We start from the raw sequence: 56,770 nt of genomic DNA on the forward strand, positions 1-56,770 counted from the left end.
CGACGCCGGCCAGGCCGAGCATGAACAGCCAGTCGACCCAGGCCTGGCCGGCCAGGCTGCTGAAGAAGCCGCCCAGGGCGTTCTCGCCGCTGCCCTTGAGGAAGCCGGTGGTGGGGCTGCCGCCGCCTGCCCAGGCCTTGGCGGCCGGGGTGGCGAAGCCCAGGCCGAACAGCTTGTCGACGAAGGCCCACAGGAACACCCAGCCCAGCGCGATGCGGGCGGCGGCCCAGGCGTAGGCGGCGGGGGTACGGCCCGCCACGGCGTGGGTTCCAGCGGAGGTGGTAACGGGGGTGACGACGTGGCCGTTGACCGGCTTACGGCCTTCGATGATGGCCATGATTGGCTCCTTTATCGGTTTCTTTCTCTCGTCACCCAGTTAATCGGCCGGCCCGGTCTTTCCCGCAGAGCCGTACGGCTCACACCCACGTCTCCAAGGTCCTGCAGTCGGTGGGACTTCCGTCCCATCCCCGCCTGCAGGAATCGTCGACGCCGAGCCGTACCAGCTCATCGGCGCAGTCGACAGCGCAAGCCGTATCCCAGCGGCGAAGGGGACGTCGACTCGCGAACCGACCTCTGACCGAACAGGGACTGAACAAGCCCTGAAAACGAGGGGTCAAGCCCCGCTTTCGGGGAGCGGACATCTCAGCGGACGGGCAGGCCGGTGACGGCGCGGCCGATGATCAGGCGCTGGATCTCGGAGGTGCCCTCGAAGATGGTGTAGATCTTGGCGTCGCGGTGGAAGCGCTCGACCGGGTGTTCGCGGGTGTAGCCGGCTCCGCCCAGGATCTGGATCGCCTGCTCGGTCACCCACACCGCGGTCTCCCCCGCCACCAGTTTGCACATCGAGCCCTCGGCCTGGTTGAAGGACCTGCCGTTGCGGGCCATCCAGGCCGCGCGCCAGGTCATCAGGCGGGCGACGTCGACGCGGGTGGCCATGTCGGCCAGGAGGAAGGCGATGGCCTGGTTCTCGCCGATCTTGCGGCCGAACTGCTCGCGCTCACGGGCGTAGTCGCGGGCGTATTCGAATCCGGCGCGGGCGATGCCGACGGCCATGGCGGCGACCGAGGGCCGCGTCGTCTCGAAGGTGCGCAGGGCCGCCTGCTCTCCGGAGCGGCCGCCCTCGCGCACCCGGGCGAGGCGGGCGTCGAGCTTCTCCTTGCCGCCGAGCAGGCACGAGCCGGGCAGGCGGACGTTGTCCAGGACGACCTCGGCGGTGTGGGAGGCGCGGATGCCGTGCTTCTTGAACTTCTGGCCCATCGACAGGCCGGGCGTGCCCGGGGGGACGACGAAGGTGGCCTGGCCCCGGGTGCCGAGCGAGGGGTCGACCGAGGCGACGACGACGTGCACGTTGGCGATGCCGCCGTTGGTGGCCCAGGTCTTCACCCCGTTGAGGATCCAGTCGCCGGAGGCCTCGTCGTAGACGGCCCGGGTGCGGATGGCGCCCACGTCGGACCCGGCGTCCGGCTCGGAGGCGCAGAACGCGCCGAGCTTGATGTCGTCGGGGGTGCCGAACATCTGCGGCAGCCACTCCCCCATCTGCTCGGAGGTGCCGCTGGCGGACAGGGCGGCGGCGGCCAGGCCGGTGCCGACGATGGACAGGCCGATCCCCGCGTCGCCCCAGAAGAGCTCCTCGAACGCCACGATCAGGCCGAGGCCGCTCGGCTCGAACCACTGCTGGGCGAAGAAGTCGAGCGAGTAGAGGCCGATCTTGGCGGCCTCCTGGATGACCGGCCAGGGAGTCTCCTCCCGCTCGTCCCATTCGGCGCCCGCGGGACGGACCACCGTCGCGGCGAACTCGTGCACCCAGTCGCGCACCTCGCGCACGTCGGCGCTCAGTTCCGGGCAGAAGCCGGTCTCGCTCATTCTCTCACTCCTCCGGGAAGACGTTACCAAGGGTAACACCCCCACACCCTACTGGCCGGTACGGCCTCCCGCGCAATCCGGGACCCCCGGTTCCCCGCGCCTGCCGGACGCCTACCTGCCCCGGATCGAGGCGAGGATTCCGGCCGCGCCCGCCGCCAGCAGCGCGGCGAGGCCGTACAGCAGGGTACGGAAGTCACCGAGGAGGGCGGCGATCTGCGGGCCGATGCTGCCGCCCAGGAAGAGGGCGAAGGTGAACAGGGCCAGAGCCGTGCCTCGCGATTCCCCCGCGAGCTGGGCCACGGACTCGTTCAGCGCGGGCCCGCCCGCGCTGATCCCGGCGACGTAGACGGCCAGCAGCAGTGCCAGACCGATCGCACCGGGTGCCGTCACGCCGACGGTGACAAGAGTGAGCGCGCACAGGATCAGGGCCCCCGCGGCGCGGGGCAGCGCCGGGACCTTGACCAGCCAGGGTGTGAGCAGCGGGACGAGGATCATCGAGGGCAGCCCGCTGGCCCGCAGCGCCAGCAGCGCGTCCGGGGTGCCGGCGGCTCCGGTGATCTGCAGGCCGGTGTAGAGGGCGACGAAACTCGCGAGCACGGTGACGGTCGCGGCGTAGCGCAACAGCAGGGCGGGCTTGGCGAGCAGGACGGGCACGGCCCGGTAGGCCGAGAGGAACGAGCCCGTGATCTCGCGGACGGGGTCGGGCAGCATGACCGCCCGCACCGCCACCGCCGCCACCGTGAAGGCGAGAGCCGACACCAGGAACATCCCCCGCCAGCCCAGCCCGTCCCCGAGCAGCTGGGCCGCGACCTGGAGCAGGACGGCGGCCGCGAGGAACCCGCTGGTCACCGAGGTGATCGCGACCATCCGGCGGCGAGGTTCGACCCGCTCGGCGAGGTAGGCCATCGCGGCCGGGGGGAACATCGCGACGGCCACTCCCTGGACCACCCGCAACGCGATCGCCGTGCCGGGGTCCGGACTCACCGCGACGAGGGCGGTGGCGACCGCCGCGATCGGCAGGCCGTACGAGAGCAGGCGCCTGCGGCCGTACCGGTCGGAGAGCGGGCCGAAGAGCAGGAAGCCCGCCGCGTATCCGGCTCCGAAGGCGGTGACGAGCCAGGTCAGTCCGCCCGCGGGGACGCCCCACCCGGCGGCCATCTCCCCCAGGAGGGGGATCACCATGTAGAGCTGGCCACTGGCGAGGCCGGCGGTGAGCACGAAGACGGAGACCGTACGGCCCAGCGGGGCGACGGCCGCGGCGGGCGGGAGGGCCGGCGCCGGGGAGGAGAGGGTTTGCGTCATGGCGGGGACGGTATCCAACCAACCAGTTGGATGTCAACCAACTAGTTGGCCAGAAGATGGTCGAGGAGACCAACCGGTTGGTGGATAAAATCGGCCCATGCCGAAGGAAGCCACCAAGGACGCCCTGCTCGCCGCCGCCCGCACCGAGTTCGCCGCGTACGGCATCGCGGGGGCGCGCGTCGACCGCATCGCCGAGCGGGCCGGGGTGAACAAGGAGCGCATCTACGGCTATTTCGGCAGCAAGGAGAAGCTGTTCGACCAGGTCGTCGTCACCGCCCTGAACGAAGTGGTCGAGGCGGTGGCGATGATGCCCGGCGACGACCCCGCCGAGTACGTCGGCAAGCTCTACGACTTCCACCTCGCCCACCCGGATCTGACCCGGCTGCTGATGTGGGAGTCGCTGCACTACCGCGACGACGACCTGCAGGGACAGGAGCAGCGCGTCGCCTCCTGGAACGGGAAGGCGACCTCCCTGGCCGCCGGCCTGGGAGCCGAGTCGTCACGCGAGACGGCACGCACCATGCTGACGCTCGTCGGCCTGGCGGTGTGGCCGACGGCCATGCCCCGGCTCAGCCGGCTCGCCCTCGGTGAGGAGACGGCGACCGAGGAGGGCAGGGCGGCGATGCGCGAGCACCTGGTCACGTTCGTCCGCGCGGCCCTCGGCCGGTGATCCCGCGCCCGGCCGGCGGCCTCCCGCCCAGCCGGTCACAGCGCGCGGTCAGCCCGCGGTACGGGCGCCGTACCCGGAGACCGTGGCCATGGGCGGGCGTTCGGCCACGGCCACGTCCCGCACCGTCGCCTCGTGGCCGTCCGCCCCGCGGCGGAACTGGGCCAGCAGGGGGGACGGGTCGTGCAGCGGGATCATCTTGTCCTGGCGTCCCAGCCTGGACCAGGCGGTCTGCAGGATCTGCGCGGCCATGACGCCCAGGGCGTCGGTGGACTGGTGGGAGTGGACCCGGCGGCCCAGGTCCACCTGGGCGAGCGCGTCCAGCCCGTAGAGGTCCAGCAGGTCGATCAGGAGGCCGAGCTCCACTCCGTAGCCGGTGACGAACGGGACCCGCTCCAGCGCCGAGCGCCGCCCGGCGTACTCCCCGGCGAGGGGCTGGACGAACCCGGCCAGCAGCGGCCAGTGCAGGTTGAGCAGGGGGCGGGCGACCAGCTCGGTGACCCGGCCGCCGCCGTTGCCGATGTCGCGCAGCGGCCGGTCGTAGCAGCCCTTGACGTAGACGACGTCCGGGTCGCCGAAGAGCGGGCCGAGCAGTCCCGTCACGAACGAGGTGTCGAACTCGCGCAGGTCGGCGTCGACGAAGACCAGCAGGTCACCGGAGGTCGCGGCGAGGGACTTCCACAGCGCCTCGCCCTTGCCGTCCAGGGGTTTCAGATCCGGCAGGATCTCGTCCTGCGCGGCCACCCGCGCCCCCGCCGCCGCCGCGCGCGCGGCGGTGTCGTCGGTCGAGCGGGAGTCGATGACCACCAGCTCGTCGACGAGCGGCACCGCGTCCATGAGATCACGGCGGATCGCGGAGACGATCTCCCCGACGGTCTCGTCCTCGTCACGGGCCGGGAGGACCACGCTGACCGTCGTGTCCTCCTTGGCCGCCAGCAGCCAGGACAGGGGCCAGTCCTCCGACGATGATGTACGGCCGCGCAGCCATGCCTCCACCTCAGGCAGCACAGCCCACCTTTCCCGTCACCTCGGAATCCACAGATATCACCCTATGGTGCACCGATTCACCCTCAGCACCGGCTCCCGCCCTCGTCCGGTGAGTGGGAAGATCAGTTCAGACCGAGCGGGAGGAGACGGCATGGACCCGGTGGCCGTACTGCGGGCCGCGCGGACTGTCAGCGCCGAACTCGACGGGCTGCTGGGCGAGGCGGCGGGCGCGCTGCGCGACAGGCTCGACCCGCTGCTCGCCGAGGAGGGGAGACGGGAACCCGAGGCACTGGCGAACACCGTCGTGATGCTGCTCGCGCAGCACGGCCCCGCCTGGGACCGGCTCGCCGCGCTCCTGCGCCTGAACGATCAGACCGCGCTCCCGGCCCCCGCGCTCCCGGGCGCCGCTCCCCCGGGCGCCGCTCCCGCGTCCCAGGCTCCCGCATCCCCTGTTCCCCCTCCCCCGGCCATCCCGGTCACCGGGGACCGGGTGCTGCCGGCGCCCGCCCAGGATGCGGCCCGGGCTCCGTCTCCGTCTCCGTCTCCGTCTCCGGCTCCGGCTCCGGAGAAGAAGCCCTCGGTGCTGCACCGGCTGACCGGCGCCCTCCGCAGGCGGCGCGGCAGGCCGGCGCAGCCCGTGCGCCGGGAGGCGTTCCCGCTGATCGAAGCGGTCGGCGAGGTCGTGGCGGGCTGGGGCCTGGAGGTCCGGGTCGGGCTCGCACCCGGAGCCGGCGGACCCGCACCCGGAGCGGACGGAACCGCGCCCGGGGCCGCTGGAAACGCCGGGGAGTCCGCGGGCGCTCCGGCGGGCGCGGCCGTCCCGCCCGAGCCGTTCGACCTGGACGTGCAGCTCATCGCCGAGGGGTTCGAGGCGCCGGGCGGGTGGCGGGTACGGCTCCGCGTGGACGAGGCGTCGCCGTACCCCGCCGCGGTCGTGAACCTGGTCGCCCGCCCGCCGGACGGGACGCAGCGGCCGGAAGGGCAGGACGCGCGGACGGCCGCCCGTCGGCTTCAGGCCGTCTACTCCGTGCGCGGGCAGGTGACCGGGTACGGCGTGCGAGCGGTCACCGTCCTCGGCTCTCCCGGCCCGGCCCGTCCGCCCGGCCCGCCCGGCCGGGACGCCGGCGCGGCCCCGGTCGCGGGCGCCCCCGTCCGCCCGCACGAGATGGCCGGCCGGTACGGCGCGCCCCCGGACGTCACCGCCGTCATCGCCCACGGCGACCGCCCGGGGCGGTTGTGGTGGACCTATCTGTCCCCCCACTTCGTCACTCCCGACCGGGCCGAGCCCTGCGAGCTGGGCGCGCCCGCCCCGGCGTACGCCCGCGACCTGATCGAGCAGGTCGCCACCCGGGCCGGGCGCTCGGACCTGTCCATCTACCTGCGCGGCGCCGGGCGGCAGGTCGCGCTGAAGATCCCGCCCGGGTTCTGGGAGCTGCTGGAGGCGGTGGCCGCGCGGATCGCGCCGCGCCCGCCGAGGATCCTGTTCCTCTCCCAGGAGCCGTACGTCCCCTGGGAGCTGGCGGCCATGGAGCACCCGCTCGACCCGTCCCTCCCGGTCTTCCTGAACTGTCAGACGGCGGTCGGCCGCTGGGCCCTGGGCGGGCGCCGGCCCGAGCTGCCGCCGCCGGTGGCCGCCACGGCGGACGCCGCCGGCCTCCGGCACGCCCTGGCGGCGCTCGGCGGGCCACCGGAGATGATCGGCCCGGCCCTGTCCGGCGGGGCCGGGATCGTGGTGACGGGCGGCCCGGCGCTCGTGCCGCGCCTGGTCGCCGGGTGCCGGGTGGGCGGCGCGCCGTTCGTCTTCCTCTCCGGGGACCACGATCCGGACGCGGCCCAGGCGCTGCTGGTGGCGGGGGCGGGCGGGGTGGCCGCCCCGCTCTGGCCGGTCGCCGCCGAGGCCGCGCGGGAGCTGGCGGCGCAGCTCCACGGGCGCGGCCTGTCCGGGGAGGCGCCCGCCGAGGTCCTGCGTTCCCTGCGCTGCGCGGGCTCGGCGGCGGCGCTGGCCTACCGGTTCTGCGGTCACCCGGCGGCGGTCCTCATCCCGCCGGCCCTCGCCCCGTCTCAGCCGCTGGCGTGACGCTCCAGGAAGGAGTAGACGTCGGCCTCGTCCACGCCGGGGAAGGAACCGGGCGGGAGCGCGGCCAGGACGTGGGAGTTGGCGCGGGCCGAGGGCCAGGCGTAGCCCTCCCAGCGCTGGGTCAGCTCGGTGGGCGGGCGGCGGCAGCAGTCGCCGGTGGGGCAGTCGGACTTGGTGCGGTTGACGGTCTCCCGGCCGCGGAACCAGCGTGACTCGCGGTACGGCACGCCGAGGGTGATGGCGAAGTCCCGCTCGCGGCTCGGGTCCACGTGGGCGACGCAGAAGTAGGTGCCGGTCGGCGAGTCGGAGTACTGGTAGTAGACCGAGAAGCGGTCGGGCGAGGCGAAGACCTGCCGGCCCGACCACTGCAGGCACATCCGCTGGCCCTCGATCGCGCCCTGCTCGTCGGCGGGGAAGACGATGCCGTCGTTCTCGTAGGCCTTGTAGATGATCCCGCCGGCGTCGTTGCGGACGAAGTGGCAGACCAGGTCGAGGAAGTGGGTGGCCAGGTTGGTGAAGCGGTGCGCGGCCATCTCGTAGGAGACGGCGAACACGTCGCGCAGGTCCTCCACGCTGAGCGCCCGGTCCTGCTTGGCCTCCCGCAGGTACGGGACGGCGGCGGCCTCGGGCACGAGCACGGCGGCGGCGAAGTAGTTGGCCTCGGTCCGCTGCCGCAGGAAGTCGGCGAAGTCGCGGGGCTTGTGGTGGCCCAGGGCCAGGTGGCCGATGGTCTGCAGCAGGATCGTGCGGGGGGTGTGCATGCCGAGCTGCTCGTGCTTGACGTAGATGCGCCGGTTGCGCAGGTCGGTGATCGAGCGGACCGTGCGAGGCAGGTCCTGGACGGTCTGCACGGTGTAGCCGAAGTGCGTGACCAGCGCCTGGACGGTGCTCTGCGACAGCGCCCCGCTCCGGTAGCCGACCGCGGCGAGCGCCTCGGCCGCCGCTTTCTCGATCTCGGGGAAGTAGTTGCCCTGCTCGCGCTGCTTGCGGCGGAGCTCGGCGTTGGCGACCCGGGCCTCCTCGGGGGTCGCGGTGCCCTTGGTCTCGCGTGAGCGCAGCTCGCCGTACAGGCCGAGGATGTGTTCGAGCACATCGTTGGGCACGCGCGCGGACACCTTCAGCCGGGCCAGGCCGAGCCTGGCGTACAGCGGGTCGCGCTGGGCCTCCTCCAGGGCCATCTCCAGCTGGGCCCGGCGGTTGGGGGCCTGACGGCGCAGCAGTTCCTCCACCGGCACGCTCAGGGCGGCGGCCAGGCCTTTGAGGAGGGAGAGTTTCGGCTCGCGCTTGCCGTTCTCCAGCAGGGAGAGCTGGCTCGGTGCCCGGCCGACCCGCTCGCCCAGGTCGGAAAGGGTGAGCCCGCGCTGCTTGCGCAGGTGTCGGAGCCGCTGCCCGAAGGCGATGAGATCAAGCTCCTGCGTCAAAGACAGCGGTTCTTCCCCCACCAAGGATCCCATGCTCTGATCCTAGGGGAAATTTCAAAGTATTTTCTACCCCGCTCGCCATCCCCGGGCCGGACGGCCGCCAGCCACACTCTCGGCAGGCGACCCTCCGAGCCCCTCGCTCCAGTGGCCTGGACCACAGCCCGGATTGGTCTAGTCCATAGCGAAAACTCTGAAGTTCTTCTCCACTGAATACTATCCAGTATTCACTTACCAAGAAAAAACGTCGTTCTTTCCGCAAAAACGGCCTTGTTTGCCCGTTTCGATGGGGAACACACTTCTCAGCAAGGCACCCAGGGGACGACAAGGAGTGAAAAATGAACGATCGCCTCAAGGGAGCCGCAGACGAGCTGCGGCGCGAGTGGGAGACCAACCCTCGCTGGAAGGGCATCGAGCGGTCCTACACCGCTGAGGACGTGGTCCGGCTGAGGGGTTCGGTCCAGGAGGAGCACACGCTCGCCCGACTCGGCGCCGAGCGCCTGTGGGACCTGCTGCACACCGAGGACTATGTGCACGCGCTCGGTGCGCTGACCGGCAACCAGGCGGTCCAGCAGGTCAAGGCCGGTCTGAAGGCGATCTACCTGTCCGGCTGGCAGGTGGCGGCCGACGCCAACCTCGGCTCGCAGACCTACCCGGACCAGAGCCTCTACCCGGCCAACTCGGTCCCGGCCGTCGTGCGCCGCATCAACAACGCGCTGCTCCGCGCCGACCAGATCACCTGGTCCGAGGGCGACGAGAACGCGCCGCACTGGCTGGCTCCGATCGTGGCCGACGCCGAGGCCGGTTTCGGCGGCGTGCTCAACGCCTTCGAGCTGATGAAGGGCATGATCGCCGCCGGTGCGGCGGGCGTGCACTGGGAGGACCAGCTCGCCTCCGAGAAGAAGTGCGGCCACCTCGGCGGCAAGGTGCTGATCCCGACCGGCCAGCACGTCAAGACCCTCAACGCGGCCCGCCTGGCGGCCGACGTCCTGGGTGTCCCGTCTCTGATCATCGCGCGGACCGACGCTCAGGCCGCGACGCTGCTGACCACCGACGTGGACCCCCGCGACCGGGCCTTCACCACCGGCGACCGTACGGCCGAGGGCTTCTACCGCGTGCGCAACGGCGTCGACGCCTGCATCGCCCGCGGCCTGGCCTACGCCCCCCACTCCGACCTGCTCTGGATGGAGACCTCCACCCCGGACCTGGACGTGGCCCGCGAGTTCGCCGAGGCCATCAAGTCGCAGTACCCGGACCAGATGCTGGCCTACAACTGCTCGCCTTCCTTCAACTGGAAGAAGCACCTGGACGACTCCACCATCGCCAAGTTCCAGCGCGAGCTCGGCCACATGGGTTACAAGTTCCAGTTCATCACGCTGGCGGGCTTCCACTCGCTCAACTACTCGATGTTCAACCTGGCCCAGGGCTACGCCAACGACGGCATGACCGCCTACGTCGAGCTCCAGGAGGCCGAGTTCGCCGCCGAGTCGCGCGGCTACACCGCCACCCGCCACCAGCGCGAGGTCGGCACCGGTTACTTCGACCTGGTCAGCACGGCCATCGCGCCGGACTCCTCCACCACGGCCCTGAAGGGCTCCACGGAGGAGGAGCAGTTCGAGGCTCACTGACTCGGACACTGGTTCGCATCGAGCCCGCCCGGACACGTCCAGGGCATGGGATGGTTCCCCCCGGGCGGGCTCGATGACCAGGTCGGGACCGAGGCCCCGCCGCACGGACTTTCCCCCCGAGTCCGCACGGCGGGGCCTCGCGCATGCGGTGATCGCCCAAATCTGTCATCCAATTCACGATTTGATGGGGTTACCTCTATTCCATTGGGATATGCCCAGATGGTTACCCCGTCCTTACCTTGCTCTCCGTAGCCTCGGTCTCATGGGTATCTGGCGAGGGCCGAGCGGCATCCAGGTGGAAGCGATCATGCGGAACGACCAGCCCTGCCTGCGCGTCACCCGGACAGTCGGCCACCGGCGGATGCTGGTCGCCTACTGCGCCGACGTCACCGAGGTGAACCGGTACGTGGACCTGGCGGAACTGGTCCCGGCGGAGGAGTCCTCCGACGAGCCGGTCCTCGGCCGCACGCGCGTCTGACCTCGGCTCCGGGGCCCCGGCGATCCCCGGCGGCCCCCGGCGATCCGGAGCGGGCGGCCGGGCGGCCGGGCGGCCGGGCGCACAACCATAGGCGTTCCCGCGACGATGTGAACCGCCGTGACGCGCGGAGCGTCGCTGTAGGCGAGGAGGCCCGATGGAAGTCCTGGACGGCCTCGCAGACGAAGACCTCCGCCTGGAGCTCGTCCTCGTCGAGGCCCTGCACTGGGAGGCGGAACGGCTGGCCGGACAGCCCCCACGTCCCTGATCCGTCACGGAGCGCCAGAGCACCGGGACGGAGCGCGAGCGGTGCCCGCCGTCCGCCGGGACGGCGGGCACCGCTCGCGCCGGCACCGTCCCCCCGGCGCTGTTCCGCGACCCGGACTTCCCCGTAATGTTGGCTCTCCCGGGCACACACGAGGAAACAGGGCATGAACAAGCGCGAGCTGATCGAGAAGGCCGCGGCGGAGGCGGGCCTCACCCGGCGGCAGACCGCCGCGGCGCTGGAGGCGATCCTGGACACCATCCAGCACGCCGTCGCCGCCGAGGACAAGGTCGCGATCCCCGGTTTCGGCTCCTTCGAGATCGTCCACAAACCCGCACGCACCGGACGTAATCCGCAGACCGGCGAGCCGCTGGAGATCGCCGAGACCTGGACGGCGAAGTTCAAGCCCAGTCCCGGGTTCATGGGACTGATCCGCCAGCGCAAGAAGGACTGACCCGGCGCCCGGCCCGGGTTCAGCGGTCGCGTACGGCCCGGGCGTACCAGCGGCCGTCCAGGTGGTCGATCCGGAGCGGACGGCCGAAGCACTCCGACAGGCCGGCGCTCGTGAGGACCTCCCCCACCGGCCCCGACGCCAGCACCCTGGTGTCGCGCATCAGCAGGGCGTGCGTCGTGGTGGCCGGGACCTCCTCCAGATGGTGCGTGACGGTGACCGTGGTCAGCGCCGGGCGGGTCGCGGCGAGTTCCTCCACCGCGGCGATCAGGTCCTCCCGGGCGGGCAGGTCCAGCCCGGCGAACGGCTCGTCCAGCAGCAGGACCGCCGGCTCGGCCATCAGCGCCCTGGCGACCCGGATCCGGGCCCGTTCCCCCTGGGAGCAGACGCGGAACAGCCGCTCGCCCAGGTCCTTGCAGCCCATGTCGGCCAGGAGCCGGTGCGCGCGCTCGTGTTCGGCCGGGCCGTACCGGTCCCAGAGCGGGGCGCTGGTCCCCGTGTGACCGGTGAGGACGACGGTGTGCGCGGTGGCGCCCTCCTCCTCCAGGAGTTCCTCGTCGACGAGTCGCTGGCTGGCCGCGACCAGGCCGATGCACCGGCGCAGCTCGCGCAGGTCGACGCGGCCCAGCCGCTGGCCGAGCACGGTGACCGCGCCCTGGCTGGGGTGCCGTACGGCCGCCGCCAGCGACAGCAGCGTCGTCTTGCCCGCGCCGTTGGGCCCCAGCACCACCCAGTGCTGGCCGTACTCCACCCGCCAGTCGACATCCGCCAGAAGCGCCCTGCCGACCACCCGGACCCCGACAGCGTTCAGTTCGATCGCCCCTGACACGGATGCCCCCTTCGGCTCGGTTCGAGCGCTCACCCTAACGGATCAGCCGCGCCCCGCCCCGCGGGGCATGAGCCGGGGCGGCGGGGCATGGGCCGGGCCGCCGCCGGTGAGCCGGGGCCGCCGTCAGTCCCCGATCTGGGCCTGGGGACTGGGCGAGGGAGAGGGCGTGGCGGTCGGGGTGACGGACGGGGTCGGCGTCGGGGTCTCCCCGTCGCCGGTCTGCGGGATCTGGGTGAAAGAGGGCTTCGGGCTGCTGCCCGGCGGGCAGTCCGCCCTGTTCCTCCTGCCGTTCCCCCCGCCCTTCGGCCGGCTGTTCTCGCAGGTCTGCGGCTCCTCGGTGTCTCCCGGGCCGTCGTCGGGGATCCCGGGATCGTCCGGCGCGCCCGGCGGTCTCTCGGGGAAGGGCTCCTCCCGGTCGCCGACGACGTCGGGCGCCGGAACCGTTCGCGTGGTGGTGACCATGATCGTGGACGGGGTGGGCGCGTCCGGGGGCCGCACCCGGCCCGCCGGCGGGTGGGTCCCGCGGAAGGTCGAGTCCGTGCTCGGCCCGTCGGCCGGGATCACCATCGGCACGTGCTCAGGCGGTCCGCCGCCGAGGGCCCGGCCGTCGGCGTTCCCGGTGGCGACCACGGTGATCGCGGCCAGCGAGACGGCGGCCAGCGCCGCGAAGCTCGCCTGGGGAAGGTGCGCGCCCCGGCTCGGCGCGGCCCGGCGGGACTGTTTGATCGGCATCGAGGGGTGCTCCCGGATCGGCGCCCCGCCGCCGTCCGGGCCCGGCGCGGCGGAGACAGGGCCGAGCGCGGCGGCCGGGACCGGGAAGCCCGACGACCACGACGCCGAGGACGCGGACGGCGCCGAGAGCGGCCCGCCGGCCGCCAGCCGTACCCGGCCGCCTCCCGCCGGGTACGGCACCGGCGTCCAGATCTCGGCCAGCACCTCGGCGACCGCCTCACGCAGGTCCCAGGGATCGCCGATGCCGCCCGCGGCGAGCAGCGCGCCGAGCAGGTCCCGCGCCCGCGGCCGCCGCTCGGGTTCCTTGGCCAGGGCCGCCACGACGGCCGGGCGCAGCATCTCGGGGACCCCGGAGACACGGGGCGGCTCGACCAGGATCCGCCGGGTCAGCACGTCGGGTTCGCCCGAGCCGAACGGGTGGTGACCGGCCGCGGCGTAGGCGACCAGGCAGCCCCAGGCGAAGACGTCGGAGGCGGGCAGGGCGGGACCTCCGACGAGCCGTTCCGGGGCGACCCAGCCGGGGCTTCCCATGACCTGCCCGGCCTGGGTGTGCACGGCGAGGGTGTCCACGTCCCTGGCGATCCCGAAGTCGATCAGCCGGGGGCCGGTGTCGGACAGCAGCACGTTGCCCGGCTTCAGGTCGCGGTGGACCAGCCCGGCCTCGTGCACCGCGGCCAGCGCGGCGGCCGTGCCGAGGGCGACGCCGTAGGCGAGGTCGGGGGTGAGGGCACCGCGCGCGGCCACCACCTGGGACAGCGCGGGGCCCGGGATGTACTCCGAGACCAGGTAGGGCCGTTCACGATCGGTGCCGTCCTCCACCACCGCCGCGGTGCAGAACGGCACCACCCGCCGGGAGAACTTCACCTCCTCGGCGAAACGGGCGCGGAGCGTGGCGTCGTTGAGGTGGACCGGGTGCGGCGTCTTGAGCGCCACCAGGCCGCCCTGGGGGTGTTCGGCCAGGTAGACGATCCCCATGCCACCGGTGCCGAGGCGGCCCAGCAGGAGGTAGCGGCCGATGATGACCGGGTCCCCGACGGTCAGCGGCCGCACGCCAGGCGGCATGCCACTCGTGGGGCCAGTTCCGCCACGTGCCATCCGGATCAAGCCTCTCTGTACGAGCTACGGCAAGCACACTGTGGCGGGATCGGAGCGCTGTTCGCTTCTGACTAGTCATAAGGGATATGGCCGGTAAGGTCACTGATCCCCCAAGGTAAGTAACCATTGTGAGTCATGTGACTAGATATCCTGATGTGACCTGGGGAAACGGCGGCCGGGAGCCCTCAGGCGGCGGCGGAACCGGCTCCGGTCGTACGGTCTCCGGAGAGGGCCCCGCCGGTGACGGCCTCCCGCACCTCGGCCTCCCGTGCCTCCGCGTCCCGGGCCGAGCACCGCTGGACCGCCGCGAGGAAGCGGGCGATGTGCTGGAAGGCCCGCCGGGCCTCGGGCAGGACGTCGGCGAGGATGGGGAAGACGTGCGGCATCCGCCGCCACTCCTCGTAGGTGACCGGGACCCCCGCGGTGCGGGCCCGCTCGGCGACCCTGCGGCCCTCGTCGCGCAGGACCTCCGTCGAACCGGTGACCACCATCAGCGGGGGCAGGCCGGCGTAGTCGCCGAAGACCGGGGAGACCAGCGGGTCGCGGGCGTCGAGCCCGGCGGTCCAGCGGCGGGCGAGCCATTCGATGCGGCCGGCCGGCAGCAGCGGGTCGATCAGGCGGTTGGTCCGTCGCGGGGTGTCGCTGAGGTCGGTCCACGGGGACAGGCACACCGCGGCGGCCGGCAGCGGCGTCTCCCGGTCGCGCAGCGCCAGCAGGGTGGCCAGCGTGAGGTGCCCCCCGGCGGAGTCACCGGCCACCAGGACGTCGGCGGGGTCGTAGCCGCGCTCCAGCAGGCACTCGTAGGCCGCGACGGCGTCCCGGAGCGACTCGGCCAGCGTGTGGACCGGGCCCTGCCGGTAGTCGACGGCCAGCACCGGGCACCGGGCGGCGACCGACATGCGCCAGGTGATCGGGCGGTGGGTGGCCGGGGAGCAGACGAAGTAGCCGCCGCCGTGCAGGTAGAGCAGGACCTTGCTCTCGTCGAGGCCGCGCCCGGCGCGGACCCACTCCCCCGCGCACCCCCCGACGCGGTCACGCGCGAGGCTCACGTGCGGGGGCAGCCGGAGCGGCGCCTTCCCGGCGAGGGCGGTCAGGCGCGCGGCGGCGGCCACACTGAGATCGGAACGGAGCAGGAGGCCGGAGATCGGTTTGACCGTACTCCACATGAGCGCGTTGAGGGCGGTGGCCTGCCAGCTGACGGGGTAACCGGGACATACGTCCACGTCGAGCTCATCGCGCATGCGGGAACCTCCTGGCAGGAGGATTCCCCGTCAGAACTTCGTTCTACCATGCACGGGATATATCGCAAGAGTTACGCCCATATATCGTCTTTCCGCACCGGCTCCTCCCACCCCCTTCTCTCCCAGGCCGCCGGATAATCCGTTGTCCCGGCCCAGAGCGGCGAGGAAAATCTGAGGGTTGCCCCGACGACACCCCGAGGAGGCCGCCTTCCCACTCCGCGCCCGCTTCCCGTCCCGGCCGCGGCCACCGTCCCGAGCCCGCCCGCCGCGCCACTCCGGCCTGCCCTTCTCCGGCCTGCTGTCCCGCACCCGGCTCCCCCTCTACGCGCGCATCGCCTGGTACGGCTTCCGCCGCCACTCCGCCTACCGCACCGCCGCCCTCGCCGGGGCCTTCACCAACACCGTCTTCGGCATCCTGCGCGCCCACGTCCTGATCGCCCTGTGGGAGGCCCGTCCCGGCCTGGCCGGATACGACGTCGCCGACGCCGTCACCTTCTGCTTCCTCAGCCAGGCGTTCATCGGCCCGATGCAGCTGTTCGGCGGCGGGCTCCAGCTCGCCGAGCGGGTACGCGGCGGCGACGTCGCCGTCGACCTCGCCCGCCCCGCCTCCCTGCAGGCCTGGAACCTCGCCGACGACCTCGGCCGCGCCGCCTACCTGCTCCTGCTGCGCAGCGTGCCGCCGACCCTCGTCGGGGCCGCCCTGTTCGGCATCGTCTTCCCCACAGAACCCGCCGCCTGGGTCTTCTTCACCGTCAGCTTCGTCCTCGGTGTGGTCGTCAGCTTCGGCTGGCGCTACCTCGTGGCGCTGTCGTCCTTCTGGATCGTCGACGACCGGGGCACGCAGTCGCTGTCCCTGGTGCTGATGATGTTCTTCAGCGGCATGGTCCTGCCGCTGAACCTCTTCCCCGGCTGGCTCGGCACCCTGGCGCAGTCCCTTCCCTGGGCGGCGATGGTGCAGATCCCCGCCGACGTCTACCTCGGCAAGCGGGACGCGCTGGAGGCGTTCGCCCTCCAGGCCCTGTGGGCGGCGGCGCTGCTGGTCCTGGGCGCCCTGGCCACCCGCGCCGCCCGGCGCAAGGTGGTGGTCCAGGGTGGATGACCGCGCGAGACCCCACGCCGGACCCCGCGCGGGATCCCGTACCGGACCCCGTACGAGACCCCGCGCCGGATCCCGCGAGGCCGCCCATGGTTAGGACCTACCTCCTGCTCGCCTGGACCTGGCTGCGCGCCTCCGCGCAGTATCCGATCCCGATGGCCGCGATGGCTCTCGGCTCCTTCGTGCTGAACGGGCTGGACGTCGCGGCGATCTGGATCGTCTTCGGGCACACCGACGCGCTGGGCGGCTTCACGCTCGCCGAGGTCATGTTCCTGTACGGCACCGCGGGCGTGTCGTTCGCCCTGTCCGACATGCTGTTCGGCAACGTCGACCGGCTCAGCCAGCACATCCGGGCCGGCACCTTCGACGCCATGCTCGTCCGCCCGGCGAGCGCGTTCGTGCAGATGGCCACCGACCGGTTCGGCGTGCACCGGTTCGGCCGTATGACGCAGGCCGCGGTGGTGCTCGGCATCGCCCTGTCCCAGCTGGATCTGGAGTGGAGCCGGACCTGGATGGTCCCGGTGATGATCGTGTGCGGGATCGTCATCTTCACCTCGATCTTCACCCTCGGCGGCGCGCTGCAGTTCCTGCTGACCGACGCCCCCGAGGTGGCCAACGCCTTCACCTACGGCGGCAGCACCCTGACCCAGTACCCCCTGACCGTCTACGGCGGCGATCTCGTCAAGGCGGTGACCTTCATCGTCCCGCTGGCCTTCGTCAACTGGCAGCCCGGCCTGTACGTGCTGGGCCGGGACGACCCCTTCGGCCTGCCGTACTGGCTGCGCTTCGCCGCGCCCGCCGCGGCCCTCGTCCTCGCCCTGGCCGCCGCCCTCGCCTGGCGGGCGGGCATCCGCCGCTACCGTTCCACGGGGAGTTGACCGCATGATCGAAGTCGACCGCGCCGGCCGTTCCTTCACCGTCGGCAGGGGCCGGTCCCGCCGGACCGTGCACGCCGTACAGGATCTGTCGTTCACCGTCGAGGCCGGGGAGTTCGTCGGATACCTCGGCCCCAACGGCGCGGGCAAATCCACCACGATCAAGATGCTCACCGGCATCCTCGCCCCGACCTCCGGCCGGATCGAGGTGGCCGGGCTCGATCCCCTGCGCCGCCGCACGGACCTCACCCGTCGTATCGGGGTGGTCTTCGGCCAGCGCACCACCCTGTGGTGGGACCTTCCGCTCAAGGACAGTTTCGAACTGGTCCGACATCTTTACAAAGTAGATCGAAATGATTTCCGGCGGCGGCTCGACGAGCTGGCCGACCTCCTCGATCTCAGCGGCTTCCTGCACACTCCGGTCCGCCAGCTCAGCCTGGGCCAGCGCATGCGCGGCGACATCACCGCCGCCCTCCTGCACGACCCCGCCGTCCTCGTCCTCGACGAGCCCACCATCGGCCTGGACGTGGTGAGCAAGGCGGCGATGCGCGCCTTCCTCGGCCGGCTCAACGCCGAGCGCGGCACCACGGTGCTGCTCACCACCCACGACCTCGGCGACATCGAGAAGCTCTGCCGGAGGGTCATGCTCATCCACCACGGCCGCCTCGGCTTCGACGGCACCCTCGACGACCTGCGGGCCCTCGCCCCCGGCGAGGACTCCATCGAGGACGTCGTCACCCACCTCTACACGGCCCCGCCCGCCGAGCGCTGAGCCCGGTCCTCCTCCACGCCGAACGTGCTGACGGCGCTCACCGATCCTGTCCGGCGACGAGCGCGGCGGCCAGGTCACGGGCGACGGCCGGTCCGGACCCGGCGGCCCGGGGCCGGTGGCTAGTAGTAGGCCGGGTCGCCGGACTCCTCCTCGTACTCGCCCTCTTCGTCGCGGGCCCGCCCGGCCCAGCGGGAGGGCATCAGCACCGGGACGAAGAGGGCGACGCCGAGCATGGCGTAGATCCCGTTGGCGAGCAGGACGCTCATGCCCACGGGCGCCGTGTCGAGCGACGCGTGGACGGTGGGCACCTCCGCGGCGATGCTCAGCGCCCGGCCCGCGTCGAGAACGTAGATCACGGTCCAGGCGAGCAGGACCATCGACGGGACGAACCCGGCCAGCGGGGAGACCCGGCCCGCGATCAGCAGGCCGAGGAGGAGCCCGATCACGACCATGACAGCCAGGGCGATCCAGGTCTGCGTGTCGCTGGGAAGGGGCAGGCCGGTCGCGCCGGGCGGGGTCCTGCCGAGGGTGTTCACGACCGCCCACCCTCCGCCGAGGAGCAGAACCGCCGTCATCGCCAGCCCGACGAGCAGCCCCAGGAAATGCCGCATCGCTACCACCCTGACCTCGTCTGCTTTCGCGGTTGCGGCCACCATAGCGACATATGTCACATAGCGGCAGGCATCGTACGGCTTTGGCCTGCCTCCGGGCGACGGCCCCTGCACGGAGGAGGAGCGGTGCCGACCGGGAGCGGACGCGACGTTCGTCCCGGCGCGTCCGGAGGGGGCCGGGACACGGCACACCGGCTCCGATACGGGATTACGGCGCGTCCGGGGCCGGTGCGGGATCACGGGACGTCCGGGGCCGGTGCGGGAGACTGGGAGGGTGACCGTTGAGAACAGCCCTCCCGCGTGGAGCACCTCCATCATCGTGCTGACCCTGGCACGGCGGGTCGAGACCGAGCTGAACACCGCGCTCGCGCCGCTGGACCTCACCGTCGGCAGGCTGGGGCTGCTCGGCCACATCGCCGGCGTGCCCGGCGCCTCCTTCAGCGATCTGGCCCGCATGTCGGGGATCACGGTCCAGAGCGTGCATTCCGCGGTGAAGGCGCTCGTGAAGGCGGGGCTGGTGCACGATCGCACCGCGCGCGCCGGGTCGGCGTCGACGATCGAGGTCACCCCCGAGGGCGCCCGCCTGCTGGAGTCCGCCAGGAAGGTGGTCGCGGAGGCCGACGAGCGGCTCTTCGGCCCGGCGGCGGACCCGGTCCAGCAACGCGTGGGCCGGGCCGTCCGGCGCGCCTTCCACGGTGAAGACGTGTGACCTGGGGTTTTCCGGGATCTCCCACCCGACCTTCAGGGCGCCTGAAGCATCGGTTAGGCTTCAGCGAACCTGAAGGTAGGAGGAGATCCCATGGACCACGCCCTCTTGGCGGTGCACGTGCTCGCCGCCATCGTCTTCGTCGGCGGCTCGGCCGTCGCGGCGAGCCTCTTCCCCCGCTACGCGCCCCTCGCCACCACGACCGGCACGGGTGAGCGGAACCCGGCCGTGGCCGCCGCCCTGCACCGCATCACCGGCGGCTACACGGCCTTCGCCCTCATCGTCCCGGCGGCCGGGATCGCACTGGCCCTCGTCCAGGGACGGATGGGGGAGATCTGGATCACCGTGTCGATGATCCTCACCGCTCTCGCGGGCCTGCTGCTCGCCACGCAGATCCATCCGCGCCAGCGGGAGGCGCTCTCCTCCCCGGACGACGGCCGGAGGCTGCGGACGCTGAGCATGCTCGCCGGCGTCTACAACCTGGTGTGGGCGGCCGTCGTGGTCATCATGATCGTCCGGCCGGGATCGGCGGCGGCATGACCGGCGTACGCGTCCTGCGGATCGCGGCCACCGCCGAGGCCGTCTCCATCACCGTCCTGCTCGCGAACCTGCTCACGATCCACGCCAAGACGATCACAAGCGTCACCGGTCCGCTGCACGGACTCGCCTACGTGACCGTGATCGCCACCGCGTCGATGGCGCAGACCACCACCGGCGCGCGCCGGCTCGCCCTCCTGCCGGGCGTCGGCGGGCTCCTGGCCCTCCGCCGGCTCCGGTCCCGGCCCCCGACCCGCACCGACGAGGAGAACACCCGTTGAGCACCCACGACATGAGCGCCTACGACGACCTGCCTCTTCCCCGCACCGACCTCGCCCTGAGCGCCATGCGGCTCGCCCGGGACATCGAGCATCCGGCGATCTTCAATCACAGCATGCGCACCTACCTGTTCGGCCGGTCCATCGGCGAGCAGCAGGGCCTGCGGCCCGACCTCGACTACGACGACGAGCTGCTGTTCCTGGGCTGCGTCCTGCACGACGCCGGTCTCAGCGACCAGGGCGACGGCGAGCAGCGATTCGACGTCGACGGCGCCGATCTCGCCGCCCGCTTCCTCGGCGAGCAGGGGGTGTCCCCGGAGAGGATCGAGGTCGTGTGGGACGCGATAGCCCTGCACCTGTGCCATGAGATCGCCCTGCGCAAGCGGCCCGAGATCGCGCTGGTGACGGCCGGGGCCGGCTTCGACCTCAGCGCCGACGGGCCGTACACCCTCCCGGCCGGATACGCCGACCGCGTCCACGCGGCGCTGCCCCGCCTGCACGCCGCCGCCGTGCTGTTCGACGCGGTCGTCGGCCAGGCGCTCACCAAGCCGCACAAGGCTCCGCCGTACACCCTGCCCGGCGAGTTCCTCCGCCAGCACACCGGCCGGGACTGGCCGACCTGGCGGCAGCTGATGGACCTGCCGGCCGGCTGGCACGACTACGACGGCTACCGGCCGGCCCGATGAGTCCTCCCCGTCTGATCACCTCTGCCCCGGTGATCCCTGAGCATCCGGAACCTGCGGGGGCGGGACCGGGAGCCAGGACTCGTGAGACGGGACTCGTGAGGCGGGACTCGTGAGACGATGGGCGGCATCATGCGCGCCCGTCTCCCGCTCCGCCTCATGCGCTCGGCCGCCTTCTCGGCCGTCTGCGTGACGCTCGCCGTCCTCGGCCACCGAGCCGCGGGCGGTGCGGGGCCGGAGCCCTGGGCGGTGGCCGCGGGGACGGCGGCGGTCGCGGCCACGGCGGCGGCGCTGGCCGGGCGCGAGCGCTCGGCCACGACCGTCGGCATCACGCTCGCGGGCCTGCAACTGCTCCTGCACGAACTGTTCGCCCCCGGCGGCCCGTCCGCGATCATCCCGCACGGACACGGGCAGGGACAGGGGCTCGGTGAGAGCCTGGGCATGATCTTGGCCCACCTCACCGCCACGCTGATGACCGGATGGTGGCTGGCCCGGGGCGAGAGCGCGCTGTGGACGCTGCTGCGCACGGCCGGGACCCGCCTCGGCGCGGCCTTCCGGCTCCTGGCGGTCCCCGCGGCGCCCCTCGCCCCGCGGCCGCTCCCCCTTCTCCGCGCCGCGGCCGTCCCCGCCCGGCGCCTTCTCCTGCACGCCGTCGGCCGGCGCGGTCCTCCGCTTCCCGCCGCCTGACGCCGTCCCCTCACCGGAGCCGCCCCGCCGCGATCGCCGGCGCCCGCGCGTACCCGGTCGATCTCATACGCCCTGAAGTGGAGAACTCGCATGCCTCCTTCCCCCGCCTCTTCCCCCGCCTCCCTTTCCGTGCTGTGCCGCCGCGCCGCCGTCGCCGCCACGGGCGCCGCCGCCCTCGTCCTGGGCCTGGCCACGCCCGCCCTCGCGCACGTCACCGTCAACCCCGGCAGCGCCGAGCAGGGCGGCTTCACCAAGGTCGCCTTCCGGGTGCCCAACGAGCGTGACGACGCCTCGACGAACAAGCTGGAGATCTCCCTGCCCACCGACCGTCCGCTGGCGTTCGTCACGGTCAAGCCGGTTCCCGGCTGGGAGGTCGAGGTGACGGAGAGCAAGCTCGACAAGCCCGTCACCACGGAGTACGGCGAGCTGACCGAGGCGGTCACGAAGATCACCTGGTCCGGCGGGGAGATCGGGCCCGGCCAGTTCCAGGAGTTCGAGGTGTCGATGGGCGTGCTGCCCGACGACACCGACCACCTCGTCTTCCCCGCCACCCAGACCTACACCGGCGGCGAGGTGGTGAAGTGGGACGACGAGCCGGCGGCCGACGGCTCCGAGCCGGAGCACCCGGCCCCGGTCCTGAAGCTGACGCCCCCCTCCGCCGAGGGAGGCCACGGCGGCGGCCACTCGTCCGTCTCCGCCTCTCCCGCCCCGGCCGCCGCGCCGTCGGTGGCGCCGGTCGCGCACTCCGGGGCGGCGTCCTCGGACGGCACCGCCCGGCTGCTGGGCGCCGGCGGCCTGCTCGCCGGGCTGGCCGGCGTCGTGATCGGTGTGCTCGGCCTGCGCCGCGGGAGCCGTACGGCCCAGGCGGGGACGGCCGGGGAGGAGAACCCGGCCGTCCCGGCGTAGGGCGGCTCCCCGGCCCCTCTCCCGGCCGGGGGAGGCGGCCCGCCGGTCCGGTTCAGGAGGTGATGTCCTTGCCGGTGAAGCGGGCCCAGGCGATCGAGCCGAAGATCGCCGTGTAGGCGGCGAAGACGAGCAGGCCCTGCCCCATCTCTGCGGTGGCGACCGGGTCGCGCAGGACGCCGTCGAACCCGTTCCACCACTGCGGCAGCAGGTACGGGTGGAGCCAGGACAGCTGCGGGACCACGCTGAGGACCTGGGTGACGATCACCGCCACCACCGTCGCGGCGATGGCGCCGATCGCCGCCTCGGTCAGGGTGGACAGGGCCAGGGCGACCGCGGCCAGGGCGGCCATCCCCGCCGTGACGTAGAGCACGACCAGGCCGATCCTGAGCAGGCCCTCGGCGAAGGAGATCGTCGTCCCCGACAGCAGGGTGATCGGCCCGGCCGGGAACAGCGCCAGGCCGATCACCAGCGCCGACACCGCGATCACGCTGACGGCCGCCAGGCAGAACAGGACCGCGTTGCCGTACTTGACGGCCAGCAGGCGTGTCCGGCCCGCCGGTGCGGTGAGCAGGTAGCGCAGCGTACCGGCGCCCGCCTCACCGGCGACCGCGTCGCCGGCGACCACCGCGACGGCGACCGGGAGCATGAGCTGGACCAGCAGGGAGAGCGCGGCGAAAGTGAGGAAGAGCCCGTTCCCGGCGACCTGAGCGAAGATCGCCCCGCCGTTCCCCGGCCCGTCCGCAGCCCCGGCCGCGAGGGGCTCGGCGAACAGCCGCATCACGACGCCGATCAGCACCGGGATGGCCGCGAGGACGGCCAGCACGGCGAGGTTACGCGGTCGCCGGAAGGTCAGCCCGGCCTCCGAGCCGAGCAACCGCCACCAGGCGCGCAGCGCCCCCGGCGGGCGGGAGGCGGGCGCCTGTTCCCGTGCTCCGGCGGAGAGCCCGCCCGGGACCGCGCGGAGTCCCGCCCCTCCGGAGGATCTCTCCGGCACGGCGGCGGGTCCGCTCCCGGCCGTGGCTCCCTTCCCGGCGGGCTCCGCCTCGGTCACGATTCCCGTCCCGTCAACCGTCGACATCGAAACCCTCCCCGGTCAGGCCCACGAACACGTCCTCCAGGCTCGGCCGGCGCACGGCCAGCCCGCGTACGGCGACGCCCGCGGCCACCAGCGCGGCGGTGATCCGCTCGGGGGCCACCGCGCCCAGCTCGGCGCCGGCCTCCCCGTCCCCGGTCCGGACCCCGGCCAGCCCGAGACCGGCCAGCACCGACGCCGCCTCCGCGGTGTCCGGGGTCTCCACCCGGACCACAGCCGTCTCCCCCGCGTTCAGCTCCCGCAGCTCGGCGAGGGATCCCTGGGCGACCAGGCGCCCGGTGCGCATGACGCCGAGATGCGTGCACATCTGCTCGACCTCGGCGAGCAGATGCGAGGAGACGAACACGGTCGTCCCGTCGGCGGCGATCTCCTTCACCAGCGCCCGTACCTCGCGGGTGCCCTGCGGGTCCAGGCCGTTGGTCGGCTCGTCGAGGACCAGCAGCTCCCTCGGGCCGAGCAGCGCGGCGGCGATGGCCAGCCGCTGGCGCATGCCCAGCGAGTAGGCCCGGTACCGTTTGCGGGCCGCCGCGGACAGCCCGACCCGTTCCAGGGCCAGCGCGATCCGCCGGGAGGCGGTCCGCGGGTCGGCCGCCGGGTCGGCGGCGTCGTAGCGGCGCAGGTTCGCCTCACCCGACAGGTAGGGGTAGAACGCCGGCCCCTCGACCAGCGCCCCCACCCGGGGCAGCGCGGCGGGGATCCCGCCGGGCATCGGCGCGCCGAGCAGCTCCCAGGCGCCCCCGGTCGGGGTGACGAGGCCGAGCAGCATGCGGATGGTCGTGGTCTTCCCCGAGCCGTTCGGACCGAGGAAGCCGAAGACCGACCCGCGCGGCACGGACAGATGGAGATCGTCCACGGCCACCTGGCCGCCGCGGAAGCGCTTGGTCAGCCCGCGGGTGACGATCGAGTGGTCTCCGGCTCCCGTCGTCACCGCCCGGCCACCTCGACCAGCTTCTCCGGGGTGACCGCGCCGACGAGCAGACGCCCGTCATCGGTCAGCAGGGCGGAGACCAGCTTGGTCCGGACGACCTTGCCGCTGCCCCACGGCCCGCTGACCGGGGTGGCGGCCTCCAGCAGCGCGTCGGCCGCCGCACCGCTCGCGTCCTCCTGACCGCCCTGACCCTGCCGCCCCGCACCCTGACCCGGGACCTGGCCCCTGAGGTCCTGCTCGGAGAAGGGCATCACCGCGACCGTGGTCCAGCCCTCGCCGACGGTCTTCAGGCCGTCGGCGAGCCTCTCGCCCTTCTCCTGGCGGGCCTGCGCCTCGGTGTCCGCCTTCTCGACGAGCTCGTCCAGCGACTGTTCCTTCACCGTGGCGCCGGGCGGCGGGGTGAAGGTGAAGTTCTCCGGGGCGGGCGGGGTGAAGCTCACCGAGGTGAAGCCGATCTCGAAGGCGGGCTCCGCCGCGCTCCTGGCGTAGACCTGGACCCGGAGCGGGACGAAGGTCTCCCCGTCGAGCGCCAGCTTCACCTCCTTGACCAGGGACGAGGCATCCCTCGGGGCGAGGGTGAGCTGGTAGGCGTCACGCCCTGCGACCTTCTCGCTGGAGGACACCCCGACGGCGGTGTCGGCGTCGGCCCGTCGCAGCACCTCCTCGGCGATCTGCTGCGGCGTGGTCGCCGTGGGCAGGGCCCCGGGGTGCGGGGTCGCGTTCCCGGGCGCGTTCTCCGCCTTCACCGAGCCCTTGATCCGGGTGGCCGTGCTGGAGTCGCTCTCCCAGAGCCACGCCTGGTCCCCGTTGACGATCAGGTCGGTCTCGCTCATCCGGCCGGGCATCGCCAGGCGGAACCTGTTCTCGCCGCCGTACCAGACCTTCAGCTCGTGGGAGCCGGTGAGCAGGGCGGCGGGCGAGGTGCCGCCCGTCCCCGACAGCTGGGGCAGCGCCGGGATGCCGAGGGAGGCGGTCTGCAGGACCGTGCCCGACATGGGCTCCGGTCCGGACTCCGCGGCTTTGAGCGCGTCGGCGAGCAGCCGCTCGGCGGTGCGCTCGGGCAGCACCGGGTCGCCCTGGACGGCGGCGATGACGGGTCCGGCCCCGATCGCCCCGGCGACCACCGCCACCGCGGCGATCGGCACCCCCCACCTCACGACGCGGCTCCCGCGCGCCGGTTCCCGTGTCCCTCGCTGTTGCTGTTCTGACATGTCACTCCTCAACGGTATGCCGTCAATCCCTTCCATCCGCAGCCTGCGTGAACGCTCCTGTGCCGGAGCTGAGACAGACTGAGAGTGCCCACAGACTTCTCAGCCGGTTCTCAGCCGGACTGCCCGAAGATGGGAGCGACCAGGAAAGGGGGGCGGGGATGCGGGTTCTCGTCGTGGAGGACGAGCGGCGGATGGCCGCGGCGCTCCAGCGCGGGCTGCAGGCCGAGGGGTTCGCCGTCGACCTCGCGCACGACGGCGAGGAGGGCCTGCACCTGGCCCGGCAGGGCGACTACGACGTGGTCGTGCTGGACATCATGTTGCCCAGGCTCTCCGGTTACAACGTGTGCAAGCAGTTGCGCGCCGAGGAGAACTGGGTGCCGATCCTGATGTTGTCGGCCAAGGACGGCGAGTACGACATGGCCGACGGGCTCGACCTGGGCGCCGACGACTACCTGACCAAGCCGTTCTCCTACGTGGTGCTGGTGGCCAGGCTCCGGGCGCTGCTGCGGCGCGGCGCGAACCGGCGGCCGGCCGTGCTGCGGGCCGGGGACCTGTCCCTGGACCCGGCCCGGCGCAAGGTCGCCCGGGGTGACACGCCGGTGGAGCTGACTCCCCGGGAGTTCGCGCTGCTGGAGTACCTGATGCGCCGTCACGACGAGGTGGTGTCCAAGAGCGAGATCCTGGAGCACGTCTGGGACACCTACGACACCGACCCCAATGTGGTGGAGGTCTACGTGGGCTACCTGCGCCGCAAGATCGACGCACCGTTCTCCCGCACCGCGCTGCAGACGGTCCGGGGCGCCGGATACCGGCTGGCCGGCGATGGCGGCTGAGCCGGACGCCGGGCACGGGCGCCGTTCCCCCGAGCCCGATGCCCCCGAATCCGGCACTCCCGGGCGGCGTGCTTCCGGACGGTGGTGGCGCAGGGACGTCGGCGCCCGCCGTACCGCCGGGTGGTGGCGGCGCAAGAGCCTGCGTTTCCGGCTGACCGCGGTCGCCTCGGCGGTGCTGGGCGTGGCGCTGGCCCTGTCGGCCTATGTGATGATCGACGTGCTCAGCCGGGCGCTGACCGCCACGATCGACGAGTCGATCTACCAGCGGGCCAGGGGGGTGGTCTCCCAGTCCGACGCCGGGCAGCTCCCGGCCGAGCTGACCTCGCCGGACGGCGTCCTGATCCAGGTGCTCGACTCCTCCGGGCGCATCACCCACGCCACCACCGGAACCGACCGGCTGGTCCCGTTGCTGGACGCCGGGGAGCGGGCGGAGGCGGTCGCGGCCAAGCGGGCGGACTTCCTGTACGGCGGGCCGTACGGCATCCCGCACCTGCTGCGCGTGCGGGTGCTCAGCGCGGACGGCGGGAGGACGGTGATCGCGGCCCGGCCCTTCAGCGAGGTCCAGACGAGCATCAGCACCGCCGGGCACGTTCTCGTCGTCGGCACGCCGCTGCTGCTGGCGCTGCTCGCCGCGACCAGCTGGGTGATCATCGGCCGGACCCTGCGGCCCATCGCGGCGTTGCGCCGGGGCGCCGAGGAGATCACCGGTACCGCCCGCTCCCGGCGGCTGCCGGTCCCCGAGTCGCGCGACGAGGTGCACAGCCTGGCCACCACGCTCAACGCCATGCTGGACCGGCTGGAGCGGGCCGACGCCCGTCAGCGCGCCCTGGTCTCCGACGCCGCGCACGAGTTGCGCAGCCCGCTGGCCAGCATCAGGCTCCAGCTGGAGGTCGCGCTCGGCCACCCGGGCGGGCAGGACGACTGGCGGGAGACCGCCGAGGGCGTGCTGGAGGACACCACGCGCCTGACCCGCCTGGCCGAGGACCTGCTCGCGCTGGCCCGCCTGGACGAGCGCGGCGGCGCGCTCGCCCGCCGGGAACCGGTCGAGCTGGACCAGCTGGCCGCGCAGACGGTCGAGCGGTACGGCAAGGCCGTCGTGCTCCGGATCGGCGACGACGCCCACGCGGCCGGGAACGGCGCGAGCACCTCGGGGACGGGCCCGGACGACGCCCGGGTGGCCGGGAACGGCGCGGGGACCCCGGGAGCGAGCCCGGACGGCGCGATCGTGGTGGCCGGGGACGCGCTGGATCTGGGGCGGGTCCTGGTCAACCTGGTCGACAACGCGCTGCGGCACACCGTGTCGCCGGTCGTGGTCGCGTTGCGGGCGGAGGGCGCGGACGCGGTGCTGACCGTCACCGACGACGGGCCCGGCATCCCCGAGGCCGACCGGGAGCGGGTCTTCGACCGGTTCACCCGGCTGGACAGCGCGCGCAGCCGTGACGAGGGCGGGGCCGGGCTGGGCCTGGCGATCGTCCGGGAGACGGTCAACGCCCACGGCGGCGCGGTCCATCTGGAGGACGCGTCCCCGGGCCTGCGCGCGGTGGTGCGGCTCCCGCTGAGCTGAGGACCGCGGTTGTGATCTCCTTGACGCCCGGCGGAGGCCGCCACTAGCTTTGGGAGCGCTCCCAAGAATCGAATGCCAATTATGGGAGCGCTCCCAAAGATCGAACAGCCCGCAGACACCGCTCGTGTCCCGAGCAGGTTTCCGTCGGAGGAGTCGAGACATATGCCGAGCGACACGGTTCCGGAGGCTGGGCTCCCCCGCGAGGACGAGCGGCGGCCGGCCGCTCCCAGGCCGGGCCCGGAGATCCCGCTGCGGGACCCCTCCGACGACATACCGCTCACCCCGGCGCAGCAGCGCCTGTGGTTCCTGGACCGCGTCGGGTTCGGCGGCGCCGCCTACCTGCTGTGGCTGGGAATCCGGATCACCGGGACGATCGACCTGGCGGCGTTGCGCGGGTCCCTGGGCGCGCTGGTCCGGCGGCACGAGGCGTTGCGCACCGCCGTCGTGGAGACGGACACCGGACCGAGACAGGTCGTCCACGACCTGTCCGAGGACGAACTCGCCGGGCTGCTGCACGTCGAGGATCTCAGCGCGCTCCCCTCGCCGGACTCCGGAATCGAGGAGAGGGAGGCGCTCGCGCGGCGGCGCACCCGGGAGATCGTGACCGCGCCGTTCGACCTCGGCCGTCCGCCGCTGCTCCGCGTCGCGCTGCTGCGCCTGGCCGAGGACGAGCACGTCCTCCTCATGAGCGTGCACCACATCGTCTCCGACGGGCCCTCCCTGACGGTCATCCCGGAGGAGCTGTTCTCCGGTTACCGCACGATCGTGACCGGTGGGCCGGAGGAGTCCTCCTCCGGCCCACCGGTCACGCAGTTCCCCGACTACGCGGTGTGGCTGGCCGGTCAGGACCCCGAATCGCTCCGCGCCGACCGTGACTACTGGCGCGACCGGCTCGACGGCGCCCCGCCGCTGCTGCCGCTGCCCACCGACCGGCCGCGCACCGCCTCCCAGGCGACGGACTCCGGCCGCTGCTCCGCGCGGTTGCCCGACGAGGTGGCCCAGGGACTGCGCGCGCTGCTGCGGCGCGAGAGGTGCACGCCGTACATCGTGCTGCAGACCGCTTTCGCGGCGGCGCTGGCCCGGGTGTGCGACGTGGAGGACCTCGTCATCGGGACACCGGTGGCCAACCGCGACCTGCCGTCGCTGACCCGGTCGGTGGGCATGTACGTCAACACCCTGGCGATGCGCGCCGACGTGCGCGGCAACCCCACGCTCACCGAGCTGCTGCGGCGCACCCGCGCCGGCTTCCTCGGCGCCTTCAAGCACCAGAGGTTCCCGTTCGACCAGGTGGTCGAGCTGGTGAACGCGCCCAGGGACCTCGCCCACAACCCCGTCTTCCAGGTCATGCTGGTCGTCCAGCCGGCCACGCCGACCGACCACGGCATGCCCGGCTGGTCCATGCGCGAGTGGGAGACGCCGGCTCCGAGCGCCCGGTTCGACCTCACCCTGTACGTCACCATGGGCACCGCCATGGGCACCGTCATGGGCGCCGAGACGGACATCAGCATCGACTACTCCACCGCCCTCTTCGACGCCGGGACCGCCGAGCGCATGAGGGACCACGTGGTGCGGATGCTCACCGAACTGGCGACGCGGCCGGACACCCGGGTGTGGGACGTCGACCTCGCCGGCGACGGGCACGGCGACGGGCACGGCGACGCCGCGCTGTTGCCGGCGGGCACCGTGCGGGACACGGCCGCACGCGCCGCGCAGCTCCGGGTGCACGAGCTGGTCGCGCTCCGGGCCGCGGAGACGCCCGAGGCGCCGGCCGTCGTCGCGGGGGACGGGCGCACCCTCTCCTACCGGGAGCTGGACCGGCGCGCCGAGGACCTCGCGCGCGAGCTGGCCGGCGCGGGCGTGGGACCGGGAGAGCTCGCCGGCGTGGTCCTGCCCCCCGGCCCGGAGGCCGTGGCGGCGATCCTCGGCGTGCTCAAGGCGGGCGGCGCGTACCTGCCGCTCGATCCCTCCCATCCGCCGGCCCGCCTGCGGGACATCCTGCGGGAGTCGGGCGCCCGCGTGACCCTGTCGGAGGGCGGGGACGGCATCGAGATCTCCGCCCCGGTGACCGGCGGTGCCGAGGTCTCCGCTCCGGCACCCGGTGGCGGTACGGCGGCCGGGCCCCCCTCCGGCCGTCCCGGTCCCGGCGACCTGGCGTACGTGATCTACACCTCGGGCTCCACCGGCCGGCCGAAGGGAGTCATGGTCACGCATGCGACGCTCTCCCTGCTGACCGAGTCCTTCGCCCGCGTCCACGGGTTCGGCCCGGGGCAGCGGCTGCTCGTGCTCCCGCCGCTGACCTTCGACGCGTCGGTGGGGGACGTCTTCCCCGCGCTGGTCTCCGGTGCCGCCCTGGTCTTCCATCCCGAGCCCGCCCTGCTCGACGGGGCGGAGCTCGTGCGGTTCTGCGCCGCCCGGAGGGTGACGGCCGTGGACACCGCCGCCGCCCTGTGGCGGCGCTGGGCCGGGGAACTGGACGGGACGGGCGTACCGGGCGACTGGCCGGTGGACGTCATGATGATCGGCGGGGAGCGCGTGCCCATGGACGCGGTGCGCGCCTGGGCACGGGCCACCGGCGGCCGGGTACGGCTCTTCAACCACTACGGCCCGACCGAGGCCACGGTCTGCGCCACCGTGTACGGCACGGTGGACGGCGGCGAGGCCGCGGGCGCGGTCCACCTGCCGATCGGCCGCCCGCTCCCGCACGTCCGCGCGTACGTCTGCGACCGGTACGGCGGGCGGGCCCCGGTGGGCACGCCCGGTGAGCTGTACCTGGGCGGCGACTGCCTGGCCCGCGGATATCTCGGTGACCCGGCGATGACCGCCGGCCGGTTCGTGCCCGATCCGTTCGCCGCCGTACCGGGCTCGCGCATGTACCGCACCGGCGACCTGGTGCGGCGGCTGGCCGACGGGTCCCTGGAGTTCCTCGGCAGAGTCGACCGGCAGGTGAAGATCCACGGCCACCTCGTCGAGCCCGCCGAGGTGGAGGCCGCGCTGGCGACGCATCCGGCGGTGGGCGAGGCGGCGGTCGCGGCCGTGCCCGATCCGGCCGGTCACCACCGGCTGATCGCCTACGTCACCGGCGGCGAGCCCGGCGACCTCAGACGGCATCTGCGGGACCGGCTGCCGGACTACCTCGTGCCCGCGCGCTTCGTCCGGCTCGACTCCCTCCCCCGCACCGCGCACGGCAAGACCGACTACGCGGCGCTGCCCGTGCCCGAGCCCGGCGACTCCGGGCCGGAGGAGTTCACCCCGCCGCGGGGTCCCGTGGAGGAGGCCCTCGCCCGGGTCTGGGCCCGGGTGCTCGGGGTGGAGCGGGTGGGCCGCCACGACGGCTTCTTCGCCCTCGGCGGGCACTCCCTGCGGATCGCCGAGGTGGTGACCCGGGTGCACGACGAGCTCGGCGTGCGTCCCTCCGCCCGCGACCTGTTCGAGGCCGCCGACCTGGCCGAGTTCGCGGCGCTGGTCACCGCCCGCGCCGGCGGCTCCCGCGATGACGACGCACCGGACCTGCGGGCCGAGGTGACGCTCCCGGACGAGGTGGCGGTGGCCGCCCGGACCACCGCCCGGCGCGGTTCCGGGACGGCCCTCACCCGGCGCGGTTGCGGGGCGGTCCTGCTGACCGGCGCCACGGGCTTCCTCGGCGCGCACCTCGTGGCCGAGCTGCTGGAGCGCACGGCGGGCCGGGTGATCTGCCTGGTGCGCGCCGACTCCCCGGAGCACGCCCTGCGGCGGGTGCGGGAGAACCTGGCCCGGTACGGGCTGGAACGGGTGTCCGGCGACCCCCGGCTGACAGGGCTGCCCGGCGATCTGGCCGCGCCGCGCCTCGGGCTGGGCGCCGAGGCGTTCGGTGACCTGGCCCTGCGGGTGGACGCCGTCTGCCACAGCGGCGGACTGGTCAACTTCGCCCAGCCGTACGCCCTGCTGCGCCCGCCGAACGTGGCGGGCACGGTGGAGGTGCTGCGGCTCGCGGCGATGGGCGGCGGGATCCCGGTGCACCTGCTCTCGACCCTCGGGGTGTACCTCGGCGACGCCTACCGCGGACGGCCGGTCACCGAACTCGATCCACCGGAGGATCCCGGCGGCCTCGGCGGCGGATACAACCAGAGCAAGTGGGTGGCCGACCGGCTGGCCGAACCGGCGCGGCGGCGCGGCATCCCGGTGACCGTGCACCGGCCCGCCCGGATCGGCGGCGACAGCCGCACCGGGATCGGGGCCCCCGACGACTACTTCGGCCGGCTGCTGATCACCTGCGCCCAGGTCGGCATGGTGCCCGACCTGGGCTTCGAGGAGGACCTGTCCCCGGTGGACCAGGTGGCCGGCGGGGTGGCCGCGGCGGTCGCCGCGACCGAGCCTCCCCCTCACGACCTGCACTACTTCAATCCGGCGACGGTCGGCTACCGGCAGATCGCCGCGGCCCTGACCGAACGCGGGCATCCCGCCGCCCCGGTGCCCTGGTCCCGGTGGCGGGCCGCCGTACTGGACCGGCTGGCCGCCGGGGAGCCGGTCGCGCTCGAACCGTTCGCCGCCGGGCTGGCCGAGGCCGAGCCGCGCTTCGACCGGCCGCTGTTCGACTGCACCCGGACCGAGAAGTGGCTGACCGGGGCCGGGGTGCCGGCCGCGTTCGACGGGTCGTGGCTGCTCGGCCGCTACCTGGACGCGTTCGCCGCCTCGGGCCGGCTGCCGGGCGGAGGGAACGGAGCGTGACCGCCAGAGGAGACCTGGTCAGGTTCGGCGGGGTGTGGCTGGCCTCGCTGGTGTCCGGCGTGGGGTCCAGCATCACCTCCTTCGTCCTGGGCGTGTGGGTGTTCCAGACGACCGGGTCGGCCACCCTGTTCGCGTTCGTGATGCTGAGCGCCATGCTCCCCGGCCTGATCGCCGGGCCGTTCGCCGGGGTCGCGATCGACCGCTTCAACCGGCGGACGGTCATGGTGGTGACCGACAGCCTGGCGGCGGCGTCCACCGCCGCGGTGGCGCTCCTGCTGTACCTGGACGCGCTCGCGGTGTGGCACGTGTACGTCAGCGCGATGGTGAGCGCCGCGTGCGGGGTCTTCCATCTGACCGCCTACCAGGCGATGACGCCCATGCTGATCCCCAAGCGGCACCTGGGCCGGGTCAACGGGCTCATGCAGACCGCCACGGCGGTCCAGATCGCCGCCCCGCTCCTGGCCGCCTCGCTGCTCGGCGCCGTGGGCATGGTCGGCGTGCTCGTCATCGACCTGGCGTCGTTCGCCGTCGCGATGGGCACACTGCTGGTGGTGAGCCTGCCCGCGCCGGTGCTGCACCCGCAGGAGCGGGCCGAACGGCCGTCCCTCGGCTCGGATCTCGCCTCCGGCCTGCGGTACCTGCGGGCCCGGCCGCCGCTGCTCGCGTTCGTCCTGACCCTGACCGCCTACAACTTCCTCTTCGGGGTCGCCGGGGTACTGGTCCAGCCGCTCATCCTGTCCTTCTCCTCGGCGGCCACCCTGGGCGTGCTGATGTTCGCGGGCGGGTCCGGGCTCTTCGCGGGCGGCCTGCTCATGGGCGCGTGGGGAGGGCCGAAACGGCGCGTGAGCGGGATCGCGGCGTTCACGGCGCTCGGCGGAGCGGCCCTGGCCCTGCACGCGCCCTGGACGTCGGCCGTGGTCGTGGGCGTCGCCGCGGCCGTGTTCCTGTTCACCCTGCCCGTGGTCCAGGGCACCGTCGTCACGGTCCTGCAGAGCAAGGTCGAGCCGGCCTCCCTGGGCCGCGTCATGGGCACCTCGCACACCCTCGGCCAGCTCGCGATGCCCGCCGCCTACCTGCTGGCGGCCCCGCTGGCCGAGAACGTCGTGGGGCCGGCCCTGGAACCCGGCGGCCCGCTCGCGGGCTCGCTGGGGGCGGTCGTCGGCGTCGGAGAGGCACGCGGACTGGCCGCGGTGGTGCTGGCGGACGGGATCCTGCTGGTCCTGCTGGCGGCCGCCGTGATGCTGGTCCCCGCGCTCCGGCGGCTGGAGCGCGACGTCCCCGACGCCGTACCGGGTGGCGGCGCGGCCGAGGGCGGCGGGGACACGGAGGGCGCACAGGACCCGGAGGAGGGTGTACGGGGGGCCGGCGCGCTCCACGGATGAGCACGGCTCCTTCTGAAGGGGGATGCGCGCAGCGCCGGGGCGCTGCAGGGTCGGAAGCAGGCGACCGTCGGGCCGCCCCGATCCGGAAGGACTCCAGCAGTGTCATCGAGACACACCAGGACGGTGCGCGCTTCGGCGTTGGTCGCGGGTCTCGCGCTCGCGGGCGGGCTCACCGCGACCGCTCCCGCCGTGGCGGCGGAGCAGCGGGCCGGGCTCACCGCGCCGCCCCTCACCGGCCGGTACGACGTCGGCACCACCGACCTCCACCTCGTCGACCCGTCCCGTCCCGATCCGTGGAAACCGGAACGGCGCCGGGAACTCATGGTCACCGTCGCCTACCCGGCGGACCGGTTCGCCGGGGGCCCGCGGGCACCGTGGCTCACACCCGGCATGAGCACCGTCGTCGACCAGGTGCTGGCGGGCGAGGACTACCTCGGTCTCCCGGCCGGTTCCATCGACTGGGCGTCGGCGAAGCGGAGGGCCGAGACCGGCGTCCCCGTGGCGCACGGCGCGCCGAAGCCGGTCGTACTCTTCTCACCCGGCTTCGGCGGCCCGCGGGAGACGTACACGGCGATCGTCGACGATCTGGCGAGCCGCGGCTACGTGGTCGTCTCGCTCTCGCACACCTACGAGAGCGTGGCGGTCGAGTTCCCCGACGGGCGGCTCGAACTCGCGGTGCCCGAGGATGGAAGCCCCGGATCCGGGAAGAAGGCGCTCGACGCCCGGGTCGCCGACAGCCGGTTCGTCCTCGACCGGCTCAAGGCGATCACCCGGGGTGAGAACCCCGACGCGGGGAAGCGGCCGCTGCCGCGTGGGCTCGGCCGGTCGCTCGACCTGTCCCGGGTCGGCGCCTACGGGCACTCCTACGGCGGGTTCACCGCGGGTGAGACGATGGTCCACGACCGCCGTGTCGACGCCGGGATCAACCTGGACGGCGCGATGGCGACCGCGGCCGGCTATCCCCCGGGAAGTCCTTATGTGCCGGGCGAGGTCACGGAACGCGGCCTGGACAGGCCGTTCCTCCTGATGGGCGCCGAGGGGGTCGACGAGAACGGGAAACCGCTCGAGCACACGCACCGCAATCCCGGATTCGACCGCAGCTGGGCGGACTTCTGGGCCAGACAGCGAGGCTGGAAACGGGATCTGCTCCTGCGCGGCGGCAGCACGCACATGGCCTACAGCGATCTGCAGGTCATCGTGCCGCAGCTCGGCGCACGCGTGGCGCCGGAGAAGCGTGAGGCGGTCATCGGCACCATCGATCCCCGTCGTTCGGTGGCCGCGCAACGGGACTACATCGGCGCGTTCTTCGATCTGCACCTTCGCGGCCGGGACCGGCACCTGTTCGACGGCGAATCCCCGCAACACCCGGACATCGACTTCATCGAATAGGACTGCGGGGGACTCTCCCGCATCGGTGAAGGCGTCGGTCATCGTCTCCGTGACCGGTTCAGCCCTCCCGGTCGGCGACGAGCAGGGAGAGCGTGGCCGATCGGGTGAGATCGTGGCGTGCGGGCGGGGAGCAGCCCGCCTCCACCATCCACCCGGCGATCGTCTCCACCGGGTGGAGTCTTCCGCCCTGGGTGTGGATCAGGTTGAGGTCGAAGCCGCGGGTGAACCCCTCCTCGAGAACGCTGCCGACCGGGTCGGTGAGGGTCTCCATCAGGATCAGCCTCCCGCCGGGGCGCAGTGCTCCCACCGCCCGGCCCACCAGGGTCCGGGCGGTGAGGGCCGGGAAGCCGTGCAGCACGTTGAACAGCAGCACGACGTCCTGTCCTCCGGGCAGTTCGGCCGTGCGGAGGTCTCCGGGGACGAAGGCGAAGCGGCCGGTCAGTCCTTCGGCCTCCACCGCCGCGCGACCCGGTTCCAGGGCCTCGGGCAGGTCGAGGACGGTCGCGGACAGGCCGGGATGGCTGCGGCAGTAGGCGAGGCTGTACCTGGCGTGCCCGCCACCGAGGTCGAGCAGGCGGGCCGGCTCGCCGGGCAGCGCGGCGAGTTCCAGCACCTCCTTCTCCACCCACTCGGCGATGCGGAGCTGGATGCCCTGGAACCGGGTGAGCACGTCGGGGCGTTCCTGGAGCCAGGCGTAGAAGTCGCGCTGCGGCCTGCCGGTGCGCACGGTCTCCTCCAGCCCCTGCCAGAGTTCGCCGATCAGTGAGTGCCAGAAGTCCAGCACGGCGCCGAATCCGTCGTCCGGCCCGGCCAGCCACGCCCCGGCGGGGGTCCGCTCGTAGCCGTCCGGGCCCTCGGCGAGGTAGCCGCCGGTGACCAGCAGGCGCAGCAGGGCGCGGAGGTTCGCCTCGTCCACGGCCAGTTCGCCGGCGAGGGCGCCGAGTTCGCGCGGTCCCCGTTCCAGCGCGCCGAACACGCCGAGCCGCAGTGCGGCCACCGCGGCGTGGAAGATCATCGTCTGGATCAGGTCGATCTGGACGGCCGGTCCGTCTCCCCGGCGCAGGGTCGCGGCCTCGTCGGGCGGCAGGTCGAGTGGCACGTCGCTCCTCGGGTCGGTTCGTCGGCTCGGGCGCCCGTCGGCTCAGGCGCCCATCGGTCCGGGCGCTCATCGTCTCGGGCACCCATCGGTCCGGGTCCCCGGCGGCCCGGGTGCCCGGCGGGTTCGTCAGCTCAGGCTCTCGGCGGCGGCGCGCACCGACTCCCTCAGATGCGCGGGCACCTCGTCCCCGAACCACGACAGGTAGGCGCGCATGTGGTCGTGGTCGTCCCGCAGGAAGGGGAAGTCGGTCGCCACCATGTGCCTGATCACGAGCATCGCCACGGGGCTGGCCAGCGGGCGCAGGTCGGGGTTCCACAGGCCCGGCTTGTCGGGCGGCCCCTGGTGGAACTCGCCGATCATGAGCCCTTCCGAGACGTACGACGCCTTCAACGCCGCCTGCGCCGCGTCGATGGCCGGGAGGTCCTCCCTGCGCGCGTCCGGGAAGAGGATCATCAGGGTGGTGTAGGTGGAGAGGATCTCCCCGGCCGGGGCCAGGCGCATGAACCACTCACGGTACGGCCGGACGGAGCGTGTCACCTCGTCCACGCCGGCCGGGCGGCCCGGCTGTACGGCGAGGAAGGCCCGGCCTTTGTCCATCGACGTGGAGGTGTACGGGCACACGGCTCCCCTGCGGCCCAGTTCGGGCAGCGGCCTGCACAGGTAGTCGCCCATCCACTCCCGCACGGTGCGCAGGGCGGGCAGGTGCTCGGCGACGTCCGGCGGCGGCGGGGTCAGGTCGAGGTCCCCCATCTCGATGAGGACCAGGTCGTCGTGGTCGGGATGGCGTATCATCCGGTCCTCCTCGCGGGGCCTGCGGCCCGTCGCCGCAGATGCAGGACGGCCGCGGCCGCTCCCAGGGCGGTTCCCGCGGACAGCACCCCCGCGGCCGCGCCGAGCAGCGCGTTCTGCCGGCGGGCGCGGTGCAGCGCCTCGCCGTACGGCATCGAGGTATGCGAGATCATGGTGTACAACGGCTGCCATCCTCGGGGAAAGATCCGGTTGAGCATCAGGTCGGCGCGGGCTCGGAGCAGGCGCGCGGGGGAACGCAGGCCGTCGCGCAGCTCCAGGAAGTTCTCCTTCGACAGCTCCGCCAGGACGTCGGTGTGCGGTCGCCTCAGGTCCTGGTACTCCCGCAGTGCGGCACCCCGGTCGGCGGGGTGCCGGGCCAGGCACTCGTCGAGCACGAGACAGTCCTCGAAGGAGGCGTTCATGCCCTGCCCGTAGAAGGGGTAGACGGCGTGGCAGGCGTCTCCGACGAGCACCACCCGCTCCCCCGCGTGCCACGCCGAGGTGCGCACGCTGACCAGGCGCCCGACCGGGTTGGCCTCGAACTCCTCGGCCAGGCCGGGGATGAGCCGCAGGGTGTCCGGGAACCTGCTGCGGAAGAACCGTTCGGCCTCGGCACCCGAACCGAGCGAGGCGAAACTCGGCTCTCCCTCGTGCGGCAGGAAGAGCGTGCAGGTCAGCGAGTTGTCGGTGTTGGGGTGCGCGACGATCAGCGCCCGGTGGGCCGGCCAGAGGTGCAGCGCCTCGATCGGGGTCCGCGGGCCGCCGTCCGGAGCCGGCGGGATCGTGAGCTCCTTGTACCCCCATTCGAGGAACTCCTGGTGCAGGTCCGCGGATCTGCCGCGCTGCATGAGCCGGCGCACGGCGGAGAAGGCCCCGTCCGCGCCGACCACGAGATCGGCCTCCACCCGCCGCGTCTCGCCCGAGATCGTGTCGGACAGGGTCAGCGTGCCGGTGTCCGCGTCGAGGTCGACGCAGCGCAGCCCGTAGAAGAACGTCACTCCGTCGAGGGCGTCGGCGTGCTCGATGAGCAGCGCGTTGAGCACGCCGCGGCGGATCGAGTAGAGGATCTCGTGGTCCGCTGTGCCGTACGGCTGGAACGTCAGCTCACCCGAAGGAGAGTGGATCATTCGTCCCCGCATCGGCACGGTGTGCGGCCACAGCTCCCCGAGCAGTCCCGCCCGGCGCAGGGCCCGGATGCCGCGCGCGGACAGCCCCAGGTTGATGGAGCGGCCGTCGCCCTCGTCCTTGCTCAGGCGCGGGTCGTCCCTGTGCTCGTAGACCTCCACCCGGTAGCCTCGCCTGGCCAGGAACAGGGCCAGGAGGGACCCGGACAGGCCCGCGCCCACGATCGCGGCGCGCGGCCCTGCGCCGGACGACGCGGACCCGGTGCTCCCGTGCGCCGGGGGTCGTGAAAGATCGTCGCCCGTCATCTGGTCTCCACCGATTCCTCGTGCCGGCGATGCGGGTGACGCCGGTCGCCGGCCTCGGATCCCGCCTGGGGACGGCTCCCGCCCGGCCGCCCGCCCTCCGCGCCCGCCCGGTTCTTTTCAGTGACCACGGATTCGAAAGCTTTCCGATACAGACATGGGCTCAGAAACGGTCATTTGCGGAATTAAGGCATCGGTCATGACACTCTCCCTTTAAGGGGAAATTCCGGTTAGTCATTCGGGCCGGGCATGCATGCGCGGCTCCTCGCGGACTCCGGCACACGAAGTCCCCGGTTCGCGGTTCTGCGGAAGCGGCACCGAACGACACCGGAACACCCGGGCCGACGGGGCACGAGTCAGGACGCCGGAGCGCCCGGACCTGCGGTTTTCGGAATCGCCCACAGAAGTCACAGCGGGTCCCCGAGGTCATCGGAGACTCACGGACTCCACTGACCGCGCCGTCACGATGGTGACCGGCGCGCATTGTGGGAGCGCTCCCACACCCGTAGTGGGAACGCTCCCACGTGCCGAAGATTATGGATTCCGCACATCGCCCGTCAAGGTGCTGACAATAATATTTAATAGTGTTAAGTAGCGAAATTTTCGGTCGTCTGTAATATCTGCAGGTCATCTCGCCGCGATGCGCGCGAACCCAGCCTTTGTTGACACGGGAAGAGATCGTCCGGTCCAACCCGGCGTCAACAGGGGGAGGGCCCGCCGCCCCGCCCATGTCATGAAGCCAGCCGCGGAGCCCCCCGCCGGGGCCCCGGTGGGAGGCGGAACGCGGCGGCGTGGATCAGGCGAAGGCGTCCGACGCGTGCTGGGACACCCCGTACGGCACGGACCGGCCACCGAGCACGAACCAGACGATCTTGCCACCGGACTCCGGCCAGGACACGCCCCAGTCGTCGGCGAGGGCGTCGACGATCTGCAGGCCCCTGCCTCCGGTGGCGTCCATGCCCGCCTCGCGCATCCGGGGCGCGCCCCTACCGGGGTCGAAGAGCTCGCCGTAGACCTGGACGCCGTCGCCGCCCAGGCGCAGCACGCAGGCCGCGCCGCCGTGCCGGACGGCATTGGTGACCAGCTCGCTCACGATGAGCACACAATCGTCCACCAGGTCTTCGGCGCCCCAGCCGGGAAGCTCGCGGCGGACCAGGGAGCGGGCTTCGCGCACGCTCGCGGGGGCGGCGGCCAGGAGGCCTTCGGCGGTGCGGGCGACGTCTGATCGAGCCATGAGCAAGCCGTTCTGGGGGGACACTGGCTTCTTCACTGATGGGAGCGCTCCCACAAATGTAGGACATCCTTCCAGGCATGTGAACCGATCACGACGCTCTCGTTTCAGAAATGTGTCGATATGTCACCTGAGTCGCGGGGGACGGTGCCGGTCCGCGGTGCGGGCGAAGCCTCACCCGGCACGGTCTGACCCCGGACCGCCCCGAGGTGATTGACTGGCCCGGCCCGGCCACCGTACCGGGCCCCGGACCCGCCGTCCCCTCACGGCTCGCGGGAGCCGTACGTCCGAAGGAGTTCCATGAACCTGCCTGACAAGGGCCGCGACGTCGGCGAGCTTCTGGCGGAGATCGCCCGGATGAAGGAGGCCGACCTGCCCGTGCGGGGCGGCAAGGTGACCGCGTACGTCTACGACACCGGCCGTCCGGAGGTGCACGAGGCCGCGGCGCGGGCCTACGCCGAGATGCTGGAGGTCAACACGCTCGACCCGACCGCCTTCCCCAGCGTGGTGGAGATGGAGCGGCAGGTGGTCGGCGCGGTCGCGGACCTCCTCGGCGGCGGCACCGGGATCTTCACCAGCGGCGGCACCGAGTCGATCATGCTGGCGGTGAAGGCGGCGCGCGACTCCCGGCGGGTCGAGGGCCGTCCCCGGATGGTCCTGCCGGTCACCGCGCACCCGGCCTTCCACAAGGCCGCGCACTATCTGGGAGTGGCGGTGGACGCGGTCCCGGTGGACCCGGTGACCTTCCGGGCGGACGCCGCGGCGGTGGAGGCCGCGATCACCGGTGACACGGTGCTGGTGGTCGTCTCGGCGCCCTCCTACCCGCAGGGCGTGGTGGACCCGGTCGGGCGGATCGCGGGGATCGCCGCCGCGCGCGGCGTGCTCTGCCACGTGGACGCGTGCGTGGGCGGGTGGCTGCTGCCCTGGCTGCGCGCGGCCGGCGCCGAGGTGCCGCCGTTCGACCTGTCGGTGCCGGGGGTCACCTCACTCTCCTGCGACCTGCACAAGTTCGGCTACTCCCCCAAGGGGGCCTCGGTCGTGCTCTTCGCCGACCCGGCGCTGCGCCGCGCGGCCTACTTCGCCTCGGCGTCGTGGCCCGGCTACACGGTGATCAACGCGACCGTGCAGAGCTCGAAGTCCGCCGGGCCGCTGGGCGGCGCGTGGGCCACCCTGCAGGCGCTGGGCCGCGAGGGGTACCTGGAGCTGGGCCGCGCCACCCTGGCGGCGGCCCGCCGGCTGCGCGAGGGCGTCGCCGCGATTGCGGGCCTGCGGGTGCTCGGCGCGCCGGAGTCGTCGCTGGTGGCCTTCGCCTCCGACGAGATCGACGTGTTCACGCTCTCGGACGAGGCCAGGAAGCGCGGCTGGTTCCTGCAGCCGCAGCTGTCCTACGCGGGCATCCCCGCCAACATCCACATCACCGTCACCGGAGTGACCCTGCGGGGAGTGGAGGCGATGCTCCAGGTGATCGCCGAGTCGGCCGCGGCGGCCCGGGAGCGCGGACCGGTGAGGCTGCCCGAGGGGCTGGTGGAGCTGGTGGCCGGACTGGATCTGGAGGCTCTGGACGACGCGGCCTTCGGGGAGCTGGCGGCCTCGGTCGGGGTGGACCTGAACGGTTCCGGGCAGCCGGAGATGGCGGTCGTCAACGCGGTGCTCGACGCGCTGCCCGCGGACCGGCGGGAGGCTGTCCTGATCCGCTTCCTGTCGGTGATCTACAGCTGAGGCGACCCCGCTTCTCGGGTACCCGACATTCACGACATTTGCCACACATAGCACTGACGCGACGGAGACCCTGTCCGGAACAGAGTATGTAACAAATAGATTTACGCCGGTCATGATATTGCCGTAAACATGACGACGGTTCACCATAGGGGCGCTCACCCTCCGCCCGGAAGGCCCCACGAAGGCACCGGGTCACCCCCCATCAGGAGGAAAACCGTCATGAGCACAACCTCCATCGCCCGATTAACCGGGTTCGCCGCCGCGGCGCTGGTCCTCGTCCTCGGGACGGCACAGCCCTCGGCCGCCGACCCCGCGCCCGAGGGCGCGATCACCGCCGCCGACAGCACCACCGCGGTGGCCGACAGCTACATCGTGGTCCTCAAGGGTCAGTTCACCCGGGCCGACCGGGACCGCAAGGCCCGTGACGTCGCCGGCGCCGAGGGCGCCTCCGTGACCACCGTCTACCAGCGGGTGCTCAACGGCTTCGCCATGAAGGCGACCGAGGCGCAGGCCCGCGCCGTCGCCGCCCGCCCGGATGTGGCCTACGTCGAACAGGACCAGGAGTTCACCCTGATCGGGCAGCCCACGCGGCAGCGCGTCGCGCAGGCCGTGGCGTCCTGGGGCCTGGACCGGGTCGACCAGCGCAACCTTCCGCTGGACGGCAACTACACCCCGCCGAACAACGGCTCGGGCGTGCGCGCCTACATCATCGACACCGGCATCCGGATCAGCCACGCCGACTTCGGCGGGCGGGCGCAGAACGGACGCGACGTCTACGACGACGACAACGACGTGGCCGACTGCAACGGCCACGGCACCCACGTCGCGGGCACGGTCGGCGGCAGCCAGTACGGCATCGCCAAGGCCGTCACGCTGATCGGCGTCCGGGTGTTCGGCTGCGGCAGCACCACCTCCACCTCGATCATCATCGAGGGCGTGGACTGGGTGACGGCCAACGCGGTCAAGCCCGCCGTGGCCAACATGAGTCTGGGCGGCGGCGCGAGCACCGCGCTGGACACCTCCGTGCGCAACTCCATCAACTCCGGCGTCGTCTACGCGCTGGCCGCGGGCAACGAGAACACCAACGCCTGCACCCGCTCCCCCGCCCGGGTCGCCGAGGCGATCACCGTGGGCGCCACCACCAACACCGACGCGCGTTCCTCCTTCTCCAACTACGGCACCTGCCTGGACCTGTTCGCTCCGGGATCGGGCATCACCTCGGCCTGGTACAACAGCGACACGGCCGCCAACACCATCAGCGGCACCTCGATGGCCTCCCCGCACGTCGCCGGCGCCGCGGCGCTGCTGCTGAACGCCGGTCCGTCGAGCACCCCGGCGCAGGTCCGCGACGCGATGGTCACCGCCGCCACCACAGGCGTGGTGACCAATCCCGGCACCGGCTCCCCGAACCGGCTGCTGTTCACCGGCGGGGGCGGCGGCGGTCCCGACCCGACCGTGGTCTACTCCGACGACTTCGAGGCCGAGCGGGGCTGGACGGTCAACCCCGGCGGCTCCGACACCGCGACCACGGGTCTCTTCCAGCGCGGCGACCCGGGAGAGACCTCCAGCGGCGGCGCGGTCATGCAGCCGGGCACCACCCCCAGCGGGAGCAACGCCCTGGTCACCGGCGCCCCGGCCGGGGCGAGCGTGGGCGCGGGCGACGTCGACGGCGGCGTGACGAGCGCCCAGTCCCCGGCCGTCACGCTCCCCGCGAGCGGCACGCTGACGTTGTCGTTCTCCTGGTACCTCGGTCACCTCAACAACGCCAGCAGCGCCGACTACATCCGCGTGCGCGTGGTCGGCACGACGACCACGACCGTGCTGGACCAGCGGGGCGCGGCGTCCACCCGCGCCGCCGCCTACGCGACCGCCACCGCGAACATCTCCGGCCACGCCGGCCAGACCGTGCGCATCGTGGTGGACGCCGCCGACGCCTCCGGCGCCAGCCTGGTCGAGGCGGGGGTCGACGATGTGCGGATAACCGCCCAGTGAGCCGCTGAAGCGCCCGGAGAACCCGACGAACCGATCGGGCCGCCCGCTCCCCCGCGGGTGGCCCGATCCTTCTCCGTCACGCGCGGGGCGGGATCACTCCGCCTCGGCGGGAACCCGCCTCGCGCCGAGAGGCTCCTCGGACTTCCTGTTCCGGCTCAGGTAGACGTAGGCCAGCGCGCCGAGGAACAGGATGATCGACGTCCACTGGTTGAGCCGCAGGCCGAGGATCTCGTTGGCCGGGTCGACGCGCAGGCCCTCGATCCAGAACCGGCCCGCGGTGTAGCCCGCCACGTACAGGGCGAACAGGCGGCCGTGCCGGAGCAGGAAGCGCCGGCCGGCCCAGATCAGCGCCAGTGCCAGCGCCAGGTTCCACAGCGACTCGTACAGGAACGCAGGGTGGTAGGTGGCCGCACCCGCCACGGTCCCCGGGCGGCCCGCCTCGATCTCCAGGCCCCACGGCAGGTCGGTCGGGCTGCCGAACAGCTCCTGGTTGAAGTAGTTGCCCCATCGGGCGATGGCCTGGCCGACGGGGATCGCCGGCGCCACCGCGTCGGCGACCGCGCTCACCGCGATGCCCCTGCGGCGGCAGGCGATCCACACGCCCACCCCGCCCAGGGCGACCGCGCCCCAGATGCTCAGGCCGCGCCAGCCCGGTCCGGACTCGCCCCAGATCAGGATGGCGTCGATCGGCCGGTGGGGGGCGTCCGGCCCGAAGTACAGCTGCCAGTCGGTGATGACGTGATACAGGCGTGCGCCGATGATGCCGGACGGGATCCCCCAGGTCGCCAGGTCCAGCATGGTTCCCGGTCTCCCGCCGCGGTTGCGCCAGCGGCGCTCCGCGATGACGACGGCGACGACGATGCCGAGCAGCATGCAGATCGTGTAGGCGCGGACGGGCACCGGCCCCAGGTGCCAGACCCCTTCGGGCGGACTGGGAATCGTGGCGAGCGGCATGGCGGGCAATCTAGTTCAGGCCGTCGCGGGCGGGCATCCGACCAAAGTCCACGTTCGCGGGCCCTCACCGCCACGGGGCGTCCGGGACCGTGCGGAGTCCCCGGGCGAGGCGGCGGCCGCGGTGCCAGCCCGGTGGTCTCAGGGCAGCTCGGCGAAGCGCTCCACGTCCTCGATCTTCCCCGCGATGATGATCACGTCGCCGTACCCGAGGACGGTGTCCGCTCCCGCGTAGGTGAACTCCTCGTACTCCCCCTTGACGCAGACGACCGTGACGCCGTACTTGCGGCGCAGGTTGGTCTCCCCGAGCGGGACGCCGACGTAGTCGCGCGGCGGCCGGGTCTTGACCAGCGCGTAGTTCTCGTCGACCTCCATGTAGTCGAGCATGCGCCCGTTGAGCAGGTGGGCCACCCGCTCGCCCATGTCGTGCTCGGGCAGGATGACGTGGTGGGCGCCGACCCGCTCCAGGATCCGGCCGTGGTCGCGACTGATCGCCTTGGCCCAGATGTCCTCGATCTCCAGCTCCACCAGCAGCGACGTGGTCAGGATGCTGGACTCGATGTCGGTGCCGATGGCGACCACGGCCCGGTAGAAGTCCGGGACGCCGAGCTGGCGCAGCGCCTCCGGGTCGGTGGAGTCGGCGGCGACCACGTGGGTGAGCTTGCCCGACATGCTCTGGACCACCTTCGGGCGGCTGTCGATGGCGAGCACCTCGGTGCCGCGGCGCACCAGCTCCGCGGCGAGCGAGCTGCCGAACCGGCCGAGCCCGATCACCACGACCGGGTCGTTTCTCGTGTCAGGCAACGGTCGTTCTCTCCTCGGGATGTCCACCGCGTCGCATGCGGGTCACGGCGCCGAGAGCCGCGCGGGCCGAGGCCGCGTCGTGCACGCGGAAGACACGGGCGCCCTGCCAGGCGGAGACGGCGAGAGTGGCCATGGTACCCGCGTGCCGCTCCTCGACGGGGAGGCCGCCCAGGGTCTCGCCGACGAAGTCCTTGTTGGAGACCGCGACGAGGACCGGCCAGCCGGTGGCGGTCATCTCCCCGAGGCGGCGGCTGACCTCCAGGGAGTGGTAGGTGTTCTTGCCGAAGTCGTGGGCCGGGTCGATGAGGATCGACTCGCGGGGGACCCCGGCTGCCGCCGCCCGCTCGGCCAGGTCCACGGTGTAGCCGATCACGTCGGCCACCACGTCGGCGTAGGCGACGCGGTGCGGCCGGGTCCGCGGGGCCGCCCGTCCCGCGTGCGCGCACACCAGGCCCGTCCGGTGCTCGGCGGCGACCCGCGCCAGGTCCGGGTCGACCCCGCCCCAGGTGTCGTTGAGCAGGTCCGCGCCCGCCTCGGCGACGACCTTCCCCACCTCGGCCCGCCAGGTGTCGACGCTGATGATCAGATCGGGATGCCGCTCGCGGACCGCCGCCACCAGGCCCGCCACCCTGCGGATCTCCTCGGCCGGGTCCACCTCGTCCCCGGGGCCGGCCTTGACGCCGCCGATGTCCACGATGTCCGCGCCGCCCTCGACGGCCCTGTCCACCGCCTCCAGGGCGGCGGAGAAGCCGTAGGTCCTCCCCCGGTCGAAGAAGGAGTCGGGGGTGCGGTTGACCACCGCCATGATCGCGAACTCGCCGGGCCGGAACTCACGGCCTCGCAGGCGCAAGATAGTCATCGAGACCGAGCTTATCGCCCGGTGTCGGAGAGGACGGCGCTCCCACCTGCGCCGCCTCTGGGGGTTTCACTGGGAAATCATGGACTGTTCCGTACGGCTCGCCCACCGCGGCCCCGGTACGGTCCACCCGGCCGGCCCACCGCCGGCCGTGGTCCTGCTGCTAGGCGGCCGACCCACCTTCGGCCACCGTCAGGAACTCCTGGGCCGCGGCGGGCAGGCGCCGCCGCGCGTGCACGATCGCGATCACCCGGCGGATCGAGGGATCGAGCGGCCGGACCACCAGTCCGGCCCGGGCGGCCTGCTCGGCCATCCCGCGGTACCAGAGCAGGGAGGCCATGCCCGCGCGGACCGGCCCGAGCCAGTTGCCGCGCTCCTCGGCCTCCAGGGCCGCCACGGGGGCGACGCCGTACTTGGCGAACAACGAGTCGAGCTCCCTGCGCCGGGCGCTGCCGCTGGTCGGCAGCACCAGCCTCATGCCGTTGAGCCTGTTCATCGGCACCGGATCGGGCAGGTCGAGGCCGGGCGGAGAGATCAGGACGATCTCCTGCCGCTCCAGCGGGTGGCTGATCAGATCGGCGGGGACGGGCAGGTCCGTCAGGCCGAGGTCGGCCCGCTGGCTCCTGATGGCGTTCACCACGCCGTCCCGTCCGTCGCAGCGGACGATGTGCACTCGCACCCCCGGATGCTCAGAGGTATAGGCGGGGAGGATGCGACCGGCCAACCCCGGCTCGAGGCTGGGGGTCGAGGCGATGCGGAGCTCCGCCTCGGACGAATGGTTGTGGGTCGACAGAGCCTCGATCTCGTGGATGGCGTCGAGCGCCTCGCGGGCGAGCTTGACCACCCGGCGCCCCTGCGCCGTGACGACCACGCCACGCCCGGAACGGGCGAACAACGTCATCCCGAGTTCTCGTTCCAGATCCCTGATCGCACGGGAGAGCGCAGGTTGTGCGATGTACAGCGACCTGGCCGCGTCGGTCATGGTGCGGTGCTCCGCCGTCGCGACCACATAGCGGAGCTGCTGCAGATTCATGGCTCTGAAGTTAGGACACGGCGACCGGCCCGGTCCGGCACATCGCGGAGATCACCTCGCGTGATTTCGGTCCGTAACCGAATACGGCCACATCCGTGACGGGTGATAAATCAGTATGCTTACGCCCCAAATTTCTAAAAGCTCCGATCTATCCGTCTATATCGGATGCTTTGGTTCACGGGGAGACAGCGTGACAGCCCAATGGGCACCGTCCTCCGCCGCCACCTCAACCTCACGGGCATCCGCATTCACCGCCTCCGGGCTGTCCGCCGCAAGGGCGTCACCCGCCTTCCGGCCACGCGCCGCGGCCGTCTCCCGACCCGGGTCATCCGCCTCCTCCCACGGGATACGGCCAGATCACCTCGTGGCACGGCGGGATCATCACCGTCATGGCCCATGAGTACGGCCACCACGTCCAGCATCTGACGGGCCCGTTCGCCACCCGGTGGGAGCAGATACAGGCGGCATTCACCTGACCTTGGTCATCTGTCTGCCATGTCCGAGTATGGGGGCTAGAATCCAGGGCAATTCTGTGCAATCGGGGGACCTTGGCCGTTTTGCCAGGTGGACCGGGCGAGGACCGACTAGGAAGCGGTGTGACGATGCGCCATGGGCAGGACTCGGGGGAGCTCTCCGGCGAAGGCGGGAAACCGCGTCCCCGCCGGCGCGGCAGCCGCGCGGCCCGGTCCGGGAACGCGGCGAACGGCCACCCCGGCCCCGCTCCCGCCCCCGCCCCCGTCTCCCCCCCGGAGCATGACGCGCCCCCTCCCCCCGGGCGGCCCGCGACCGCCCGGGGGGCCCACGAACCGCCGGGGCACCAGGCCGTCCCGCAGGGCGGCACGGCCACCCAGGTGAAGCGCACGCAGAGCACCGCCCCCGAATCCGCGCCGGGCCCCGGCACGGGTCCGGGAGCCCTCCCCTCCGGCCCGCACCCGGACGGTTCCCGCACGAAGCGCCCGGCCGCCGGCCGCGGCCCCATGTCCCGGCTGAGGTTCGCCCGGCCGCTGACCACCGCGTCGCTCATCGGCTGGACCGCCCTGTCGGCGATCCTGCCGGGCATCGCGCACCTGCGCGCGGGACGCCGCCGTACCGGCTTCATCCTGCTCGGCGCCTTCGGCCTGCTGCTGGTCCTGGGGGTGATCGCCGGGATCGTCCTGTCCGACAAGGACAACACCGGTGTCGCCGCCCGGGACGGCGTCCTCGGCCTGATCGTGGGCCTGTCCGGGCTCGGCGCGCTCGGCTGGTTCCTGCTGGTGATCTCCTCCTACATCGCGCTCGGTCCCAACCGGCTCAACAGCGCGGGCCAGATCGTCTCGGGCATCGTCATCGGCACATTGTGCGTGGCGGTGATGGCCCCGTTCGCGCTCGCCGCCAGCACGGTGCTGACCGCCAAGAACACGTTCAACGACATCTTCCCCAGCAGGCCGGACGACCCGGCCGCGCCCACGTTCAAGCCCGAGGACCCGTGGAACGGGCAGGAGCGGATCAACTTCCTGCTCATCGGCGGTGACGGGGCGGGCAACCGGGAGGGCATCCGGACCGACAGCATGAACGTGGCCAGCGTCCACATCAAGACCGGCAACACGGTCATGTTCAGCCTCCCCCGCAACCTGCAGTACGTGCGCTTCCCGCCCAGCAGCCCGCTGGCCAAGCAGTTCCCCAACGGTTTCATGCGGGATCTGCCCAACGGCGGCCTGCTCAACGAGGTCTGGCAGTACGCCGAGGACCACCCGGAGGTCATGGGCCGCAAGCACCAGGGTCCCCGGGCGCTCATGGACGCGATCGGCTACACGCTCAACCTGGAGATCGACCACTACGTCCTGATCAACATGTACGGCTTCGCCCACCTGGTGGACGCCATCGGCGGGCTGAGGATCCGGGTCGAGCAGGACGTGAAGTACGGAGGCTCGTTCGGGACCGCCGGCACCATCAAGGCCGGCCACCGCACGCTCTCCGGCGAGGAGGCCCTCTGGTACGGCCGCTCCCGCGTCGGCAGCGACGACTTCTCCCGGATGGCCCGCCAGCGCTGCGTCATCGGCGCCTTCGCCAAGCAGGCCACTCCCGCCGTCGTCCTGACGAACTTCACCAAGATCGCGCGGGTGGCCAAGCGGATGGCCCAGACCAACATCCCCCGCGACATGCTGGAGCACCTGACCGAGCTGGCCCTCAAGGTCAAGGACGCGAAGATCACCAGCCTCCAGTTCGTGCCGCCGGAGTTCTCCTCCGGCTCCCCCGACTGGCAGAAGATCCGCACCGCGACCGCCCGGGCGCTGCGCCAGTCGACCCAGCCCAGCCGGAGGCTCATGGCCGGCTCCGGCACGCCCACCCCCGGCACGAGCGGGACGAGCGGCACGAGCGGCACGGCCCCCACCCCGACGCTCAGCGCGCCGCCGGAGGCGACGCCCAGCAAGAGTCCGACGGCGAACAGGAACGCCCAGTCCCTCGACGAGCTCTGCGGCATCTGATGCGTGCCGCCCGGGCTCACGCGGCCCGGGCGGCCCGGGGCAGCAGGGCGAACGCGCCCAGGTAGAGCAGGCCCGCCACGATCAGCAGGCCCTGGTACCCGATGACCAGGGCCAGGTACTCCAGGCAGCCGCCGACCATCGCGCCGAGCAGGTTCGCCCCGAAGGCCGTGGTGCCGTCGGACGAGTCGGCGAAGCGCTTGGCGAACACCACGTTGGCCGCGAAGATCGGCAGGAACGCCACGACCACGGCGGCCACCGCGCGCAGCGGCACCGGCAGGCCCAGCAGCCAGGAGTTCGGCACCAGCCAGGCCAGCGCCAGGCCGGCCAGGAGCACGCCGTACATGACGGGCAGCGACGGGGTGCGGAAGCGGCGCGTCACCTCCACCGCGGCCAGCACCGCGACGAGCACCCCGGCGAACACGATCGCGTTGACCACCCAGGTGGTCCCGAACAGCAGCGCGAACCCGGTCACGCTCTTGGTCTCCAGCAGCAGGAACGCCACGCCCAGCAGGAACAGGTCGGCGTAGGGGCGCATCCGGGTGTACGGCCCGGCGACCGCGCGGACCGCGAGCACGCTCACGATCAGGATGAGCAGCAGCGTGACGAGGTAGAGCTCCGGGATCGTCTGGTCCTTCAGGTACAGGAAGGGCCTGTCGTCGCCGGAGGGCGGCGGGGTCTGCGCGGTCGCGCCCGACCACTCCTGCCCGCAGGCCTGGTCGGCGGCGGCGAGCCCGGCGGTGATCACCGCCTGCTGGCCGGCCTGGGTGACGACGTCCACGCACGGCTTGTGCCCGAAGGCGGCCTGCACGGTGGAGGCGAGCCGGTCCACCAGCCAGCTCTCCCGGTAGTAGTTGTACATCGAGAAGGTCCCGCCGGGCTTGAGGTGCTCCCTGGCCGCCTCCATCGCCTCGCGGGTGAACAGGTAGCTCTCCAGGCGCAGCGAGCTGGCGCCGGAGACGAGGGTGAGCGAGTCGGGCAGCGCGAACAGGATCAGGTCGTACTTGCGGTCCGTCCGCTCCAGGAACGCCCGGCCGTCGGTGACGTGCGTGGTGACCCGGGGGTCGTCGTAAGGACGGTCCGGGTGGTAGGTCCCGCCCAGCTCGCGGAGCTTGGGATCGATCTCCACCGCGTCCACCCGCCCGGCGCCCTTCGACAGCGCGATCGCCACGTCGGTGCCGCTGCCCGCGCCCACGATCAGCACGTCGTCCAGGCGCCCCGCGGCCGAGCGCTCGTACGGCAGGGCGTACTGCCGCTCCCACTCCAGCCGTTTGACCGCCGGCACGGCCCGCTGGTGCGGGATGCCGTTGACCTGGATGTCCATCACGTCCACGCCCTGCTCGGCGAAGTGGGTGCGGGTCACCTTGTAGTACGGCGACCACAGGGCCCCGGCGGTCAGCGTCTCGGCCGCCAGCGCCGCGACCACCACCAGCGACGGCACGGCCAGCGCGGCCCGTGCCCAGAGCCGCCGCGGCCGCAGCAGCACGGCGTAGGCGACCGCGGTGATCACGCCCCACACCACCGGGGGGGCGCTGAGGAACGACAGCGCGGTGAACAGGCCGATGCCGGTGAGGCTGCCGATCAGGTCGTAGCGGTAGGCCTCCAGCCGGTCCAGCTCGGGGAAGCAGCGCCCGACCAGCTCGGCCGGGCCCATCAGCACGACCGCCGCGGCGGCGAAGACCACCGGCAGGATCAGCCAGGCCGGCGGCCCGGCGGTGCCGAGGCTCGTCCAGTACAGGACGCCCTCGGTCTGCCGGTCCACGGTGACCGGGAAGAACGTGACCACCAGCACCAGGACGGCCAGGGTGATCGGCGAGTAGTACGGCTGCCGGGCCGTGCGCCCCACCCGCAGGAAGCCCAGCCCGATGCCGAGGAACGAGCCGAGCAGCACGAAGTTGGTGAAGTAGCTCAGGTGCACGATGTTCGACCCGGTCCACCGGATCAGCGCCAGCTCCAGGAAGAGCATGAACGCGCTGGCCACGACCAGTCTCGGCCGGGTGCTCAGCCAGTGCTCGGGGCGGGCGTCGGGATGGGGGGACGACGTGGTGTGCGCCTGTGCGGTCATGGCGTCCACGCTAGTGATCCATGACCTTCCGGGGAAGGAAAACCCAGCCCTGCGGTTCACGGGGATTTGACGATATAGGTGCTGGTGAGAGCTGTTTGCATGGGTGGACACGGTCCCGGTCGATGAAGGACGGTGGTGAGGTGCGTTCTCTCTGATCCGTCCGATCAACCGGTGGTGAACGATGCGCGTCCTGATCCAGCTCCGCCCCTCTCCCGAGGTCGTCGCGGCGGTGACCGACCCCGGCGTGAACACGACCGTGGCCGACGTCGCCGACGGCCTGCCGGGTGTCGTCCTCGATCCCTCCTTCACCCCCGTGGCGGTGCCCCGCCCCGTGCCCCCGGCCGGAGGCGACCCCCTCTCGCTGAACCAGCCCCTGACGTTCTCACTGGCCGCCGAGGACGCCTCGGTCCTGGTCCGGGGGGAGATCTCCGACGACGAGCTGTCCACCCGGATCCCCCTGCTGACCGCGGCCCGGTCCGATGTCGTCGGCGTCTTCTCCGACCCGGTGGTCCAGCCGAGCCTCACCTGCGGCGGCGATCCGCCGGTGGGCGACTGGCACGACGTGGAACGGCTGGTGCGCGCCGAGGACCTCGCGGGCGAGGGGCTGGACGGCACGGGGGTGGCCCTGGCGGTCCTCGACACCGGGATCAACCTCGAACACGTCCGGCGCCACCTGGACCGGGAGGTGACGCTGGACAAGGAGCGCAGCTGGGTGCCGGGCGGGGTGGACGGCACGCCGGGCCGCTTCGAGGTGGACCACGGCACGATGTGCGCCTTCGACGCGCTGATCGCCGCGCCGAAGGCGACCCTGCTCGACCTGCCGGTGCTGCTCTCCCGGCGCCAGGGCGGCTCGGCCCTGGACGGCCTGCTCTCCGACGCGGTCGCGGCCTTCGCCCACCTGCGCGACGTGCTCAACGCCCAGCCGGAGGAGAGCAGGGCCCTGGTCGTCAGCAACAGCTGGGGGTCGTTCTCCCCGCGCTGGGACTTCCCGGTGGGCCATCCCGGTAACTACTCCGACAACGCCGCCCACCCGTTCAACGTGATCGTGGCGAGCCTGGAGGACGCGGGCGCCGACATCCTGTTCGCCGCGGGCAACTGCGGCCGCGACTGCCCCGACGGCCGGTGCGCCTTCCGCGAGCGGCCGATCGTGGGCGCCAACTCCCATCCCCGCGTGTTGTCGATCGGCGGCGTCGACGTCGAGAACGAACGGGTGGGCTACTCCTCCCAGGGACCCGGCCGCCTGGCCAAGCGCAAGCCGGACGTCTGCTCCTACACGCACTTCTCCGGTTCCAGGGCGTTCGGCGACGACGCGCCCGACTCCGGCACCTCCGCCGCCTGCCCGGTCGCCGCCGGCCTGGTCGCGGCGGTGCGCACGCGGTGGCCCGCCTCCCGTCTGTCCCCCGGCCAGCTGCGCACGATGCTGCGCCGTACCGCCGACGACCGCAGCACCGTCGGCTTCGACTTCGACTACGGATACGGAATCACCGACACGGAAGGGATCCTCGCCGCCCTGCGCCGCAGAAGGGACGCGTAGCGTAGGGTCCATGCTTCTCGTGACGGTACGGCTCCCGCCCGGGGCGACGTTGGCGCAGGCCATGGATCGCCTCGGGCTGTCGGAGGAGGAGGTCGACACCGGCTACGGCCTGGTGCTGCTCGACCCCGCGCAGAACCTGTACGTCCTGCGCGTGGCCGAGGCCGCCGCCCACCGGGTCGGCGGGACGACCGGCGAGGGCCCCTACTCCGACCCGCCCATCGAACCCTTCGGCCCGCCCCGGTGACCCGGCGTTCCCCCGGCCGCACGCCTCTCCTCCGCGCGGTCCGGCCTCGGCGACCGCACCGGGCTCAGGCGTTCTCGCGGTTGAACACCCGGGTGCCGACGGCCACGCACGCCGCCGTGAGCACGACGGTCACGACGACCCCCGCCGCCACCGTCCACGTGGCGTAGCGGCCCGCGAACAGGTCGCGGATCGCCTCCACCACGTGGCGGAACGGGGTGAACCGGGAGATCGCGTCCAGCCAGGCGGGGGCCATGGACATCGGCAGGAACGCCCCGGACAGCAGGACCAGGGGGACGATCGCGGTGCCCATGACCGGCGCGAAGAGGTCGGGGTTCATGGTCAGCGCGATCGCGTTGGAGAGCGCGGCCAGGCCGACGCCGAGCAGCGCCATGAGGACGAGCCCGGCCAGCACGCCGGGCAGCGGCGCGCGCAGGCCCAGGGCGTAGCCGAGCGCGAGCATCACGACCGACTGGATCAGCAGCGTGAGCGAGCTGCCCAGGACCCGGCCGAGCAGCAGGGCCGTACGGTGCGCCGGGGTGACCCGGAGCCGCTCCAGCACGCCGGCGCGCGCGTCCATGACGATGCCGAATCCGGCCAGGCCCGCGCTGAACAGGGCGACCTGGGCCAGCAGGCCGGGGACCAGCGTCTCCCAGGTGCCGATCGTGGCGAACAGCGGGCCGAACAGCAGCAGATAGAGCAGCGGCTGCAGCGCCCCGAAGACGATCCCCGCCTTCTGCCGCAGGGCGATGCGGGTGTTGTGCCGGAAGACGAGCCAGGTCTCGCGGATCGCTCTCATGCCGCACCCCGCGTCCCGGACGCCGCCGCCTCGGCGTCCTCCCGCAGGGACCGGCCGGTGATGGCGAGGAAGGCGTCGTCGAGCGTGCCGGTGCCGCCCTTCAGCTCGGCGGGGGTGCCCTCGGCGACGACCTCGCCGTGGTCGATGATGACCAGCCGGTCGGCCAGCGCGTCGGCCTCGTCGAGATAGTGGGTGCTCAGGAAGACCGTGAGCCCGTCCTCCTCCCGCAGCCGGCGGATGTGGTCCCAGAGGTTGGCCCGGCTCTGCGGGTCCAGGCCCGTGGTCGGCTCGTCCAGGAAGAGCAGCGCCGGCCGGTGGACCAGGCCGAACGCCAGGTCGAAGCGGCGGCGCTGGCCGCCGGAGAGCGCGCCGCCCGTCCGGTCCGCCAGGGCCGTCAGGTCCAGGCGCTCCAGCGTCTCCGCGACCCGCTCGCGCGCCTGGGCCGGGCGCATACCGTACAGCCTGGCGTGCAGTTCGAGCTCCTCTCCCACCGGGTTCAGCGGGCTGGTCCCGCCGCCCTGGGACACGTAGCCGATGCGCCGCCGCACGCCCCGCGGATCGGTGACGAGGTCGTGCCCGGCGACCGTGGCGGTGCCCGCCGTCGGGCGGAGCAAGGTGGTCAACATGCGCATGGTGGTCGTCTTCACCACTACGGGTCTGGGGCGTACATTGACAGAGAGGCAAGCCGGACAGACGAGAACAGGACTCCCCCGATGATGATCACGACTCCCGACAGGTGGACCGTCGATTACTGCCGGATCTCGTACGACAAGCGGGGAGCCGCTGAGGGAGTCGGGACACAGCACGTCGAGAACGAGAACTCGGCCGACGAGCTAGGGCTGACGATCGCCCAGACCTACACGGACAACGACCTTTCGGCGTTCTCCGGGATCGAGCGTCCCGACTATCAGCGCATGATCGAGGACATCGAAGCCGGAAAGATCGGAACCATCATCATCCGGCACGCCGACCGGCTTCACCGGTCCGTCGAGGAAGTGAGCCGGTTCATTAAGGTCGCTCGCGCTCACGACGTGAAGCTGTACAGCGGCATGAAGGGCTCGTTCTACAACCTGAACAAGGCGGCCGGTCGTAAGGACCTGATCAACGACACGTTGAACGCCGAGTACGAGAGCGATCATCGCGGCGAGCGAGTGTCGGACGCTCGCAAGCGCCAGGCTCGGAACGGCGACTACGGCGGCGGCGTCCGGCCGTTCGGGTGGGGTGTGGACACGGGACGCGTCCGGTCCGTGTGCGTGAACCCGAAGGCTCCCGTCGCCGAACGCCGGTACGAAGACCGGCCGGTTCTCGACATGTCCCGGCACAACGAAGCCGAAGCCGCCGAGATCCGCCGTTGGGCTGACGATCTCCTGTCCGGCGTGTCCATGCGTCAGGTTCTCGCCGATCTCGCCGAACGGGGCGTGAAGACGGTCGCCGAAGCCGACGGCCGGAACCTTCGCCGGAACGGTCGGGCCGTGAAGCACGAAGGGTGGAACAGCCGCACGATCAAGCAGATACTCACACATCCCCGGACGTCCGGTCACGCCGTCTATCAGGGCGAGATCGTGAAGCGGAACGCGTTCGAGCCGATCATTCCCGAAGAGAAGCGTCAGGCGTTGATCACGCTCTTCGCCGACCCGACTCGGAAGACGACGCCGGGGAACACGCCGAAGTGGCTCGGTTCGTTGATCTACCGGTGCGGCGTCTGCGACGACGGTACGACCATGACCGTCCGGAAGAACTCGCGTGGACAGTTCGTGTACCGGTGCCGGACGAAGGGGCATTGCTCCCGGCTCGCCGCTGAGGCTGACAGCTTCGTCGAACTCGCCATGATCGAGCGTCTGTCGCGCGCCGACATCGCCGACTTGCTCCCTCAGCGGGCAAGCGTGGACGTGGCGGGGCTTCGCGACCGGCTTCGGGAGCTGGACGCCGAAGAGACGGACGTCGCGATCAGAGCCGCACAGAAGAAGATCACGGCAGTCATGATGGAAGTCTTCGCCGCCGAGATCGAGCGTCAGCGCGACGAGATCCGGAAGCTGATCAACGACGCGACGGCAGAGAGCCCGCTTGCCGAGTTCGCCGCGAGCGACGACGCCGCGAAGGTCTGGCACAGCAAGTCTCTCGGCCGGAAGCGCGAGATCATCCGGCTTCTCACGCCGATCACGCTCATGCCGGTTCCGGCCGTCCGGGGACGGGGCTTCGATCCGGCGTCCGTCCGCTTCGACGCGTGGCAGAGAGCGCGCGAGGTAGCCTGATCACGGGTCGTGGTAACCCGCCGTACGGCAAGCCCCCGGAGAGCACGGTTCCGGGGGCTTCGTCGTGTCCGGGACCGGCCGCCGTCGGCGCTGAGCGGTCCCGTACCGGCCGCTCGTCGTGCGCTGAGGGGGAAGGAGAGCCGGGAGCGCGCCGACGGCCGGACAGAGCCCTTCAGGGGCGGCCGGTGGCGTTGTGGGGAGTCACAGACTTTCCCGGCTTGCCAATCTGTC

At 72.5% G+C, this 56,770-nt stretch carries 47 protein-coding genes and 1 pseudogene; 25 read left to right on the forward strand and 23 right to left on the reverse strand.

All coding sequences use genetic code 11. The features are described 5' to 3' along the window. From IEZ08_RS27080 to IEZ08_RS27090, 3 genes and pseudogenes are all read right to left on the reverse strand, one after another. A pseudogene (locus IEZ08_RS27080) lies at window positions 1-337 on the reverse strand (hypothetical protein); the annotation flags it as partial. Between the two features lie 305 nt (window positions 338-642). Further along, window positions 643-1,863, reverse strand: coding sequence for an acyl-CoA dehydrogenase family protein (locus IEZ08_RS27085; protein ID WP_068923083.1), 1,221 nt, complete (start codon window positions 1,861-1,863; stop codon window positions 643-645). A gap of 111 nt (window positions 1,864-1,974) precedes the next feature. Continuing rightward, window positions 1,975-3,165: an MFS transporter gene (locus IEZ08_RS27090; RefSeq protein ID WP_189243249.1), complete on the reverse strand. Its 1,191-nt coding sequence runs from the start codon at window positions 3,163-3,165 to the stop codon at window positions 1,975-1,977. A gap of 97 nt (window positions 3,166-3,262) precedes the next feature. Here IEZ08_RS27090 and IEZ08_RS27095 point away from each other — a divergent pair, with 97 nt between their 5' ends. Further along, window positions 3,263-3,835, forward strand: coding sequence for a TetR/AcrR family transcriptional regulator (locus IEZ08_RS27095; protein ID WP_068923081.1), 573 nt, complete (start codon window positions 3,263-3,265; stop codon window positions 3,833-3,835). 48 nt (window positions 3,836-3,883) lie between these two features. Here IEZ08_RS27095 and IEZ08_RS27100 read toward each other — a convergent pair whose 3' ends face one another. Then, complete coding sequence (locus IEZ08_RS27100) at window positions 3,884-4,840, reverse strand: glucosyl-3-phosphoglycerate synthase (protein WP_068923080.1); 957 nt, start codon at window positions 4,838-4,840, stop codon at window positions 3,884-3,886. A 130-nt stretch (window positions 4,841-4,970) separates the two neighbouring features. Here IEZ08_RS27100 and IEZ08_RS40350 point away from each other — a divergent pair, with 130 nt between their 5' ends. Further along, window positions 4,971-6,896 carry a hypothetical protein gene (locus tag IEZ08_RS40350; RefSeq protein ID WP_189243250.1) on the forward strand — a complete coding sequence of 642 codons (1,926 nt, stop codon included), beginning with the start codon at window positions 4,971-4,973 and terminating at the stop codon, window positions 6,894-6,896. Here IEZ08_RS40350 and IEZ08_RS27110 read toward each other — a convergent pair. Then, the gene (locus tag IEZ08_RS27110) at window positions 6,881-8,350 is read right to left on the reverse strand and encodes a helix-turn-helix domain-containing protein (RefSeq protein WP_068923078.1); all 1,470 of its coding nucleotides are present in this window, start codon (window positions 8,348-8,350) and stop codon (window positions 6,881-6,883) included. The two genes, IEZ08_RS40350 and IEZ08_RS27110, sit on opposite strands and share 16 nt — an antisense overlap. Window positions 8,351-8,652: 302 nt before the next feature. On the opposite strand from IEZ08_RS27110, the gene aceA reads away from it, so the two are divergent. The 3 genes from aceA to IEZ08_RS27125 all read left to right on the forward strand — a co-directional run bounded on the left by aceA (window position 8,653) and on the right by IEZ08_RS27125 (window position 11,136). Further along, window positions 8,653-9,942: an isocitrate lyase gene (gene aceA / locus IEZ08_RS27115; protein WP_068923077.1), complete on the forward strand. Its 1,290-nt coding sequence runs from the start codon at window positions 8,653-8,655 to the stop codon at window positions 9,940-9,942. A gap of 262 nt (window positions 9,943-10,204) precedes the next feature. Then, complete coding sequence (locus tag IEZ08_RS27120) at window positions 10,205-10,420, forward strand: hypothetical protein (protein ID WP_141703875.1); 216 nt, start codon at window positions 10,205-10,207, stop codon at window positions 10,418-10,420. 428 nt (window positions 10,421-10,848) lie between these two features. Continuing rightward, entirely contained in the window at window positions 10,849-11,136 is a 288-nt protein-coding gene (locus tag IEZ08_RS27125; protein WP_068923076.1) for an HU family DNA-binding protein, read from the forward strand. 19 nt (window positions 11,137-11,155) lie between these two features. Here the strand turns inward: IEZ08_RS27125 and IEZ08_RS27130 are convergent, their stop codons facing one another. From IEZ08_RS27130 to IEZ08_RS27140, 3 genes are all read right to left on the reverse strand, one after another. After that, complete coding sequence (locus IEZ08_RS27130) at window positions 11,156-11,962, reverse strand: ABC transporter ATP-binding protein (protein ID WP_203863498.1); 807 nt, start codon at window positions 11,960-11,962, stop codon at window positions 11,156-11,158. 123 nt (window positions 11,963-12,085) lie between these two features. Next, the gene (locus IEZ08_RS27135; protein WP_176728462.1) at window positions 12,086-13,756 is read right to left on the reverse strand and encodes a serine/threonine protein kinase; all 1,671 of its coding nucleotides are present in this window, start codon (window positions 13,754-13,756) and stop codon (window positions 12,086-12,088) included. Window positions 13,757-13,974: 218 nt separating this feature from the next. Further along, a complete protein-coding gene (locus tag IEZ08_RS27140) occupies window positions 13,975-15,030 on the reverse strand; it encodes an alpha/beta hydrolase (RefSeq protein ID WP_084780012.1) in 1,056 nt (351 codons plus the stop codon). Between the two features lie 178 nt (window positions 15,031-15,208). On the opposite strand from IEZ08_RS27140, the gene IEZ08_RS27145 reads away from it, so the two are divergent. The 3 genes from IEZ08_RS27145 to IEZ08_RS27155 all read left to right on the forward strand — a co-directional run bounded on the left by IEZ08_RS27145 (window position 15,209) and on the right by IEZ08_RS27155 (window position 17,773). Next, the gene (locus IEZ08_RS27145; protein ID WP_307815505.1) at window positions 15,209-16,129 is read left to right on the forward strand and encodes an ABC transporter permease; all 921 of its coding nucleotides are present in this window, start codon (window positions 15,209-15,211) and stop codon (window positions 16,127-16,129) included. Window positions 16,130-16,215: 86 nt separating this feature from the next. Next, window positions 16,216-17,004, forward strand: coding sequence for an ABC transporter permease (locus tag IEZ08_RS27150; protein WP_068923073.1), 789 nt, complete (start codon window positions 16,216-16,218; stop codon window positions 17,002-17,004). A 4-nt stretch (window positions 17,005-17,008) separates the two neighbouring features. Next, window positions 17,009-17,773, forward strand: a complete 765-nt coding sequence (locus IEZ08_RS27155; RefSeq protein WP_189243251.1) for an ABC transporter ATP-binding protein — start codon at window positions 17,009-17,011, stop codon at window positions 17,771-17,773. A gap of 119 nt (window positions 17,774-17,892) precedes the next feature. Here the strand turns inward: IEZ08_RS27155 and IEZ08_RS27160 are convergent, their stop codons facing one another. Beyond that, on the reverse strand, window positions 17,893-18,384 hold the full coding sequence (locus tag IEZ08_RS27160; protein ID WP_068923071.1) for a hypothetical protein: 492 nt from the start codon (window positions 18,382-18,384) through the stop codon (window positions 17,893-17,895). 274 nt (window positions 18,385-18,658) lie between these two features. On the opposite strand from IEZ08_RS27160, the gene IEZ08_RS27165 reads away from it, so the two are divergent. The 6 genes from IEZ08_RS27165 to IEZ08_RS27190 all read left to right on the forward strand — a co-directional run bounded on the left by IEZ08_RS27165 (window position 18,659) and on the right by IEZ08_RS27190 (window position 22,181). Continuing rightward, a complete protein-coding gene (locus tag IEZ08_RS27165; RefSeq protein WP_068923070.1) occupies window positions 18,659-19,093 on the forward strand; it encodes a MarR family winged helix-turn-helix transcriptional regulator in 435 nt (144 codons plus the stop codon). A 90-nt stretch (window positions 19,094-19,183) separates the two neighbouring features. After that, a complete protein-coding gene (locus IEZ08_RS27170; protein ID WP_068923069.1) occupies window positions 19,184-19,630 on the forward strand; it encodes a hypothetical protein in 447 nt (148 codons plus the stop codon). Then, entirely contained in the window at window positions 19,627-19,908 is a 282-nt protein-coding gene (locus IEZ08_RS27175; protein ID WP_068923068.1) for a DUF3817 domain-containing protein, read from the forward strand. Before IEZ08_RS27170 ends, IEZ08_RS27175 begins: the two co-directional genes overlap by 4 nt. Then, window positions 19,905-20,591 carry an HD domain-containing protein gene (locus IEZ08_RS27180; protein WP_229803536.1) on the forward strand — a complete coding sequence of 229 codons (687 nt, stop codon included), beginning with the start codon at window positions 19,905-19,907 and terminating at the stop codon, window positions 20,589-20,591. Before IEZ08_RS27175 ends, IEZ08_RS27180 begins: the two co-directional genes overlap by 4 nt. Before the next feature lie 129 nt (window positions 20,592-20,720). Next, window positions 20,721-21,275, forward strand: coding sequence for an MFS transporter (locus IEZ08_RS27185; protein ID WP_229803538.1), 555 nt, complete (start codon window positions 20,721-20,723; stop codon window positions 21,273-21,275). A 90-nt stretch (window positions 21,276-21,365) separates the two neighbouring features. Continuing rightward, a complete protein-coding gene (locus IEZ08_RS27190) occupies window positions 21,366-22,181 on the forward strand; it encodes a YcnI family copper-binding membrane protein (RefSeq protein ID WP_068923067.1) in 816 nt (271 codons plus the stop codon). Window positions 22,182-22,233: 52 nt separating this feature from the next. Here IEZ08_RS27190 and IEZ08_RS27195 read toward each other — a convergent pair whose 3' ends face one another. From IEZ08_RS27195 to IEZ08_RS27205, 3 genes are read right to left on the reverse strand one after another with little or no spacing between them, the layout of a single operon-like run. Then, a complete protein-coding gene (locus IEZ08_RS27195; RefSeq protein ID WP_084780010.1) occupies window positions 22,234-23,259 on the reverse strand; it encodes a DUF2705 family protein in 1,026 nt (341 codons plus the stop codon). After that, the gene (locus IEZ08_RS27200; RefSeq protein ID WP_068923066.1) at window positions 23,246-24,202 is read right to left on the reverse strand and encodes an ABC transporter ATP-binding protein; all 957 of its coding nucleotides are present in this window, start codon (window positions 24,200-24,202) and stop codon (window positions 23,246-23,248) included. The genes IEZ08_RS27195 and IEZ08_RS27200 overlap by 14 nt, the downstream gene beginning before the upstream one ends. Then, window positions 24,199-25,359 (reverse strand): LolA family protein, encoded by a 1,161-nt coding sequence (locus IEZ08_RS27205; protein ID WP_229803540.1) that lies wholly within the window; start codon window positions 25,357-25,359, stop codon window positions 24,199-24,201. The genes IEZ08_RS27200 and IEZ08_RS27205 overlap by 4 nt, the downstream gene beginning before the upstream one ends. Before the next feature lie 212 nt (window positions 25,360-25,571). Here IEZ08_RS27205 and IEZ08_RS27210 point away from each other — a divergent pair, with 212 nt between their 5' ends. The 5 genes from IEZ08_RS27210 (at window position 25,572) to IEZ08_RS27235 (ending at window position 35,285) form a co-directional block, all read left to right on the forward strand. After that, complete coding sequence (locus IEZ08_RS27210; RefSeq protein ID WP_068923064.1) at window positions 25,572-26,246, forward strand: response regulator transcription factor; 675 nt, start codon at window positions 25,572-25,574, stop codon at window positions 26,244-26,246. Continuing rightward, complete coding sequence (locus IEZ08_RS27215) at window positions 26,236-27,810, forward strand: sensor histidine kinase (protein ID WP_229803543.1); 1,575 nt, start codon at window positions 26,236-26,238, stop codon at window positions 27,808-27,810. Before IEZ08_RS27210 ends, IEZ08_RS27215 begins: the two co-directional genes overlap by 11 nt. 162 nt (window positions 27,811-27,972) lie before the next feature. After that, complete coding sequence (locus IEZ08_RS27225; protein ID WP_189243253.1) at window positions 27,973-32,514, forward strand: non-ribosomal peptide synthetase; 4,542 nt, start codon at window positions 27,973-27,975, stop codon at window positions 32,512-32,514. Beyond that, window positions 32,511-33,896, forward strand: a complete 1,386-nt coding sequence (locus IEZ08_RS27230; RefSeq protein ID WP_068923062.1) for an MFS transporter — start codon at window positions 32,511-32,513, stop codon at window positions 33,894-33,896. Before IEZ08_RS27225 ends, IEZ08_RS27230 begins: the two co-directional genes overlap by 4 nt. A 99-nt stretch (window positions 33,897-33,995) precedes the next feature. Continuing rightward, the gene (locus tag IEZ08_RS27235) at window positions 33,996-35,285 is read left to right on the forward strand and encodes an alpha/beta hydrolase family protein (protein WP_189243254.1); all 1,290 of its coding nucleotides are present in this window, start codon (window positions 33,996-33,998) and stop codon (window positions 35,283-35,285) included. Window positions 35,286-35,343: 58 nt separating this feature from the next. On the opposite strand, the gene IEZ08_RS27240 is transcribed toward IEZ08_RS27235, so the two are convergent. From IEZ08_RS27240 to IEZ08_RS27255, 4 genes are all read right to left on the reverse strand, one after another. After that, on the reverse strand, window positions 35,344-36,384 hold the full coding sequence (locus IEZ08_RS27240; protein ID WP_189243255.1) for a methyltransferase: 1,041 nt from the start codon (window positions 36,382-36,384) through the stop codon (window positions 35,344-35,346). Between the two features lie 126 nt (window positions 36,385-36,510). After that, the gene (locus tag IEZ08_RS27245) at window positions 36,511-37,176 is read right to left on the reverse strand and encodes a DUF6875 domain-containing protein (RefSeq protein ID WP_068923059.1); all 666 of its coding nucleotides are present in this window, start codon (window positions 37,174-37,176) and stop codon (window positions 36,511-36,513) included. Further along, a complete protein-coding gene (locus tag IEZ08_RS27250; RefSeq protein ID WP_189243256.1) occupies window positions 37,173-38,603 on the reverse strand; it encodes an FAD-dependent oxidoreductase in 1,431 nt (476 codons plus the stop codon). Before IEZ08_RS27250 ends, IEZ08_RS27245 begins: the two co-directional genes overlap by 4 nt. Window positions 38,604-39,396: 793 nt before the next feature. Next, entirely contained in the window at window positions 39,397-39,834 is a 438-nt protein-coding gene (locus tag IEZ08_RS27255) for an ATP-binding protein (RefSeq protein WP_068923058.1), read from the reverse strand. A 297-nt stretch (window positions 39,835-40,131) separates the two neighbouring features. Between IEZ08_RS27255 and IEZ08_RS27260 the strand changes: the two genes are divergently transcribed. Both IEZ08_RS27260 and IEZ08_RS27265 read left to right on the forward strand, forming a co-directional pair. After that, window positions 40,132-41,550, forward strand: coding sequence for a pyridoxal phosphate-dependent decarboxylase family protein (locus tag IEZ08_RS27260; protein WP_068923057.1), 1,419 nt, complete (start codon window positions 40,132-40,134; stop codon window positions 41,548-41,550). A 219-nt stretch (window positions 41,551-41,769) separates the two neighbouring features. Continuing rightward, window positions 41,770-43,542, forward strand: coding sequence for a S8 family peptidase (locus IEZ08_RS27265; RefSeq protein WP_068923056.1), 1,773 nt, complete (start codon window positions 41,770-41,772; stop codon window positions 43,540-43,542). Window positions 43,543-43,635: 93 nt separating this feature from the next. Here the strand turns inward: IEZ08_RS27265 and lgt are convergent, their stop codons facing one another. From lgt to IEZ08_RS27285, 4 genes are all read right to left on the reverse strand, one after another. Beyond that, the gene (gene lgt / locus IEZ08_RS27270) at window positions 43,636-44,496 is read right to left on the reverse strand and encodes a prolipoprotein diacylglyceryl transferase (protein WP_189243257.1); all 861 of its coding nucleotides are present in this window, start codon (window positions 44,494-44,496) and stop codon (window positions 43,636-43,638) included. Between the two features lie 138 nt (window positions 44,497-44,634). Continuing rightward, window positions 44,635-45,297, reverse strand: a complete 663-nt coding sequence (locus tag IEZ08_RS27275; protein WP_176728461.1) for a potassium channel family protein — start codon at window positions 45,295-45,297, stop codon at window positions 44,635-44,637. Continuing rightward, window positions 45,290-46,156, reverse strand: coding sequence for a dihydropteroate synthase (gene folP / locus IEZ08_RS27280; protein ID WP_068923053.1), 867 nt, complete (start codon window positions 46,154-46,156; stop codon window positions 45,290-45,292). The genes IEZ08_RS27275 and folP overlap by 8 nt, the downstream gene beginning before the upstream one ends. A gap of 160 nt (window positions 46,157-46,316) precedes the next feature. Beyond that, window positions 46,317-47,186 carry a LysR family transcriptional regulator gene (locus IEZ08_RS27285; RefSeq protein ID WP_068923052.1) on the reverse strand — a complete coding sequence of 290 codons (870 nt, stop codon included), beginning with the start codon at window positions 47,184-47,186 and terminating at the stop codon, window positions 46,317-46,319. A 602-nt stretch (window positions 47,187-47,788) separates the two neighbouring features. On the opposite strand from IEZ08_RS27285, the gene IEZ08_RS27290 reads away from it, so the two are divergent. Then, a complete protein-coding gene (locus tag IEZ08_RS27290) occupies window positions 47,789-49,651 on the forward strand; it encodes an LCP family protein (RefSeq protein WP_229803551.1) in 1,863 nt (620 codons plus the stop codon). A 16-nt stretch (window positions 49,652-49,667) separates the two neighbouring features. On the opposite strand, the gene IEZ08_RS27295 is transcribed toward IEZ08_RS27290, so the two are convergent. Then, window positions 49,668-51,713 (reverse strand): spermine/spermidine synthase domain-containing protein, encoded by a 2,046-nt coding sequence (locus IEZ08_RS27295; protein WP_068928704.1) that lies wholly within the window; start codon window positions 51,711-51,713, stop codon window positions 49,668-49,670. A gap of 181 nt (window positions 51,714-51,894) precedes the next feature. Here IEZ08_RS27295 and IEZ08_RS27300 point away from each other — a divergent pair, with 181 nt between their 5' ends. Together IEZ08_RS27300 and IEZ08_RS27305 are read left to right on the forward strand one after the other, a co-directional pair. Continuing rightward, entirely contained in the window at window positions 51,895-53,247 is a 1,353-nt protein-coding gene (locus tag IEZ08_RS27300; protein WP_068923050.1) for a S8 family serine peptidase, read from the forward strand. Window positions 53,248-53,257: 10 nt separating this feature from the next. Beyond that, window positions 53,258-53,491, forward strand: a complete 234-nt coding sequence (locus IEZ08_RS27305; RefSeq protein ID WP_068923049.1) for a hypothetical protein — start codon at window positions 53,258-53,260, stop codon at window positions 53,489-53,491. Between the two features lie 64 nt (window positions 53,492-53,555). Here IEZ08_RS27305 and IEZ08_RS27310 read toward each other — a convergent pair whose 3' ends face one another. Both IEZ08_RS27310 and IEZ08_RS27315 read right to left on the reverse strand, forming a co-directional pair. After that, window positions 53,556-54,287, reverse strand: a complete 732-nt coding sequence (locus tag IEZ08_RS27310; RefSeq protein ID WP_068923048.1) for an ABC transporter permease — start codon at window positions 54,285-54,287, stop codon at window positions 53,556-53,558. Beyond that, window positions 54,284-54,919 (reverse strand): ABC transporter ATP-binding protein, encoded by a 636-nt coding sequence (locus tag IEZ08_RS27315; RefSeq protein WP_189243279.1) that lies wholly within the window; start codon window positions 54,917-54,919, stop codon window positions 54,284-54,286. Before IEZ08_RS27315 ends, IEZ08_RS27310 begins: the two co-directional genes overlap by 4 nt. 81 nt (window positions 54,920-55,000) lie before the next feature. Between IEZ08_RS27315 and IEZ08_RS27320 the strand changes: the two genes are divergently transcribed. Continuing rightward, entirely contained in the window at window positions 55,001-56,539 is a 1,539-nt protein-coding gene (locus IEZ08_RS27320) for a recombinase family protein (protein WP_189243258.1), read from the forward strand. The last annotated feature ends 231 nt before the right edge of the window (window positions 56,540-56,770 follow it).

The organism is Planobispora rosea, assembly GCF_014648175.1.
Classification (GTDB): domain Bacteria; phylum Actinomycetota; class Actinomycetes; order Streptosporangiales; family Streptosporangiaceae; genus Planobispora; species Planobispora rosea.

Coding starts and splice junctions, on each gene's coding strand:
- IEZ08_RS27195 (WP_084780010.1), bottom strand. CDS start 23,259: ATGTCGACGGTTGACGGGACGGGAATCGTGACCGAGGCGGAGCCCGCC.
- IEZ08_RS27190 (WP_068923067.1), top strand. CDS start 21,366: ATGCCTCCTTCCCCCGCCTCTTCCCCCGCCTCCCTTTCCGTGCTGTGC.
- folP (WP_068923053.1), bottom strand. CDS start 46,156: ATGACTATCTTGCGCCTGCGAGGCCGTGAGTTCCGGCCCGGCGAGTTC.
- IEZ08_RS27320 (WP_189243258.1), top strand. CDS start 55,001: ATGATGATCACGACTCCCGACAGGTGGACCGTCGATTACTGCCGGATC.
- IEZ08_RS27265 (WP_068923056.1), top strand. CDS start 41,770: ATGAGCACAACCTCCATCGCCCGATTAACCGGGTTCGCCGCCGCGGCG.
- IEZ08_RS27170 (WP_068923069.1), top strand. CDS start 19,184: ATGGACCACGCCCTCTTGGCGGTGCACGTGCTCGCCGCCATCGTCTTC.
- IEZ08_RS27090 (WP_189243249.1), bottom strand. CDS start 3,165: ATGACGCAAACCCTCTCCTCCCCGGCGCCGGCCCTCCCGCCCGCCGCG.
- IEZ08_RS27255 (WP_068923058.1), bottom strand. CDS start 39,834: ATGGCTCGATCAGACGTCGCCCGCACCGCCGAAGGCCTCCTGGCCGCC.
- IEZ08_RS27285 (WP_068923052.1), bottom strand. CDS start 47,186: ATGAATCTGCAGCAGCTCCGCTATGTGGTCGCGACGGCGGAGCACCGC.
- IEZ08_RS27110 (WP_068923078.1), bottom strand. CDS start 8,350: ATGGGATCCTTGGTGGGGGAAGAACCGCTGTCTTTGACGCAGGAGCTT.
- IEZ08_RS27225 (WP_189243253.1), top strand. CDS start 27,973: ATGCCGAGCGACACGGTTCCGGAGGCTGGGCTCCCCCGCGAGGACGAG.
- IEZ08_RS27085 (WP_068923083.1), bottom strand. CDS start 1,863: ATGAGCGAGACCGGCTTCTGCCCGGAACTGAGCGCCGACGTGCGCGAG.
- IEZ08_RS27250 (WP_189243256.1), bottom strand. CDS start 38,603: ATGACGGGCGACGATCTTTCACGACCCCCGGCGCACGGGAGCACCGGG.
- IEZ08_RS27290 (WP_229803551.1), top strand. CDS start 47,789: ATGCGCCATGGGCAGGACTCGGGGGAGCTCTCCGGCGAAGGCGGGAAA.
- IEZ08_RS27245 (WP_068923059.1), bottom strand. CDS start 37,176: ATGATACGCCATCCCGACCACGACGACCTGGTCCTCATCGAGATGGGG.
- IEZ08_RS27310 (WP_068923048.1), bottom strand. CDS start 54,287: ATGAGAGCGATCCGCGAGACCTGGCTCGTCTTCCGGCACAACACCCGC.
- IEZ08_RS27120 (WP_141703875.1), top strand. CDS start 10,205: ATGGGTATCTGGCGAGGGCCGAGCGGCATCCAGGTGGAAGCGATCATG.
- IEZ08_RS27185 (WP_229803538.1), top strand. CDS start 20,721: ATGCGCGCCCGTCTCCCGCTCCGCCTCATGCGCTCGGCCGCCTTCTCG.
- IEZ08_RS27095 (WP_068923081.1), top strand. CDS start 3,263: ATGCCGAAGGAAGCCACCAAGGACGCCCTGCTCGCCGCCGCCCGCACC.
- IEZ08_RS27155 (WP_189243251.1), top strand. CDS start 17,009: ATGATCGAAGTCGACCGCGCCGGCCGTTCCTTCACCGTCGGCAGGGGC.
- IEZ08_RS27210 (WP_068923064.1), top strand. CDS start 25,572: ATGCGGGTTCTCGTCGTGGAGGACGAGCGGCGGATGGCCGCGGCGCTC.
- IEZ08_RS27125 (WP_068923076.1), top strand. CDS start 10,849: ATGAACAAGCGCGAGCTGATCGAGAAGGCCGCGGCGGAGGCGGGCCTC.
- IEZ08_RS27175 (WP_068923068.1), top strand. CDS start 19,627: ATGACCGGCGTACGCGTCCTGCGGATCGCGGCCACCGCCGAGGCCGTC.
- IEZ08_RS27140 (WP_084780012.1), bottom strand. CDS start 15,030: ATGCGCGATGAGCTCGACGTGGACGTATGTCCCGGTTACCCCGTCAGC.
- IEZ08_RS40350 (WP_189243250.1), top strand. CDS start 4,971: ATGGACCCGGTGGCCGTACTGCGGGCCGCGCGGACTGTCAGCGCCGAA.
- aceA (WP_068923077.1), top strand. CDS start 8,653: ATGAACGATCGCCTCAAGGGAGCCGCAGACGAGCTGCGGCGCGAGTGG.
- IEZ08_RS27315 (WP_189243279.1), bottom strand. CDS start 54,919: ATGCGCATGTTGACCACCTTGCTCCGCCCGACGGCGGGCACCGCCACG.
- IEZ08_RS27300 (WP_068923050.1), top strand. CDS start 51,895: ATGCGCGTCCTGATCCAGCTCCGCCCCTCTCCCGAGGTCGTCGCGGCG.
- IEZ08_RS27150 (WP_068923073.1), top strand. CDS start 16,216: ATGGTTAGGACCTACCTCCTGCTCGCCTGGACCTGGCTGCGCGCCTCC.
- lgt (WP_189243257.1), bottom strand. CDS start 44,496: ATGCCGCTCGCCACGATTCCCAGTCCGCCCGAAGGGGTCTGGCACCTG.
- IEZ08_RS27260 (WP_068923057.1), top strand. CDS start 40,132: ATGAACCTGCCTGACAAGGGCCGCGACGTCGGCGAGCTTCTGGCGGAG.
- IEZ08_RS27160 (WP_068923071.1), bottom strand. CDS start 18,384: ATGCGGCATTTCCTGGGGCTGCTCGTCGGGCTGGCGATGACGGCGGTT.
- IEZ08_RS27295 (WP_068928704.1), bottom strand. CDS start 51,713: ATGACCGCACAGGCGCACACCACGTCGTCCCCCCATCCCGACGCCCGC.
- IEZ08_RS27215 (WP_229803543.1), top strand. CDS start 26,236: ATGGCGGCTGAGCCGGACGCCGGGCACGGGCGCCGTTCCCCCGAGCCC.
- IEZ08_RS27305 (WP_068923049.1), top strand. CDS start 53,258: ATGCTTCTCGTGACGGTACGGCTCCCGCCCGGGGCGACGTTGGCGCAG.
- IEZ08_RS27135 (WP_176728462.1), bottom strand. CDS start 13,756: ATGCCGCCTGGCGTGCGGCCGCTGACCGTCGGGGACCCGGTCATCATC.